The following is a 52,597-nucleotide window of genomic DNA, read 5'->3' as shown; positions in this document are numbered from 1 at the left end:
CGGGGCCCGGGGGGCGGGGAGGGGGGGGGGGGGGGGGGGGGGCGCCCCCTACCCCCCCCCCCCCCCCCTCCCCCCCCCCCCCCCCCCCCCGTCCCCCCCCCCCCCCCCCCCCCCCCCCCGCGCCGTACCGAAACCTTCACCGAGCACGCCCACACCCCCCGCACCCATCACTCACAGTAATCATTCCCACGCCCCAGCGTGACACACCCCACTGACAGCGCTGAGGGCACGGAAGGCGCTGACAACGCTGACAGCGCTGCGAGCACGGAGAGCGCTGCGCGCAGGACCGCGCTGAGCGCGCCGCCGGCCCCGAAGCCGCGCTCCGGGGCGCCGTCCCCGCACGGGCCGGGGCGTGGCCTCCTGGGCGCGCGATGCCCGACAATGCTGCGCATGGTTTCCGCACGTACCCCTGCCACCGCGCCGCCCGGAACACCGAAGATCGGGCTCCGGGAGCGGAAGAAGATCCAGACCCGGGAGGCGATCCGGCGGGCCGCCTACCGGCTCTTCGAGGAGCAGGGGTACGACGCGACTCCCATCGACCAGATCGCCGAGGCCGCCGATGTCTCGCCGAGCACGGTCTTCCGCTACTTCCCGACCAAGGAAGACATCGTGCTCACGGACGAGTACGACACCGTGCTGGAGGCGGGGCTGCGGGCCCGCCCCGCGGACGAGCCGATGGTCGAATCGATGCGGCGGGTCGCGGTAGAGGCGGTGCGCGAGCTCACCGCCGCGGACCGCGGCGAACTCGTCCAGCGCATCCGGCTGGTCCGTGACGTACCCGCCATCCGGGGCCGTACGGCGGAGAACATCGCCCGGGACACCGCGTTGATCAGCGCGGTGCTGGCGGAGCGCACCGGCCGCCCGGCCGACGACCTGGAGCTGCGGGTGATCAGCGCCGCGGTCCTGGCCGCGCTCCAGGAGGCGATGCTGAACTGGGTCGCGGGCGGTCAGCGCACCGAACTGGAGGCGCTGATCCACCGGACGATGGATGTGCTGGCGCGGGGCCTCACGCTCTGAGTGCGTGCTCGATTCCCGCTGCCCCCTGGAGCAGTTCTTCGTCCATGCCGGATCCGCCGATGAGTTGGAGGCCGAGCGGCAGGCCGTTGGGGGCGCGGCCGGCGGGCAGGCTGATGGCCGGCAGCCCGGCGTTGCTCCACGGCAGGCACATGATCGAGGTGCCGGTGGTGGTGAGACCGGCGGGCGCGGGACCGGTGGCCGACGGGGCGATCCACAGGTCGACATCGGCCGCGGCGCGGTCCGCCGCGAGCCGGGCGCGGAAGGCATGACGCCGTATGCGGGCCGCCTCGTAGGCGGCGTCCCCGATCGTCCGGCCCTCCTGGATGGCCGCCGTGGTCTGCCGGCGGTAGCGGTCGCCGAAGCGGGCGAACCAGTCCCGGTGCGCACGGGCGACTTCATAGCGGTTCATCGTGAACAGCTGCTCGACGATCTGCTCGAAGTCGTCCATCACCGGCACCTCGTGGACGGTGTACCCGGCGGACCGCAGCAGCTCCTGCTGTTCCGCGAAGGCGCGCAGGGCCGCGTCGTCGGCGCGCTCCAGGTAGGGACCGGCCGGTACACCCAGTACCGGGCGCGGCCCGCGCCCCACCACGGCCTCCGGTCGCCATCCGTCGACCAGCACCGACGCCGCCAGGGCGACACCCGCCACGTCCGTGGCGTAGCAGCCGAGGGTGTCGAAGCTCGCGGCGTTGGGGATCACCCCGTCGACCGGTATCCGCCCGTAGCCCGGCTTGAAGCCGACCACTCCGCAGTAGGCGGCGGGCCGGATCATCGAGCCGACGGTCTGCGTCCCGATGGCCAGCGGCACCATCCCGGCGGCGACCGCGGCCGCCGAACCGCTGCTCGAACCACCGGGCGTATGCGCCGGGTTGTGCGGATTGCGGGTCGGGCCCGGGGCGGTGACCGCGAACTCCGCGGTGACGGTCTTGCCGGCGATCAGCGCACCGGCCGCACACAGCCGGTCGACGACGCCGGCCTGTCGCCCGCCGAGCACCTCGGGCGGCAGCGCCGAGCCCGCGCGGGTGGGCAGCCCGTCGACCCGCACGATGTCCTTGATGCCCACGGGGACGCCATGGAGCACGGGCCGGCCGGCGGGGTCCCGCACGGCGGCCGCCGCCCGACCCGCCGCCTCCAGGAGCCGGGTACGCCGCCCCGTCTCCGCCACGAAGGCCCGCACCTCCGGATCGACGGCGTCAATGCGGTCGCAGGTGCGGTGGACCGCGTCGACGGGGTCGTCGGTGCCGGCCCGCAGCGCCGCGGCTTCCTGGACGAGGGATCGCTTCTTGAGCAAGTTCGTCACGTTGCGAGGCTACAACCGGCCTCTGACAGCGGCGGGTTGTCGCTGGCTCCGCCACGGTGTCCCAGGGCTGGGACCTCCCAACTCCCCCAGGACTGCGCCCAGATGACGCCCTTCGGCTAGCTCGCGCAGGCCCCGCGGCGCCTGCTCGATGCCGTACAGCCGGGCGAGCGAGGCCAGAACTTGAAGACTTGACGCCGCGTCAGGAGCCATTTCGTCACTGGCCCCAGGGCACGGCGGCGGCCCCCTGGGACGGCCGTTGTGCCGTACGTCCAAGGGGGCCGCCGCCGCGGAAGCGCCGTGAACCGTGCGCCGGGCCCGGGCCCGTTCACCGGCAGATGATCACCCCCGGAGGCGCTCGGTCAGCTCCTCCGGGTCGGTGGTCGGGCGCTCGCAGGTGAATTGACGGCAGACGTAGGCGGCCGGTTGGCCGTCCACCAGGGGGCGGTCCTGGAGGAGCGGTACCTCGTCGGCCCCGGGGGCACCCAGTGCGACGACCGCCCCCGGGGCGGTGCCGAGCAGCGCGGCGCGGTGCAGCGCGGCGGTGGCCGGATCGCCCTGCGGGCCGACGACCGCGACCTCGCGCGGCCCGTCCAGTGCGGCCTCGGCGACGGCCAGGCCCCAGCCGATGAAGCGCGGGGCCCGCCCGGCGAGCGCGGTGACGATGCCCAGGGCGCGCTCCGCGGCGTCCCGGTGGAGACCGCTGCCGGTGAGCGCCGCATACGAGAGCAGGGCACCGGCCGCCGCGGTCCACCCGGAGGGCGTCGCGTTGTCGGTCGGGTCCTGGGGGCGGCGGATCAGTGCCTCGGCGTCGGCCGCGGTGTCGTAGAGCGCGCCGTCCTCGGCGGTGAACTGGAGCAGCACGGTGTCCAGGAAGAATCCGGCGAACTCCACCCAGACACCCTCCCCGGTGACCGAGGCCAGGGTGAGGAAGCCCTCCGCGACATCGGCGTAGTCCTCCAGGACACCGGAGTTGGCACCAGGGGTGCCGTCGCGGGAGGTGCGGTGCAGCCGGGCATGCCAGTCCATGTGGACGCGGACCAGCAGGTCGGCGGCGTCGGTGGCGGCCTGGATGAGGTCCGGCCGGTCGAAGTAGGCACCGGTTTCGGCGAGCGCGGCGATGGCCAGCCCGTTCCAGGAGGCGACGACCTTGTCGTCCCGCCCCGGGCGCGGCCGCTCCTCCCGCGCCGCGAGCAGCCGCCGCTTGAGGGAGGCCACCCGTTCGGCGTCCACCAGGCCCTCGGTGTCCGGGAGTTGGAGGACCGAGGCGCCCTCCTCGAAGGTGCCCTCCTCGGTGACGCCGAAGCAGGTGGCGGCGAACTCCGCGTCCTCGTCGCCCAGTACGGCGCGCAGCTGCTCGGGCGTCCAGACGTAGTAGGCGCCCTCGACGTGCTTGCCGGTGCCGTCATCGCTGTCCGCGTCCAGTGCGGAGGCGAAGCCGCCCTGGTCGGTACGGAGCTCGCGGACCATGAAATCGGCGGTCTCGACGGCGATCCGGCGGGCCAGGTCCGAGCCGGTGGACCGCCACAGATGCGCGTAGGTCCGGCACAGCAGGGCGTTGTCGTAGAGCATCTTCTCGAAGTGCGGCACAGTCCAGGTGGTGTCCACCGCATAGCGCGCGAAACCGCCGCCGAGCTGGTCGTAGATGCCGCCGCGGGCCATCGCCGCGCCGGTCGCCTGCACCATTTCCAGGGCCCCGGCGGACCCGGTGCGCGCGTGGTGGCGGAGCAGGAATTCCAGCACCATGGACGGCGGGAACTTGGGCGCGCCACCGAATCCGCCGTGCACCGCGTCGAATTCACGGGTCAGCCCCATCAGGGCGCCGTGCAGTTCCTCGGGGCCCGGCGGCCGCCGGTCCGCGGGCAGCGCCCCGGTCAGGGAACGTCCGGCCAGGTCGGCGACGATCCGTCCGGCGACCTCCCCGACCTCGTCGCGGCGGTCGGCCCAGGCGTTGCGCACCCCGTCGAGGATCTGCCCGAAGGACGGCATGCCGTGGCGGGGCTCGGGCGGGAAGTACGTACCGAAGTAGAACGGCTCGGCGTCGGGCGTGAGGAAGACGGTCATGGGCCAGCCGCCCTGGCCGGTGGCGGCCTGTACGGCCTCCATGTAGACGGCGTCGACGTCCGGGCGCTCCTCGCGGTCGACCTTGACGGACACGAAGTGCTCGTTGAGCAGCTCGGCGGTGGCCTGGTCCTCGAAGCTCTCGTGCGCCATCACATGGCACCAGTGACACGAGCTGTAGCCCACGCTGAGCAGCACCGGCACACCACGCCGCCGGGCCTCCTCGAACGCGGCGGCGGACCAGGGCCACCAGTCGACGGGGTTGTCGGCGTGCTGGAGCAGATACGGGGAAGTCTCATGAGCCAGGCGGTTCGGCATGGGTCCATCCTCTCCCAAGGGGGGCCGGTGAGCCGGGAGCGGAGGGAGTTGTCCACAGCCCTGCCGGAATCCGTGCGGACGCGGAACACTGTGCGTGCGGCGACGATCACCGCCGGAGACTGCTGGAACTGCTGGAGGGGGATGGCATGCCGGGCTCACTGGCTGTGCTGCGCGACGGCCACCGGGCGGAAGCGGAAGCGCTGTTGACCAGGGCGGTCGAGGAAGAGGTACGGCGCTCGGGCGGGCGGCTCGACGGGGACACGCTGCTCAGCAGGGCGCGCTCGGCGCTGGAGGAGCTGGCGGGCAGCGCCGCCGAGGAGTATTCCGCGTATGTGCGGGCGCTGGACGAGGCGGCCGCCGGTCAGCCCTCGCTGGGCCGGCGGCTGACCCGCAAGGAGCTGGGGACCCCCGCGGTGGCGACGGCCGCGGCGGCGGTGGCGGCCTGCGGCGCGGACCTCGCGTACGGCACGGGCGCGGGCGCGGCGCTGGGCGTAGGGGCGGTCGTGGTGGTGGCGGGGGCGGCGGCCACGGTCCTGAAGCTGACCGCGGGACACTGGCCGGCGGCCCACCAGGAAGCCGGGAAGCGCGGCCAGCCGGGCGGGGCCCAGCAGCTGCGGCTTCAGTGGCTGACGGCGCTGGAGGTGCGGGGCATCCGTCCGTTCCTGGACCAGCAGCGGATGCTGACGGCAGCGGCCCGCGGCGGGGGCACGGCGTCCCAGCCGGCCGCCTCGACGTCCAGCCGTGGGCCGCAGTTGCGCGGCGCTGACCGCAGCGCGGCGGCCCGTCAGCGGTCCGTACTGGAGCATTCGTTCGCCCAACTTCCGCGCCCGGACGGCGTGTTCGCGGGGCGTCGGGCGGAGCTGACGCAGATCGCCCAGTGGGTGCAGGCGGCCCGCGCGAGCACGGAAACCAAGCCGACGGTGGTGGTGCTGCACGGCGAGCCGGGGTCGGGCCGGACGGCGCTGGCGGTGCGGGCCACCCATCAGCTGCGCGATCAGTTCCGTGGCGCGTGTGTGGTGGATCTGCGCAGTGACACCCCCGGTGAGGTGCCGCTGCCCACCCGGGACGCGCTGCTGCATCTGCTCAACCGGCTGGGCGCGCCGCGCGAGCAGCTGCTGTTCCGCGAGCGGCCGTCCCAGGAACAGCAGGTCAAACGGCTCGCCGAGCTGTATCACCACCATCTGACCGGCCTGCCGGTGACGGTGCTGCTGGATGACGCCGCGGATGCGGAGCAGGTGCGCACGCTGGTGCCGGAGCGGTCCGACAGCCTGGTGCTGGTCACCTCCCGTACGCCCCTGGAGCTGCCCGGGGACCTCCAGGCATGGGTGCATCAGCTGCCGGTGGGCCCCCTGGACACCGCGGGCACCGAGGAGCTGCTGCGGGCCACCGCCGCGGGCGGTGGCGAGGCCCCGGACGCGGCGGGCCCGTACGACTCGCGGGCGATCGACGAGATCTCCGGGCTGTGCGCCGGGCTGCCGCTGGCGCTGCGGGTGGCGGGCTCCTCGCTCGGTACGCGCACCCCCGCCGCGCTGGCCACGGATCTCGCGGCCCACGAGGAACGGTCGCCGGTGGAGCGGGCCCTGTGGCTGCGCTACTGCGACCAGTCGGAGACGGCCCGTCGGCTGCTGCGCCGGCTGGCGCTGGTGGGCCGGGCGAGCCTGGGGGCGGCGGCCTCGGCTGCGCTGCTGGGCGTCGAACAGGCCGAGGCGGCCCGGCAGCTGACGACGCTGGCCCGCGCGGGGCTGATCGAGCATGTCCGCGGCGAGCGCTATCGCCTGCATGCCCTGGTACACAGCTTCGCGCATGACCGGCTGGTGGACGAGGAGGAGCCGGGCGAGCGCGGGGCGGCCCAGGAGCGGCTGATCCGTGGCTATGCGGAGCTGGCCGACTCGGTCATCCGGCTGGTCGACGGCCGGACGTCCACCCGCGCCGACCGCTTCGGATCGCACGGCTTCACCTCCCTGGACGCGGCCCTCCAGTGGCTGGACGACGAGAGCAGCTTCATCACCTCCGCGTTGCGCCATGCCGATCACGGCGTGGACCAGGCGGCGGTCTCGCATCTGCTGGGCGCGCTGGCCGACTACTGCCTGCTGCGCGGCGATCTCTACCGGCTGGGCGAGCTGAGCGAGCTGACCCGGGCCGTCGGGCAGGGGCTGCTGGTCCGCTCGGTGCAGTGGCGCACGGGTGTGGCGGCCCGGCAGCTCGGCGAGCTGGACAAGGCGCGGACGACCCTTGCGTCAGTGGTGGATCTGTATTTCGAGGCACACCATCCGGCGGGTGCCGCCCGTGCGCTGCGGGATCTGGGCATCACGCTCCAGCAGCAGGGCCATCTCACCGAGGCCTCGGCCAAGCTCCGTGAGGCGCTGGAGCTCCAGTCCGGCGCGGATATGCACGGTGACCGGGCGTGGACGCTGCACGCCCTGGCCGCGGTGGAGCGGGACCGCGCACAGCTCGCGGACGCGGTCGCCATGCTGCGTGAGGCGCTGGAGCTTCACGAGGAGAGCGAGAGCGTGCACGGCCAGGCCTGGGCGCACTTCCAGCTCGGCCAGGTGCATCTGCGCAGGGGCGATGTACCGGCCGCTGAGCAGGCCCTTCAGGCGGCGATGGAGCTCTACGGCCGGACGCACGACGAGCGTGGTGAGGCCTGGGCGATGACGCAGCTGGCGCGCGCCCGGCTGGTGGACGGCGATCCGGGGCCCGCGGTGGACCAGCTGCGGCAGGCGCTGCCGCTGCACCACCAGCACGAGGACGCCCGTGGTGAGGCCTGGACGATGTACTACCTGGGCCAGGCGCTGGAGGAGCGCGGCGAACGCGATGCGGCGCTGCGGCAGCTGGAGCGGTCCCGGACGATGTTCAGCCGGATGCAGGACGGCTACGGACTCGCCTGCGCCCGGCATCATTCGGGCCGGGTCACCCGTGATCTGCGGGCCGAGCAGACCGGCTCGCTGCGCAACAGCGGCTTCGCCCGGCAGCTGCTTCAGGACGCCCGTAAGGACTTCCAGCGGATCGGGGTGCCCCACGGGGAGGCGTGGTCCTGCCTGGAGTTGCTGATCATCGACGCCGGCAACGGCCGGGCGGCGCAGGCCCTGGAGCTGGCCGACGAGGCGGCGCGGCTCTTCGCCGGCTACGGCGACCGTCGTGGTGAGGACTGGGCGCGGTTCCTGCGCTGCTCGCTGCTGCCGCTCGCCTCGCCGGGCGGTTCCGTGGTGGGCACGGCCGTCGCCCAGGAGGAACTGGCGCAGCTGGTCCGGGAGAAGCATGCGACCCGCGACGCCAAGCTGGAGGACTGCGCGGAGGCGTTCGCGCTGCTGCTGGAGCGCGGGGTGGAGCCGGAATCGGGCTGGCAGGCCTGGCGGCTGGGCATGGTGCCGAACCGCCATGCACGCGAGGTCATGGGCGTGCTGATCGCCCCGGCCGACGCGGAGTGACGGCGGGGCGGGCCCGGAAGCGATGGCGGGAGCGATGGCGGGGATGCAGGGAGTGACGCCGGGTACGCCGGGGCGCACCGCCGCGGACGTGCGTGGTGACGCCCCGACGGCGCGCGGGCCCGGCTCGCCGGCCGCTCGGACCGACGAGCCGCCGGGCCGGTCAGCCGGCCGTGTCCATCGGCCGGCCGTCGACCGCCACCCGGTCTCTGCGGACCACCGGGGCTCCACGCAGCGGCCGGTCCGCACGGAGCGGCCGGCCCATGGGCCGAGCGGTCCTCGTCGTGGGCGGACCGGCAGGCCCCGCGCTCAGCTGGTCTTCGGCTCGGTGGCCGGCGCGGCGGCGGAGGCGGTGCTGCCTGCCTCGCCGCCCTCCGGCTGCTCCTCGAAGTCCACCTTCTTCATGTGCTTGTTCATGGACTTCATCAGCAGCCACACGGCGCCGCCGATGACCGCGAAGACGATGAAGCCGAGGACGCCGGGGGTCACCTTGTTCTTGTCGAAGCTGTCGGCAAGGGTGACGAAGTGCGTCAGGGCGAGGGTGCTGGTCGCGCTCATCATGGGGTCAATTGTTGCGGATGCCCGCGAAGAGGTCGTCCTCGGGGAGGGAAGTGTCCACGAGCGACTTCGCGAGCTCGTACTCCTCCGTCGGCCAGACCTCGCGCTGGATGTCCATCGGCACCCGGAACCACCCGCCGTCGGGGTCGATCTGGGTGGCGTGGGCGATCAGCGCCTTGTCACGGATCTCGAAGAACTCATCGCACGGGACATAAGTGGTCAGCGTGCGCTCACGCTGCTCGAACTGCTTCCAGCGCTCCAGCCACTCGCCATAGGGCGAGTCCATCCCGCGCGCCAGCAGCGCCTCGTGCAGCGCGACCGTACGGGGACGGTTGAAGCCCTGGTTGTAGTAGAGCTTCTGGGGCTGCCAGGGCTCACCGGCCTCCGGGTACTTCTCCGGGTCGCCGGCCGCCTCGAAGGCCACCATCGTGATCTTGTGGGTCATGATGTGGTCCGGGTGCGGATAGCCGCCGTTCTCGTCGTAGGTCGTGATGACCTGCGGCTTGAACGTCCGGATCAGGCGGACGAGGGGCTCGGCCGCCGCCTCGACGTCCTGCAAGGCGAAGCAGCCGTCGGGCAGCGGCGGCAGCGGGTCGCCCTCGGGCAGCCCGGAGTCGACAAAGCCCAGCCACTCCTGCTTGACGCCCAGGATCTCCCGGGCCTCGTCCATTTCCTTCTTCCGTACCTCGTGGATGTTCTCCTCGATATACGGGTCGCCCTGGAGTTTGGGGTTGAGGATGGATCCTCGCTCACCGCCTGTGCAGGTGGCGACCAGCACGTCCACCCCCTCGGACACGTACTTGGCCATGGTGGCCGCACCCTTGCTCGACTCGTCGTCGGGGTGGGCGTGAACCGCCATCAATCGCAGCTGCTCAGTCAAGACTCGATCCTCAATGAAGGGCCGGAGAAGATGCCTCCTATAGTGACCGAAGCGAGGGGGCACTGTATTCCCAGGGGCGGGGACCCCCCGGGGGTTCATGAGTGAGGTCCCCGTATCCAGGAGGATTGATCATGACCGCGGTGCGCGACGGGCTCCCCGACGGACGCTACGGCCGTTCCGCGGATCAGCGCGCGGACCGCAAGCTCAAGATCATTGGTGCGGTGCTCGGCGTCGCGCTGCTGGGCCTGATCGGCTGGTCCGGTGTCTCCTACATCACGGGGCAGGACCTCAGCGGCCGGGTGGTCGCCTGGGACGCGGTCTCCGACCACGCCATCAAGGTCCATCTCGAAGTCGTCAAGGACACCGACGCCAAGGGTGTGTGCACGCTCCGCTCGCAGGCCGAGGACGGCTCCGAGGTCGGCCGCAAGGACGTCACCGTCGACCAGCGCACGGGCCAGGTGGACACCGAGGTCACCGTGCGGACGACGAAGCGGGCGACCAACGCCGTGCTGGTCGGCTGCACGGCGTCCGGTACGGGCTGACCCCGCCACCCCGCCACCGCCACCGACCGGCCGACCCCACGAGCCCCACCGCCGACCGCCCGGCCTCTCACGCCACCCCGCCCGCCCCACGCGCCTCCGCACACCCCTGCCGGCCCACCGGCCACACCCCCACCGGCAGGGTCAACCGCACCGCCCGCCCCACCCGTGTCGCCTGGGCCACGGCCGGCACGGGGCGTGTCGGGACCGCCTCTGATCAGGCATGATGCGCTGCTGAGCGGTCGCTGTGAATTTCCTCTTCCCCGTTTTGTGCCGGAATTGTTAGGCTCGTGGTTTCGCCCACCTGTGAAGGCGCAAACCTTCCTGGTAGGGCGTTTGATTTATCCCCAGTACCGACGAGGAGCACCTGTGACCCAGACCAGCGAGAACGTCACCTGGCTTACCCAGGAGGCGTATGACCAGCTCAAGGCCGAGCTGGAGCACCTGTCTGGTCCCGCACGCGCCGAGATCACCGAAAAGATCGCGGCCGCCCGCGAGGAAGGTGACCTGAAGGAGAACGCCGGGTACCACGCGGCCAAGGAAGAGCAGGGCAAGCAGGAGCTGCGCGTCCGCCAGCTCACCCAGCTGCTCCAGACCGCGAAGGTCGGCGAGGCCCCGGCCGAGACCGGCGTCGTCGCCCCCGGCATGGTCGTCACCATCGCGTTCGACGGGGACCTGGACGACACGCTGTCGTTCCTTCTGGCCTCCCGGGAGTACGCGAGCTCGGACATCGAGACCTACTCCCCCCAGTCGCCGCTGGGCACCGGCGTGAACGGCAAGAAGGTCGGCGCCGAGGCGGAGTACGAGCTCCCCAACGGCAAGAAGGCGACCGTGAAGATCCTCGACGCCAAGCCGTACACGGGCTGAGGCCGAGACACCGCAGACGTCGGAGCGGCCCGGAGCGTGATGCTCCGGGCCGCTTCGTCGTGCTGGACACCGCTCGGGACCGCCGGGCCGTACGCCGCCCGGCTCCCCCGCGCCCTGTGCCGCCGGGCCCGCCGCGGGCCGTTCCGCCCGCTCAGGCCGCGGCCGACCGGTATTTGCGGACGGCCAGCGTCCGGAAGACCGCGATGATCACCAGGGACCAGATCACCGAGGCCACCACCGGATGCTCCATCGGCCAGGCACCGGTCACCGACTTCGGCACCCGGTCGATGGTGTTGCCGAACAGCTCCCGGGCGGCGGCCACCGTCGCACTGAACGGGTTCCACTCCGCGACATGCTGGAGGAACGCCGGCATGCCGTTGACCGGCACGAACGCATTCGAGATGAAGGTCAGCGGGAAGAGCCAGATCAGCCCGCCGGAGGTGGCCGCCTCGGGGGTGCGCACCGAGAGGCCGATGAGCGCGCCGATCCACGAGAAGGCGTAGCCGAGCAGGAGCAGCAGCGCGAAGCCGGCCAGCACCTCGGCGAGGCTCTCGTGGGTGCGCCAGCCGATCAGCAGCGCGACGACCGCCAGCACCACCAGCGTCAGCGCGGTCTGCACGAGGTCGGCGAGGGTCCGTCCGGTGAGCACCGCGCCCCGGGACATCGGCAGCGACCGGAACCGGTCGATCAGGCCCTTGTGCATGTCATCGGCGATACCCGCGCCGGCTCCGGCCGTGGCGAAGGTGACCGTCTGCGCGAAGATCCCGGCCATCAGGAACTCGCGATATGCCTGGGCGTCGCCCACGGGGGCGCCGGGGATGTTGATGGAACCGCCGAAGACGTAGGTGAACAGCACCACGAACATGATCGGCTGGATCAGCCCGAAGATCACCACTTCGGGAATGCGCAGCATCCGTATCAGATTGCGCTTGGCGACCACCAGGGAGTCGCGTACGGAACGGCTCAAGCCGCCGCGGGGCCGGACGGGGGCGGTGTCGGCCGCTTCGGTCACCGTGGTCACTTCACGCCCTCCTTGTCGGTCGTCACATCCGCGTTCAGGGCGTCGGCCGCCGTTCCGGCCTTCCTGCGCTTCTGCTGCCTGCCGACGGAGCCCCCGTCTGCCGGTCCGGCGTCCGCGGCGTCCGCGCCGTTGCCGTTGCCGTCCGCGGTCTCGGCGGCGTGGCCGGTGAGCGAGATGAACACATCGTCGAGGGTCGGGCGGCGCAGCCCGATGTCATCTATCTCCACGCCGCGGAGGTCCAGTTCGCGGATGACCTCGGCGAGCAGCTTGGCGCCGCCCGTCACCGGGATCGTGAGCTTGCGGGTGTGCGGTTCGACGGTGCCCTCGCCCTTGCCGAAGCCGCGCAGGACCTCGTCGGCGACCGTGAGGTGCTCGGGAGCGTGCACGACGACCTCGACGCGTTCGCCGCCGGTGCGGGCCTTGAGCTGGTCGGAGGTGCCGCGGGCGATGACCTTGCCGTGGTCGACGACGCAGATGTCGTGGGCCAGGCGGTCGGCCTCCTCCAGATACTGCGTGGTGAGCAGCAGGGTCGTGCCGCCGGCGACCAGCTCCTGGATGACGTCCCACAGACCCTGGCGGTTACGGGGGTCCAGGCCGGTGGTCGGCTCGTCCATGAACATCACGGGCGGGCTGACGACCAATGCGGCCGCGAGGTCGAGCCGGCGGCGCATACCGCCGGAGTAGGTCTTGGCGGTGCGGTCCGCGGCATCGCCGAGGTGGAAGCGTTCCAGCAGTTCGGCGGCTCGCCGCTTCGCGTCACGCCCGCTCATCTGGTAGAGCTGGCCGACCATCATCAGGTTCTCGCGACCGGTCAAGTACTCGTCGACGGCGGCGAATTGGCCGGACAGACCTATGGAGCGGCGCACTTTGTCGGGGTGGGCCAGCACATCGATCCCGGCGACCACCGCCTTGCCCCGGTCGGGCTGGAGCAGGGTCGTCAGGACCCGTACGGCGGTGGTCTTGCCGGCACCGTTGGGGCCGAGCATTCCGAGGACGGTTCCTTCGGGGACGTCGAGGTCGACGCCGTCCAGTGCCCTCACGTCACCGAAGGTCTTGACCAGACCTTCGGCGTAAATGGCGCCTGGCATAGGGGTACTCCCATGGCTTGGGTCAGTTCCAGGTCGAATATTACGGTTGGCGGTCTACGCCTGCTCTGTGGGCATTTGTCCGCAACGGGACACCATGACGCACCGGCACCCCGCAGCCGGGATACTACGACACAGACGCGATACATCGCGATACGTTTTGCCGACTTCGCGCGCAGCGGTGGAGGGAAGTGGAGGACGACAGCAGAGGAAACAGATGTTCGCCGACGCGTGTGGGGCGCCACGGTATACCCGTGACGCCCCATGGCCCCATCCCTTTTGCCGCATCCGTCGCGGCAGGCTCACTCCGTGACGAAGTACCCCGCCTCGCGCAGCGCCGCCCGCAGTTCAGCGCAGTGCGCCGGCCCCTTGGTCTCCAGATGCAGCTCCACCTCGACCTCGGTCAGACCGAGCCGCGGATCCGTCCGCACATGGCCCACATCGAGGACGTTCGCATCGGCCACCGACAGCACCCCCAGCAGCGTCGCCAGCGCCCCCGGCCGGTCCGTCAGCCGCAGCCGCAGCGAGAGATAGCGCCCGCCGGCGGCCATCCCGTGCCGCAGGATGCGCTGCATCAGCAGCGGGTCGACATTGCCGCCGGACAGCACCGCGACCACCGGCCCCTCGAAGGACTCCGGGTCGGCGAGCAGCGCCGCCACCGGGCTCGCCCCGGCCGGCTCCACCACCAGCTTGGCCCGCTCCAGACACAGCAGCAGCGCACTGGACAGCTGGTCCTCGGTGACCGTACGGACCTCGTCCACCAGCTCCTCGACCAGCCCGAAGGTCACCTCGCCGGGCCGCCCGACCTTGATGCCGTCGGCCATCGTCGACAGCCCCTCGATCGCCACCGGACGCCCGGCCGCCAGCGACGGCGGATAGCAGGCCGCACCCGCCGCCTGCACCCCGACGACCCGCACATCCGGCCGCAGCGCCTTCACCGCGAGCCCGATCCCGGCCACCAGCCCGCCGCCGCCGACCCCGACGACGATGGTCCGCACCTCCGGGCACTGTTCGAGAATCTCCAGCCCGACCGTGCCCTGCCCGGCGATGATGTCGTGGTGGTCGAAGGGGTGGATGAAGACCGCACCGGTCTCGCGCGCGTAGTCCTGGGCGGCGGCCAGCGTCTCGTCCACCACATGGCCCTGGAGCCGTACCTCCGCCCCGTATTCACGGGTGGCGGCCACCTTCGGCAACGGGGCGCCGACCGGCATGAACACCGTCGAGCGCACCCCCAGCAGGGACGCCGCCAGCGCCACCCCCTGGGCGTGATTGCCCGCGCTCGCGGCCACCACACCGGCCGCCCGCTCCTGCGCCGAGAGCCCGGCGATCCGTACGTACGCGCCACGGATCTTGAATGAGCCGGTGCGCTGGAGGTTCTCGCACTTCAGATGCACGGGCGCGCCGACCAGCCCGGACAGATAGCGGCTGCCCTCCATCGCGGTGGCCCGGGAGACACCGGAGAGCATCTTGTGCGCCGCCCGGATGTCATCGACCGTGATCGCAGCCGCCGGACCCTCCGCGGGAAGCGCGGCGGTGGTCTCCTGCGGCGTACGCGGCGTGTGGTCGGCCATGCCGCCAGTCTCGCAGTTCGCCCACCGGAGGGCCTTTTCTGCCCGAATGCTGATCAGTCACGCGGCGGGCGGGGGTACGGCGGCAGCCCGTACGACCGCCCGGGGCTACGGGGCGTTATCGGAATGGGCAGCGCAGGTACGCTCCGCGCCGGGTCCGCGTACGCTGTCCTCCCATCCATACGCACTTCCACCGAAGCGAGCTCCCGGCCATGCCCACCTCTTCGGACATGACGACCCACACCGACCCCGCTCTCCTCGACGCGCTGCAGCACCAAGTGGCCGTCTTCGCCCGCCGTGCAGAACAGAGCCGGCTCGGCGGCGTCGGACAGGCGCGCAACTCCATGGACCGCGCCGCGTATCTGCTGCTCAACCGCCTGGACCAGGAAGGCCCGATGGGGGTCAAGGCCCTGGCCGCCGGTATGGGCATCGACTCCTCGACGGTCACCCGGCAGGTCGCCCCGCTGGTCGACTCCGGTCTGGTCAGCCGCGCCACCCACCCCGAGGACGGCCGCGCCGTGGTGCTCCAGCTGTCCGAGCGCGGGCACGCCCGTCTGGAGGAGGTGCGCACCTCGCGCCGTGCGCTGATGGCCCTGGTGACCGAGCAGTGGTCCGAGGAGGAGCGCGCCGCCTTCACCACCCTCCTGACGCGCTTCAACGCCTCCCTCTGCGACATCACCGCGTCCTTGACACCGGCAGGCCCGGCGTCCTGACGCCTGCGCACACCGGCTGACCCGACGCGGGCCCCGAGCTCGCCCCGGCGGGGCCGCCCGGCCCGTCCCGCCTCTTGACCGGCCGGCCGTACTGCCGTGCTATAGGAGCCCAGGAGTCGTGCGTCCGTCATCCGGGAGGCGCGGTGCGACAGCGGCGGTCGGAGCAGGAGCGCCGCCGCGCCCGGGAGTTCGAGCGGTTCGTGGCGGGCGCGGCGGGCCGGCTGCTGCACACCGCCACCCTGCTGACCGGCGAGCCCGCCACCCGGCCCGCCCCGGCCGCCGAGGAGTTGCTGCTCCGGGCGCTGTCGCGGACGTACGCCGACTGGGACCGGCTGCGCGGCGACGATCCGTACGCGCACACCCGCCGGGAGCTGGCCGCCGTGTTCGCGCACACCGCCCGGCGCCACCGCCGGCCGCGCGGCGGGTTGCTGGACCGGCTGTCCCCGCAGGAGCGGCTGGTGCTCGTCCTGCGGTTCCACGAGGACGTGGCCGAGGAACAGACCGCCGCCCAACTCGGCCTGCCCGCCGAGCGGGTGCACGCGCTCGGCCTGCACGCCCTCGGGGAAATGCGCAGCCGCCGCCCCGGACCGGCCCCGTTTACGGAAACGGAAGCGGACCCCGCACCGGCAACGGGAACCACACCGGAACCCACCGCCCCATGAGTCCCGCCGACCGCAAGGAGACCGAGGTACGGCGGATGCTGGCCGGACCGCGTCCGCTCGTACCGGCCGATCTGGCCGCGCGCGCCACCGCCCGCGGCCGCCGGCTGATGCTCCACCGCAGACGGGCGCGGCACCTCGGCCGACTGCTCGCCCTCCTCGTGCTGGCGGCACTGGTCTGGGCAGCCACGACCCAGCCGTGGCTGCCCCCGCCGGCCCACACCACCCCTCACACGGAGGGGTGGTGAACGGCCGGCGCGTGTCCCGTCAGCCCAGCGCCTGCGCCAGGTCGGCCAGCAGGTCGTCGACGGACTCGATGCCGACCGAGAGGCGCACGAGGTCGCCGGGGACCTCCAGCAGCGACCCGGCCGTCGAGGCGTGCGTCATCCGCCCCGGGTGCTCGATCAGCGACTCGACGCCGCCCAGCGACTCACCGAGGGTGAACAGCCTGGCCCGGTTGCAGACCTCGACGGCCTCCTGCTCGCCGCCCGCGACCCGGAACGACACCATGCCGCCGTAGGACCGCATCTGCTTGGTGGCCACGTCGTGGCCCGGGTGCTCGGCCAGCCCCGGGTAGTAGACCTGGGTCACCTTGTTGTGGGAGCTCAGCAGCTCCGCGATCCGCTCCGCGTTGGCGCTGTGCCGGTCCATACGGACGGCGAGCGTCTTGATGCCGCGCATCACCAGCCAGGCGTCGAACGGGCCCGAGACCGCGCCCATCGCGTTCTGGTGGTAGGCGAGTTCCTCACCCAGGGTGTCGTCATTGACGACCAGGGCGCCACCGACCACATCCGAGTGCCCGCCCATGTACTTGGTCGTGGAGTAGACCACCACATCGGCGCCGAGGGCGAGCGGCTGCTGGAGGTAGGGGCTGGCGAAGGTGTTGTCAACGACGAGCTTGACCCCGGCGTCCCGGGCGACGGCGGCGAGCGCCGCGATGTCGGTGATCCCGAGCAGCGGGTTGCTGGGCGTCTCCACCCAGATCGCCTTCGTACGGGGCCGCAGTGCGGCGCGCACGGCCTGCGGGTCGGAGGTGTCGGCCACCGACCACTCCACGCCCCAGCGCTCGACGACCTTGGAGATGAGACGGAACGTGCCGCCGTAGGCGTCATTGGGGATGACGACATGGTCGCCGGGGGTCAGCAGGGTCCGCAGCAGGCAGTCCTCGGCGGCGAGGCCGGAGGCGAAGGCGAGGCCGCGGCGGCCGCCGTCCAGAGCTGCGAGGTTCTCTTCGAGGGCGGTACGGGTCGGGTTGGCACTGCGGCTGTACTCGTAGCCGCCGCGGAGCCCGCCCACGCCGTCCTGCTTGTAGGTGGACACCTGGTAGATGGGAGGTACCACCGCACCGGTCGCCTCATCAGGCTCCTGACCTGCGTGGATGGCACGGGTTTCAAAATGCTGGTGGCGCTCTTCGCGCTGATCGCTCATGCCTGCCGAGGGTAGTCGTCCGCGCAACCGAACTTTCCGGAACTTTCTGGTTGGCTGGATAGTGGATACAGACGAGGATCCGCACAGCGGTTCCCGTAGCCACCCGCCGCACACCGCCCCTCGCACCCGCCGCCCACATCTCCACCGCACCGCAGCTCCCAGGCAGCCGTTACAAGAATTTCAGGTACAGGACACCCCACATGGACGCTCTGCTGGTTCTCTTCGCCGCGCTCGCGCTTGGCGGCCTCGTCTTCCTGCCCTGGATGCGACGCCGACGGGCCGTACAGCACACCCTGCAGGGCCTGGTGGTGGCCTCCGACCCGATGGCGGGCTACGGCTTCGTACCGCTGGAGCAGCTCGACGTACGGCTCCCCGGCCCGGACCAGGAACTGGCCGACGCGCTCGCCGAGATGCGCCGCACGCACGACTGGCGCCCGGCCGCCGAGCTGCTGAAGTCCACCGGCGACGACTGGGAGCGCCGCTGGCAGCGGGTGCAGACACTGGCCGGGGCCGCGGCCTTCGAGCTGGCCGCGGAGGAGGCGTCGGAGCAGCAGCGGCGCGGTACGGGCCCCGGGTACGGCGACGGCGGGCGGACCGGCGGAATCTGGCTGCGCACCTGGCGCTCGGAGGCGCCCAAGGATCCCGGCGGCGCCCAGACGCACGCCCAGTTCCTCGTCGTGCAGGCGCTGCGCGACCCGGGCTCCCAGGACTTCCGCATGATTCTGGAGGAGGCCCGTACGGTCTGCCGGGAAGCGGCGCTGCTGGCCCCCGGCAGCCCGATCCCGTACATCACCGAGCTGGCGATCGCCCGCGGCCTGCACGACCGCCCCGCCGACTACGAAGAGCTCTGGTCCAAGGTCGCCCAGCGTGCCCCGCAGCACATGGGCGCCCACCTCGCCGCGCTCCCCTACTGGTCACAGAAGTGGCACGGCTCCCGCGAACAGGCCGAGTCCTTCGCCGAGCGCGCCGCGGCCGCCGCCCCCAAGGGGACCCTCCTCCCGGCCCTCCCCCTCTTCGCGGTCTACGAGCACCTCCCCGAGGCCAACATGGTCCGCAGCCTGTACCAGAGCGCGGTCGTCGAGCGCGCCATCGAGGGCGCCCACTTCGCCCTCCGCGAGGCCCCCGCCGACCACCCCATGGCCCCGCACGTCCGCCATCTCCTGGTCTGGTTCCTGGTACGCGCCGAACGCTACGCCGAGGCCATGGAACAGCTCCGCCTCGTCGACGGCCATGTGGGCGCCGTCCCCTGGTCCTACGGCCACAGCCCCGCCGCCGAGTACGCCGCCTACCGCGCCCTGGCCATCGCCGGCTGGGAACAACTCGGCGGCACCTCCGCGGGCTTCCCACCGTCCGGAAGCTGACCCCAGAGGCCGGAGGCGGGAGGCCGGAGGCGGGAGGCCGGAGACGGGAGGCCGGAGACGGGAGGCCGGAGACGGGAGGCCGGAGACGGGAGGCCGGAGACGGGAGGCCGGAGACGGGAGGCCGGAATGCCTCCCGCTCCACGGGTGTTCCCCTGAGTGCAGCCTGACCGCCGCCGTCACCACCGCCACACGCCGCCCGCCACGGACCGCCGACCGCATCCCCGCCCCAGCCCGAGCCTCAGCCGGGTCGCCCCTCCCAGCCAGGTCATCCCCCCAACCAGGTCATCCCGCCCCAGCCAGGTCATCCCGCCCCTCCTCTCCCAGGAGCCTGATCCCCATGCTGTTCTCCCGCTTCAAGAACCAGCTCCCCACCCCGGAGGAGGCACTCGAAGGCCGCCCCGAGCGGACCTTCGCCGTCCCCGACCGGCACACCGTCCTCGGCAACCCGCTGCTCGGCCCGTACCCGGACGGCTTGGAGATCGCCGATTTCGGGCTGGGCTGTTTCTGGGGCGCCGAGCGGAAGTTCTGGCAGACCGAGGGCGTCTGGACCACCCTCGTCGGCTACCAGGGCGGTCACACCCCCAACCCCACCTACGAAGAGGTCTGTAGCGGCCACACCGGCCACACCGAGGCCGTCCGCGTCGTCTACGACCCCACGGTCGTCCCCTACACAACCCTCCTGAAGCTCTTCTGGGAGTCCCACGACCCCACCCAGGGCTTCCGCCAGGGCAACGACGTAGGCACCCAGTACCGCTCCGCCATCTACACCCACTCCCCCACCCAGCAGCAGACCGCCGAGTCCTCCCGCGACGCCTACCGCCCCGTCCTCCACAACGCCGGCCACGGCGACATCACCACCGAAATCCTCCCCGCCACCGGCCGCCCGTTCTACCCGGCGGAGGGCTATCACCAGCAGTACCTGGACAAGAACCCGACGGGGTACTGCGGGATCGGGGGGACGGGGGTCAAGCTAAGTGACCCGTTCGAAACGAACTGGGGAGCTTCCTGCCCGACGGGCATCGCGCCTGCCCCGGAAGTCACGGAGCAGTAGAACGCCCCCGCCAAGCCGGTCCAAGCGCGGGCAGCCGCTCTGTCTCTCCCTCACTCGTTCGAGCGGAGGGAGAGCGCTTGTGCCAGATACGCTGACACACGGGATCAGAATCACGCCCATGGGAGTAGCCATGACCACCTCCGCCGCTGGGCAGCCACTCATTCCCCAGCCCCCTGCCACGGTTGCCGCGCTGCGGCAGGCGATCAGTCAGATCGCCCCCGCAGCTCTGCCGGCCTTCACACAGGAGTTGGACCAAGCGGCCGACCAGTCCCGGCAGGGCTCCGACCTGGCACCACTCCAGCGGTTCATCGCCCAGTGGGCCGCCTATGTCCACATCCAGCGTCAGCCCGATGCAGCAGCGGACCTCCGCCGGTGGGAGAACGCTGCCAAATCGGGCGACGCGGCTCAGGTACGGCAGGCCGCCTCTGAGATCGGCCGGATCCTGGACGAAGCCCACGCCGCCATCGGCCTCCCGGCCCGGTGAGCGCTGACTGGCGCTGGGAGTACGACCCCGACCACGACCATGTGGCGGGTGGCATCCCTGGCCATGTGGTGGCGGAAGTGGAACGTCTGGCCGGCCAGCTCGTAGACCTTGCAAGGACCGGCATCGACGTCAGCGATTTCGGCAACGGTCCCCGGCCCGGAGGCCTGCGCCGCATGGACGCCGCCGGCGGTTGGTTCTACTTCCTCGTGGCACCGCGTGGCCCGCTGATCATCATCGTCCGCATCATGCCACCGTTCGACGCACTGTAGCCGTCACCACTGAAGCACCCCGGGTACCTGGGGTGACTTGACACGCAAGACCCGTAGGGGCGGGGTCTCTTGCCCGGTCGGTGTCGCGAAGGCAGATGGCTAAGTCCCTCTTACACGAGGTCTACAGCCCCTCATGCCTCCGGTCCTTTCGTATCGAACGCGTACGCCCGGACGGGATCGAGGTGGAGTTCGTACGGGCCCATGCAGTCGGCGGCGAGGGTGGCGACGAGGGCTCCGCACCCGCAGGCCATGTTGCGGCCCCCGGTGCCGAGCGGACCGCAACAGCCCTGGTGCCGGCCACTCTGCTCCAGCAGTCGCAGAGTCGGCACGTCGTCGGGATGCACGACGACCGTGTTCCTCGTGCCGGCCGACGTCCAGTCGGTCAGCTCGGGCGGCATGAGCAGTTGGCGCGGATTGTGCGGCCGAGGCTCGCCGGCCGGCGGGACGAACGGTGCACCCCACGGCTCGGGATCAATCGCATAGTGTCCTCGCGGCACAGCGGACGGTGCGAGACGTGTCTCCTTGTCCCGATCGACGTCACGATCCGAGACCTCCGGCACGAAGGGCAACTTCACCAAGTCCGAAGTGAGTTCGGCTCCGCACTTCGCGCAGAAGAAGACCGTCATACAAGCCGTTGTAGCGGACACGCGCCGGCTTGTGGGCTTTGGAAGAGAGCCGGTAGGTCCGGCTCAGCGGACTCGGTAGCCGGCATCGGCCTGGAGTCGCGGAAGCCGTGGGGCCTACGGAATGAACAAATCGGCCAGATAGGTCGGCTTGGCCTCTATCTCCGCATAGCGCCCGGTCTCCTTCGACCAGGCGACGTTCCCGGCGGTGAGTGCATGGAAGTCCCTGACGCAGCGGAGCGCGTCGGCGATGACGTCGTCGGCGAGGCCGGAACGTGCCAGCCGCTCGGGCAGGACCTGTTCGAGGTCGAGGATGCGCTGGACGTATCCGGCCTGCATCACGGCCACTCGCTCCACCGCCTTCTGGAGGCTGCACCGGTGGTGGTGGCAGATCACCGTGACGGCGTTGAACGCGTAGTCGTGGGCGCGTTCTTTGGGCAGCGAGTAGAGATCGTTAATGCAGGCATTCGCGTAGATCACTGCCTCTCGCATGTCCGCGAAGGCTGGATTCGCATGCAGTTGGTCGGGCAGGTCCACACCGATACCGATTTCCACCAGGTCCAGGACCGCATCGAATGCGAATGAGGCACGACGGTGGGCGAGATATTGCTGCAGGCCGGGTACACGCCCTTCCTCCCGGTGAATCATATCGGCTCGGTAGCTGTCGAAATACCACAACAGGTGCGGGACAAATCTTCGTTGCCATGCGGAGGAACGGACGGCCACGGTACGGCGCCACAGATCGGCCAGAGAACGCGCCAGTCGCCCACTCGTGACGTTTCCGTCGAATACGGCGAACAACGGCCCGAACGCGTCCCGCCACTGCTCGGGGTGGTAACCGCGCACCGGGTCGTCGTCGAACTGGTCGTCCAACTGGAACAGCCACGCGTTCCACTGGGTGATCAGCGTCAGCGCCTCCTGTGAGGCGTTGGGGCACAGCCACGCGGTGAGCCGGTCCACACGGGTGCGCTGCACATGCCGGCGCGCCTCTTCGGTGGGCACCAGACCGAACTCGTCCAGCCACGCGTCAACGGCCGCGGTGGCCTCCTGGAGTTCCGGATTGAGCACTGCCCGTACGGGTATGTAAAGGTCCGGTATTCGGAAATTTTCCATACGTCAGCTCGCTCTCGGTAATTCTCTGCCATTCGCGGCATCCAGCGACATTGCCGATGCGGCATGCCAAGGCCCGCATGGAGCATGACCAGGCAGTCCCAACCACCGATGTAAATTACCCTGCCGGTCGATGACGTTCGACAGAGGTCTCGTTTCTTTGGTGATCTTCGACTTGCGTCGGGCAGTGCCACGGACGGGAAATTCGATTGGCGGTGGAGGCAAGTGCCCCGCGATTTCGGCGAGTTGAGGGAATTCCGGGGCGGGCGGGCCCGGTCAGCTGCGGCGGTCGGGCTTGTTCAGCCGGGCCAGGAGCAGCGCGACGTCGTCACCCAGGCCGTGAGCCTCCTGCGTACCGTCGAGGAGGGCATCGACAACGGTCTCCAGGTCCGCCGTGGGAGCCCCTCGCAGACCCTTGAGAAACCTCTCGTAGCCCTGGTCGATGTCCTTGTTCACGGCCTCGAGGAGGCCGTCGGTGGTCAGCGCGAGCACGCTGCCCGGAGCGATGCGCAGGCGGGTGGTCGGGTACCGCTGCTCCCGGTCGATGCCCAGAGGGAGGCCGCCGGGGACCTCCAGGAGGCGCGGCGGCTTGCGGGGGGTGATCAGCGCTGGGGCCGGATGGCCCGCCCGGCACACCTGGAGCCGCCCATCGGAGGGGGTGAGCGCGATGTAGCAGCACGTGGCGAACAGGGCCCGGTCCGGGTCGGTGTTCAGCTCGGTCAGCAGGCGGTTGGTGCGTTCCAGGACGGCCGCCGGCGGGTGTCCTTCGTTCGCGTAGGCGTGCACGGCGGTGCGCAGCCGCCCCATGAGAGACGCGGCGTGAACGCTGTGTCCCTGCACATCTCCGATGACCAGGGCCACGCCGCCGTCGGGCAGGCTGATGGCGTCGTACCAGTCCCCGCCGATCCACATACCGGAGGTGGCGGCCTGGTAGCGGGCGGCGATGGTCACACCCGGCGCCGTGAGCGGCCCGCGCGGCAGCATGCCGCGCTGGAGCTCGGTCGCGAGCGCGTGTTCCGACTCGTACATGCCGGCTCGCTCCAGTGACTGGGCGAGCAGTCCCATGGCGGCGACCAGGAGGGCCCGCTCCTCGGGCAGAAATTCCTGCGGCTCGGGGAAGCTGACGAGGCAGGAACTGACGCGACCGCGCGAGTCCGTGAGCGGCAGTGCCGCCCACGCCTGTCGGGCCGACTGCTCCAGCGGCGCCAGGTGCGGATGGCCGGTGATCAGCGCGTCCGCGGAGCCGATGAGGACGGGTGCCCTGCGGTCGAGCGACTCCTCGACGAGCGAACGGACCGTGGCGTCGAGGACTCGTATGGCGTCCTCCCCCTGCTCGTCGTCGGCGCACGAGGCGACGACGGACAACCCGTCCCGCTCCGGGGCGATCACTGCCAGCGCGCCCGCTCCGAAGGTACGCAGTCCTGCCTGCGCGGCGGCCATGATGTCCTTGACCGTCACCGCGGCGGCCAGAGCCGCGGTCAGCTCCTGCATCCAGCGGTCACGGGTGGCGCGCTCGTACAGCCGCAGCCTCTCCGCTTCGTGGCGCTCACGGACGGCCGTGGTGTCCACGACCACTCCGACCATGCGGGCCGGCAGCCCGTCGGCGTCGGGCAGGACGCGGCCCCGGGCTTCCAGCGACCGGTACCGGCCGTCACCGGAAGTGACGCGGTACTCGATCTGGTAGTTACCGCAGGATTCCGCTATCAACCCCAACGCATCGCGCACATCGGCCAGATCGGACTCGTGTACCGCGGCCAGGAAGCTGGAGATGTCCGACGGGCCGTCCTCGGGCATGCCGTGCAGTGCGAGGGTGACCGGATCGCAGCTCACCTCGCCGGTGGAGATCTCCCAGCAGAAGAAACCCGCCTGCACGATGCTCGCGTTGGCCTGGAAGGCGCCGGGATCGTCCCCATCCTCCCGGAAAACAGCAGTACGCACCGACCCGACGTCTTTCACGGCATCTCCCTGCGGCGGCGTGCTCTACTTCGCTCCGAGGAGCCGACCGGGCTCGAGCGTATGGGCCACGCAGTGTAACGGGTGACCGATGAAATCCAGCCAGCTAGGCGACTCGGGAGCCTGCGGGACTGCGACACCATTCCCTCCTAGATGCGAACGGGCTCTTGCAGCAGAGAGTGCTCTCGCCCTTCCAGGGAAGATCGCCGGACCGACCCGGCTGTGGCCGGATCGTGCGCATGGTATTGACTTCCTGGATCTTGCGCTAGACGTCCCACCCGGCAGACCGCGTCGGCCGGGCCAAGAGAAGCGGGGAGAGAAGCGGGTAGAGAAACGGCAGCCGCGTTGCCGGTCCGCCGCGCCGTGGAGCAAGGCGCCGCTCACCAGGAAAACCCACACCCCACCTCTTATCTTGGTGAAGACGGCAAGAACGTGAGTGATGGCGCGTGCCATCCCGTGCGCACGTGCCCATCCACGCTGTGGGGACGGTGTGCACGGTGGATTCTGCGCAGGCGGGAGGTCGGCCTGGTGGGCGATCCACGTCGCCACCGTTCGTAGTGGCCGAGCCACCCTCCGGGCCCCCGCTCGCCACCGCGCTCATCGATCCCGACGGGCGGGTCCAGCGCTGGAGCGACGGCGCACGGGCACTGACCGGCTATCCGGATCAGGAGGTCATCGGCCGGGACGCGGCGCTGCTCGCCGACCGGACGCAGCTACGGGGAGGTGCGCTCGTCCAGGCACTGCTGCGCACCGCCGGCAGCGTGCACACCGACTGGCTCCGCTGCCGCGACGGCACCTGCCGCAGCGTCACCTGGCACTCCGTGCCGGTTCCGCTGGCGACCGGTACGGGCCTACTCGCCGTGGCGGTCCCCGAGGCGCAGGTGACCAGCCAGGGCCACACGATCACGCTCGACCGTCTTCTGCATTCCTCACCCGTCGGCCTGGCGGTCATCGACACGGAACTGCGCTTCCTGTACGTCAACGAGACGTACGCCCGCGTGCATCGCATCCCCGTCGAACAGCATCTGGGCCGGTCCGCCCTCGAAGTCCTGCACCTGCCCGATCCGGAAGCGATGGAAAAGTTGCTGCGCCGTGTTGTGGACAGAGGGGAGACCATCGAGAACCTCCGGGTGGCGGCCAACAGGCCGGACGGCGATCCGTACGAGGTCGTCGCAACCCTGTTCCCGCTTCAACGGTCCGACGGCACGGTCATGGGCGTAGGAGGCATCGTCTACGAGTTGGCGGACGGCGGAGGCGAACTCCTGGACACGGCCCACGGGCGGCGCAGGCTGGAACTGCTGGGCCGGGTCAGTGCCAGGCTCGGCCAGGGGCTGGACCCGCGAACCGTCGCGACCGAGCTGGTGGCGGCCTGCGTTCCGGCCTTCGCCGAAGCCGTCGAGGTCGATCTGCTGGAGAGCGCGGCGCAGCCGACCGCCGATTCCTTCGATACCCGTGCGGCGGAGTCGGGCGAGCAGCCCGCTGAGCCACCGGAGCCTCTCTTCCACCCCCTGAATCTCACGTCAGGCACCAGCAGGCCCCGTCCCGAGGACGAGCTGCCGCAGCCACGTCCGACGCTCCGGGCCGCCGCCCAGTGCGTCAGCTCGGCGCAGCCGGTGGCATTCGAGACCGCGACGAAGGACGGGTCCGCGCTGCACGGCTTGGCGGTGCCGCTGATCGCGGTCGGCAGGATGATCGGAGCTGTGACCTTCCTACGGCAGGTGGAGGCCTTCAGTTCCGAGGACACGCTGCTGGCGCGCGAGATCGCGGCCCGTACCGCCACCGCGATCGACAACGCGCTGCTCTACCGACGCGAACGGCTGGCCGCTCTCGCGCTCCAGCGCCATCTGCTCCCCACTCAGCTGCCCTCGGCGAAATGGTTCCAACTGGCGTACCGCTACCGCCCGGCCGAAGACGACACCTTGGCCGGGGGCGACTGGTACGACGCGGTGGCGCTCCCCGGCGGCAGGATCGGGTTGGGGATCGGTGACGTGATCGGCCACGGCGTGGGCGCCGCCGCCGCGATGGGCTGCTACCGCTCCTCGGTGCACGCGCTACTGGCCGTGGGGCTGCCGCCAGGCCAACTGCTCACCCGCTTGGACGGGTTGTTCACCGGCAGCGACGGCGAACTCGCCGCGACCTGCACCTGCGTCGTGTACGACGGGGGTGTGGGACGCTGCCGCATCGCACTCGCCGGACACCCGCCCCCTCTGCTGGTCATGCCGGACGGATCGGTAGCCGTGCTGGAGTGCGAGCCAGGGCCGCCCGTGGGGATGGGCCTGCACGACGTGTACGCCGACCAGGAATACCCCGTCCCGCCAGGGAGCCTGATGGTCCTCTACACGGACGGGATGATCGAAGACCGCAAAGCGGTTCTCGACCTCGACCAGGGAATCGCGCTCCTGAGCCGAGCCGTCCGCGACCCGAAGGCACCCCTGGACGAGATCTGTGACGCGATGACGGCCGTACGTCCGGCCAGCTCCACGGACGACGCGGCGCTCCTCGTCGCACGACTGGGCAGGCTCTGAACGCTGCCGTTGTTCGGAGGCGCAGCGAACGCGACGCTCACAGGGGGCCGAACCAACGTGTCGCGGCGACGCGGTCGGACCACTTCGCCAAGGAAGCCCGGTCGCCGTCGCGCGTCGCCTCCTGTCCGGATCCCCCGGGCGGGAGGGGCGGGTTCAACCGGAAATAGGTTGCACGAGACGTATCGTCTCGCTTAGCGTGAGGGTATGACGACCCCGGAACACCCCAAGCGTGCCCATATCGCCATGTTCTCCATCGCCGCCCACGGGCATGTGAACCCGAGTCTCGAAGTGATCCGCGAGCTCGTCGCCCGGGGGCACCGTGTCACGTACGCGATCCCGCATCTTTTTGCGGAGAAGGTTGCCGAGACGGGGGCGGAGCCCGTGTTGTATCGCACGACGTTGCCGTCGCCGGATGATGATCCGTCGGCGTGGGGGACCACGCTTCTCGATAACGTCGAGCCGTTTCTCGATGAGGCGATTCAGGTGCTGCCGCAGCTCATCGAGGCTTATCGCGGGGATAAGCCGGATCTCGTGCTGCATGACATCACCTCGTACCCGGCGCGTGTTCTCGCGCATCGCTGGGGGGTGCCGGCGGTCTCGCTCTCGCCGAACCTCGTGGCGTGGGAGGGGTATGAGGAGGAGGTCGCCGAGCCGATGTGGGCGGAGCCCAGGGCGACCGAGCGCGGACGGGCCTACTACGAGAAGTTCAGCAACTGGCTTACGGAGAACGGGATCACGCAGCATCCCGATCCGTTCGTCGGCCGGCCCGGTCGGTCGATCGTGCTCATCCCCAAGGCGCTTCAGCCGCATGCCGACCGGGTAGATGAGAACGTGCACTCGTTCGTCGGCGCCTGCCAGGGGGAGCGTGCGGCGCAGGGGGACTGGGAACGGCCCGTGGGCGCCGAGCGCGTGTTGCTGGTCTCGCTCGGCTCGTCCTTCACCAAGCAGCCCGGTTTCTACCGCGAGTGCGTCAAGGCGTTCGGGGATCTGCCGGGCTGGCATGTCGTGCTCCAGGTGGGCAAGCATGTCACCGCCGAGGAGCTCGGGGAGGTTCCCGGGAACGTCGAAGTGCGACAGTGGGTACCGCAGTTGGCGATCCTGAGGAAGGCTGACGCGTTCATCACGCATGCCGGCGCGGGTGGCAGCCAGGAGGGTCTGGCCACCGCCACGCCCATGGTGGCCGTCCCGCAGGCCGTTGACCAGTTCGGTAACGCGGACATGCTTCAGGGGCTCGGCGTGGCCCGCCATGTGCCGATGGACGAGGCGGACGCCGGCACCCTCCGTGCGGCGGTGCTCGCGCTCGTCGACGACCCGGACGTGGCCCGGCGCCTCGCGGCCGTCCAGCGGGAGATGGCCGACGAGGGCGGCACCCAGCGGGCGGCCGACCTCATCGAGGCCGAGCTAATGAGGGGGGCGAAGGCTTAGCATCCCTGGAGACCGCGTGCTGGGAGCATCGTCGTGAACGAGAACGAACTGCGGCACCTGCGCCGCTGCGTGGAGCTGGCAACCGAGGCACTGGAGGCGGGCGACGAACCGTTCGGCTCCGTGCTCGTCGGCGGGGACGGGAGTGTCCTCGCCGAGGACCACAACCGGGTGGCCTCCGGCGACCGGACCCGTCACCCGGAATTCGAGCTGGCGCGCTGGTCCTCGGCGCACCTGTCCCCCGAGGAACGAGCGGCGGCGACCGTCTACACCTCCGGTGAGCACTGCCCGATGTGTGCCGCCGCGCACGGCTGGGCCGGGCTGGGGCGCATCGTGTACGTGAGCTCCTCCGAGCAACTGACCGCCTGGCTCGACGAGCTGGGGGTTCCCGCCCCTCCCGTACGCGCCCTCCCGATCCGGGACGTCGTTCCCGACCTCGTGGTGGAGGGCCCGGTTCCCGGCCTGGCGGAGCAGGTGCGCGAACTGCACCGCCGTTTTCATTGCGTGTCCTGATGCGCCGGATGCGCCGGATGCGCCCTGACACACCTGACGTGCCCTCACAGCCCTGATCGTTGCGCTCAGAGCCCGGGGAGCGGCTGGCCGGATGCCGTCGCCGTATCGATGTAGACCACCAGCGTCTGCTCCCGCTGTTCGGCCAGGTGGAAGGCGGTGTAGGCGTATGCGACCGGTCCGCGTTGCGGGTGGCGCAGGCGTTTGTGGCCGCTGTGGCGGGGCTGCACCTCGTAGTGGGGCCACCAGGCGCGTGCTTCCGGGCTGTGGGTTCTCAACTCGTCGATGAGGCGGGGGTAGCGCGGGTCGGCGGGGTGGCGTTCGGACAGGGTTCGGAACCGGGCCAGCAGGGCGCGGGCCTCGGGTTCCCAGTCGAGCACGATGTCGCGGGCGGCCGGTTCGAGGAACGTCCAACGGAGGAAGTTGGGCGGGCGCGTTGCCTCGTGGTCGATGAGGCGGGGGAAGAGGGCTTCGGCCGCTTGGTTGTGGCTGAGGACGTCGTAGGTGCCGTCGATGAGGTACGCGGGGTGGGGCTGGAGCAGGAGCGGTACGGCCGCGGCCTCGGGGGTGAGCGGTTCGCGGTCCTCGGATGCGTCCGCGGGAGCGTGACCGGCCAGCTGGAGAAGGTGGGCGCGCTCGTGGCGGTCGAGCCGTAGTGCGGTGGACAGGGCGGTCAGCACCTGTTCGGAGGCGCGGATCTCGCGTCCTTGCTCCAGGTACGTGTACCAGGTGGCGCTGATGCCGGCCAGCAGCGCCAGCTCCTCCCGGCGCAGGCCCGGCGTGCGGCGACGGGCGGTCTGCGGCAGGCCGACCTCGGCCGGAGTGAGGCGTTCCCGCCGACTGCGCAGGAACGCGGCCAGCTGCTGACGTTGGTCCGATGGCGGGGGCATAGCAGCCTCAGTTCCAGAATAAGTACGTTCTGGATACCAGGCTAAGGCTGCTGGAGAGTGGTGGGCGAGGGCCGGACGCCGAAAAGCGGCGCGACACGGCGCCGACGGCTCCGACCGGGCTCCGACGGCTCTGAGCGGGCTGCGACGGCTGCGACGGCTGCGACGGCTGCGACGGCTACGCGGCCTCCTCCCCGACCCCCATCCCCCGCCGAGAAGGAAGGAATTTCCTCATGTCTGGAACTGCTGGAACTGCCGGAACTGCTGGGATTGCTGAAATTGCTGGAATTGCAGGAAAAGTGGTGGCTGTTACGGGAGCCAGCAGTGGTATCGGTGCGGCGACCGCGTTGTTGCTCGCCGAGCGTGGGGCGCGGCTGGTTCTCGGTGCGCGGCGCTCCGAGCGGCTGGCGGAGCTGGTGGACCGGATCGAGCGGGCGGGTGGCGCGGCCGTGCAGCTCCGCACCGATGTGACCCGGCCGGACGACCTGCACGCCCTGGTCGCGCTGGCCCGTGAGCGCTTCGGCCGGCTCGACGTCCTGGTCAGCAACGCCGGGGCCGGCACGATCTCGCCTCTTGACGATCTGCGCGTCGAGGAGTGGGACCGGATGGTCGACGTCAATGTGAAGGGCGTGCTGCACGGCATCGCCGCCGCACTGCCGGTCTTCCGCGCCCAGGGCACCGGGCACTTCGTCACCATCGCCTCCACCGCCGCCTTTCGCGTCGTCCCCGCCATGGCGGTCTACGCCGGCACCAAGTACGCGGTCCGGGCGATCTGCGAAGGGCTGCGCCAGGAGGCCGGCGACGCGCTGCGGGTGACCACCGTCTCGCCCGGGGTGACCGCCACCGACTTCGCCGAGGCGTCGAGCAACAGCCGGGTCCGGGCGGAGATCACGAAGATGCGGGACGACATCGCCATACCTCCCGAGGCGATCGCCCGCGCCATCGCGTTCGCCATCGAGCAGCCCGCCGCGGTCGATGTGAACGAGGTCGTCGTCCGGCCGGTCGCACAGCGCTGACGGCGGGCCGAATTCCCGTACGGCGTGCGGGGTGTGCGAGGCGGGGTGATTGGATGGCGCCAGGAGTGAGGAGAGGTTGCCGTGCCCCGTACAGGCTCAGTCGGCCGTGGTGCCGGTGTGGATCCCGAGCAGCTCTGGTCGCAGGCCGAACGCCCGCGACGGGGGCGGCCGCCGGCCCACAGCCGCGCCGCGATCACGACCGCGGCCATTGCCCTCGCCGACGCCGAAGGGCTCGCCGCGGTCACCATGCGCGCGGTCGCGGCCCGCATCGGGGCCGGCACGATGTCTCTCTACAGCTACGTCCCCAACAAGGAGACGCTGCTGGAGCTGATGATCGACCAGGTGAGCGGCGATCACCGGCTGCCGGCCGCGCCGTCCGGCAACTGGCGGGCCGACCTGCGGCAGTTCGCGCAGGAGCAGCGCACGATCATGCGGCGGCATCCGTGGCTGGCCGGGGCGCTCTCGGCCCGGCAGACACTCGGCCCGAACGCGCTCGCCGCCCTGGAGTACGCCCTCGCCGTGCTCGCCCCCGTCGGCCTCGACGCCCCCGCCCGGCTGGAGACGTTCAGCCTGCTCACCGGCTTCGTGGCCAGCCATGTTTCCTATGAACTCGCCCAGGAGCGGGCGGTCGAAGCCGGTGGGCCCACCTCCGGTGAACTCCTGGACGCGCAGGCCCGTTACCTCCGGTCCGTTGCCGTCGAGGGCCGCTATCCCCACCTCGCGCAGGCCCTGGCGGTGCCGGGTCCTGACTCGGCACCGCAGGCCGTGTTCGACCGCCTTCTCGACCGCATGATCGATGGGCTGACGGCTGGGGTGTGACGGTCGCGCCCGCCCGGGCCCGACCTGCCGACCTGCCGACCTGCCGACCTGCCGACCTGCCGACGAACTCTCCTACCTACAGGTCGAGTTCGGTGACGATGGCAGCGTGGTCGGATGCCTGGTCGCCGGGTCCGTGCACGGAGTCGAACGGGGTGCCGAACTCGAAGATCCCACGCCGCTCCACCTCGACCTTGTCCACCTTGGCGAACAGCTCCGGCGAGAACATCAGGTAGTCGATCTTGTCGTTGGCGCTCGTGCACTTCCCGTGGGTGCCGGGCGGTCCCTCGTAACTGTCGTGGGTCATCGCGTCCTTGAGGCTGGTGGCCTCAAGGAATTCGAGCGGCGGGCTGCCCGGGGTGTCGTTGAGGTCCCCGGCGACCACGACATGGGGCGAACGCTTGAGCGCGGCCCGGTAGAGCTTGGCGACGCGCTTACCTTGGAGCTTGCGCTTGTCGGCCCCTCCGCCGCCCCGCTTGCTCTTGAAGTGGTTCCCGAGGAGCCAGAGCGGTTTGCCATGGATGTCGATCTCGAATTCCGGGCAGTCCCGGCTGAAGATTTCCCGGGAATCCTCCTTGTCGAAGATGTGCGAGCGTACGGAGGTGATCGGGTGCCGGCTGAACAGCCCGACATCGATGCCGCGAATGTCATTGCCGTCGATCAGCATGTTGAACGGGTAGGGTTCCGCGTCGAATTGGCCCGCCAGCACCTGTTTGTTGAAGCGGTGCAGGGTGAGCCGGTCCTCGACTTCGACCGTCAGCAGTATGTCGGCGTTCACCTCGGCGATCACCCGGGCGGTGTTCTTGACGGCGTCCCAGCTGAGGTCGCCCTTGACCAGTTCGGCCCAGCCGACCCAGTCGTCCCGTCCCGTGACCTCGGGCCTGATGTCGATGTTCCTGCCCTCACCCATGAGCAGCTTGGCCTGTCCGCGCGGCTCGTTCACCAGGATCGTCTGGGTGGAGATTTCCTGGGAGACATCGACGCTGTGCTTCTTGAGAAGCTCGATGATCTTTTTCTTGTCGTTGGCCGTATACGTGTGGTGATCGAGGATTTCCACAAGTTTCCTGAAGTCCTCCAGAATGGCGTTGTGCTCCGGCTCGTTGCCGACGCTGAAGACGACGGGCCTCCGGAAGAGGTTCTCGCAGTTGAAAGTGGCTATGCGAATGCTCATGGCCCCTCCTCACACTTCCAATTCTCCGGCCGGGTGCCATGGCTGTCGAACGGAGCAGGGCCGCTCCCGGGGGAGCGGCCCTGGGCGTCGGCGGCGGAGCGGGTCCGGGCCCTCGCAGCGGTGGTCCGCCGGCTTACGGTCAGTGCCCCGACCGCACCGGCTTCCCTCCCGGCTTCCCTCCCGGCTTCCCTCCCGGCCGGGGGCCGTACGCCTTCAGGAAGCGGTCGCGGAAGGTGTCCATCCGCCAGACCGGGGTCTTCGGGCCGGGCTTCAGGCCGTTCTGCCAGTTCCAGCCGGAGATCCGGTCCAGTACGGCGGGGTCGTGCGCGACCAGTGCGACCGGTACGTCCCGGCTGGCGTTCTCGCCGGTGACGGTCGGGACGGGCTGGTGGTCACCGAGGAAGACCAGCACGGTGTTCTTGTTGCCGTACTTCTCCATGTACGAGATGAGGCTGTGCAGCGAGTACTGGATCGCGCGGCGGTACTCGGTCCGTACCTGTGCGGGGTCCTTCCACACCTCCTTGGGGTCCTTGCCCGCCTTCTTGATGGCGTCGTAGACGGAGCCGTCGCCGAGTTCGTCCCAGCCGATCATCTTGGGGATGGGCGCCCAGGGGTTGTGGCTGGAGACGAGGATGATCTCCGACATCAGCGGCTTGTCATGGCGCTTGCCGTGTTCCAGGCGCTCAAAGGCCGACAGGCTGTATTGGTCGGGCACCCGCGACCAGCTGAACTGCGGCCCCTGGTAGCCGAGATGGTGGGTGTCGTAGACGTGGTCGAGGCCGTAGAACTTGCCCTCGGGCCAGGAGCGGGTGACGCCCGGCATGATGCCGGCCGTGCGCCAGGCACCGGAGCGCTTGAACGCGTCGGTGAGCGGCATGCGGTCGCTGGAGGTGACGGTGCGGTAGCGCTGCTGGTTGTTGATCCACAGGCCGGACATGAACGTGGAGTGGGCCAGCCAGCTGCCGCCGCCCGCCGTCGGTGAGGTGAGCCAGGCGCTCCGGGAGGCGAACCCGGCCTTGCGCAGCCGCTTGGTCCCGTCCTTGAGCACCGCGTCGACCTGCGACGCCATCGCCGGGTCCGCGATCGCGCTGCGGCCGTAGCTCTCGATGAAGGTGAAGATGACGTCCTTGCCGCGCAGTCCGGTCAGCAGCTGGTCGGGCGGGGTGTCGCGGAAGGCGTCGACACCCGCTTCCTTGGCGAACACCTGCTGGTCGGCCAGGCTCGCGCGCAGCCGCTGCGCGCTGTCCCGGACGAGGTCGGCGGTGTTCGTGGCGGCGACCGGGACACCGGCGAGCTGTACGCCGAGCGCCGCGCAGGTGATCCAGACGGTGCCGAGTACGAGGGTCGTACGGGTCGCCACGGCGCTGTGCCGCACCAGGAGGCGGGTGAGCCGGATGACCGCCAGGGTCATGAGGACGAGCAGGGCGAGCACGAGGAGCACGACGCCGACCACGGCGCCGATCGCGCCCGCCTGGCCTATCGAGTCCTTGAGGAACGACTCGGCGTCGTCGAACAGGATCCAGTCGAGCACCGGGTCGAAGGGCCGGGCGAGCACCGAATAGAAGCCCATGTCGAGGCAGTTCAGGAGGGTCCGCAGGCCGAGGCCGACGCCGGCGACCACGGCCGCCACCCGCCGCGCCCTGGGCGGCAGGAGCAGAAGGAGGGCCGCACCGAAGATGCCCTCCACCGGGATACGCAGGAACTCGGCGGGGGTGAGGCGGGTGAGCTGATTCGGCAGCAGCAGCGCGGAGAGCACCAATACGGCGGCCAGCACGGTGACCGTCCGCCCCACGGCCCGCGCCACGGCCGGATACCGGTCCCGCCAGCCGTGACCGGCGACGGCCGCAAGGTCCGCGGCGGTCTCGTCCGGCGTCTGCTCCGGAGAACCGTCCGCCGTCTGCTCCGGAGGGTCGTCCGGCGTCTGCTCCGGAGTGCCGCCGTCCGCCGTCTGCTCCGGAGGGTCGTCCGGCGGCGGGGCGTCCGTCGTGGTTGCTTTCTTCGTGTTCGGCGGCTGGCTGAGGCGCGTGGAGTGCGGCAACCCGAAGGTCCTTCCGTGCGAGGCCGGTGGTGGCACGGCGGACCGGAACCGGGGATTCGGCCGCCGTTATCTGTACGGACGGCCGGCGGCTTCGGTTCAATCCTGGTCCATCATCGGGGTCCCGCTGGACTGGTCCGGCGCGCCTCGGGGAGCGCGCCGGACCTCGCCGGGCACCCCTCAAACCACGGCCGGCTGCTCTTCCTTCCCCGCCGGCTCCACGGGCGAAAGGCGAATGCGTCGGCGCTTGGCCACCAGCACCGCGGTGCGGGTGAGAACCATGGCAAGGGACATGAAGACAAAGGCATTGGAGTAGACGTCCGGACCGCTGAGCTCATTTTCGATGCTGAAGCGGACCAGACCCTCGGCGTACCAGTGCTCGGCGCCGTAGGCGAAAAGGACGCGGGCGCTGGAGAGAACAATCCAGACCAGGGCGTAGCCGAATCCGCCGATGGTGTAGATCTGCCCGTCGGCGCCGCGGTGGGCGGGGAGCAGGGCACCGGCGACCAGACCGCAGATCACGCCCACGCCAACGCCGATGAGCTGGAAGGACGGGGCGTTCCCCGAGGTCGGGAAGGAGTCCACGAAGATCGCGATGATGACGGCGACGGCGAGTACGGAGCGCAGCATCCGCATATTGGTGACCCGGCGGCGGCCCAGGTCGGTCGCCAGGATGATGGTGAGAATGGAGGCGCTGGCAATCAGCGCGATAACGAACTGACTCAGGTGGTTCATGGAAATCCGGGGCCTTTCCGCAATGCTGCGAGGTCTGTTGCTCCGGCGGTTTCTGCGCTGTCCGCCGACCGCCGTCAACGACGTTATGGCGACACCTTGTTGTGGGGGTACGACCGGCCGGTGGATTCAGCTGTCCACCGGTCGGTGGACAGTGCGGCCGAGGCGGAAGCGGGGGTGATAGGACTGGGGCCGCGGTGGCGCGATGGCGCCCGCGCCCCGGTGCGGGGCCGTTCGGAAATGCAGGGGGATGGACACGGTGACGTGTGAGGCGCGGCGCGCGCCCGACGCACGGGTGCGTTGGTTCGGGCTGTGGGACAGCTACTTCGTGATCTGCTATCTGGTTACCACGGGGCTGGTGTTCACCTCCGCCGTACCGCAGACCGGGCGGTTGATCGCGATCGGTGCGCTGACGCTGGCCGTGCCCTGGTACGCGGGGATCGGGCGGCCGCTGATGCTGCGTCATGAGCGGGACCGGCGGAACGCGGTCTTCGCCGGCGGGCTCTTCGGGCTGTTCGGGCTGGCCACCGCGGTGGATCTGTCGAGTGCGTTCGCGCTGTTCGCGCTCGTCCCGATGCTGATGATGAGCCTGGACACCCGGCCGGCCGTGGTGGCGGGCGTACTCGGCAATCTCGTCCCCGTCACGATGCTGTGGCTGCAGGGCGGCGCCACCGCCCCGCTGATGCTGTTCGTGCTGCTGGCGTCGCTGCTCGGGATCGCCCTGTCCGTGCTCCTCGGGCTGTGGATCAAGAGGGTGGTACGGCAGAACAGGGAGCACGCCGAACTGATCGAGGAGCTGCGGAGGAACCGCGAGCAGGTGGCCCGGCTGTCGCACCAGGCCGGGATCTCCGCCGAGCGCGAGCGGCTGGCGCGGGAGATTCACGACACCTTGGCGCAGAGCCTGACCAGCATCATCAGTCTGGTGCAGGCCGCCGATGCGGAGGTGGAAGACGCCCCCGCCGCGGCCCGGAAGCACCTCGCGCTGGTCGGGCGGATGGCCAAGGAGAGCCTGGCGGAGGCCCGTTCCTTCGTCGCCGACCGGACGCCCGCCTCGCTGCGGGAGAGTTCCCTGGCGCAGGCGCTGCGGCGGCAGGCGGACGGGCTGGCCGCGCAGACCGGGCTGCTGGCGCGGTTCGCCGTCGAGGGGGACGAGCGCCCGCTGCCGATGGCGGTCAATGTCGTCCTGCTGCGGGCCGCGCAGGAGGCCGGCACCAATGTGCGCAAGCACGCCGACGCCCGCACGGTGGACCTGGTGCTGCGGTACGACGAGGGCCACGTCGGGCTCCACGTCACCGATGACGGCAAGGGGTTCGACGCCACGGAGGCGGAGCGCGGTGCGGCGGAGGGCGGTCAGGACGGGCCCGGCGGCGGGGACGAGGACAGCGGGTTCGGGCTGCGGGGCATGGCGGCCCGGCTGGCGGAGATCGGTGGGGCGATGAGCGTGCTGAGCGAGCCGGGGGCGGGCACCGTCGTCGAGGTGAAGGTGCCCCTGGACGGGGCGGCGGGGCGGCCGGACGGGCCGTCGGCAGCGCGGTCCGAAGGGGCGGAACGGCGGATGGAGGCGGCACATGAAGGGCGTTGAGGACCCGGCCGTGGTGCGGGTGCTGCTCGCGGACGATCATCCCGTCGTCCGCGAGGGCCTGTGCGCCATGCTCGAATCCGACCCGGGCATCGAGGTCGTGGGACAGGCGGGCTCCGGTGAGGAGGCCGTGACGCTGACCGAGCGGCTGACCCCGGACCTGGTGCTGCTCGACTTGCGGATGGGCGCGATGGACGGGGTCGCCGCCACCGGCCACATCCTGCGGAAGTCGCCGCGCACCAAGGTGGTCATCGTCACCACCTACGAGGACGACGCCGACATCCTGCGCGCCGTGGAGGCGGGCGCGGCCGGCTATCTCCTCAAGGGCAGTTCCCGGGCGGAGCTGATCGACGCGGTGCACGGTGCGGCGCGCGGGGCGACGGTGCTGACGCCTTCGCTGGCCCCGAAGCTGTTCCGGGCGCGGGCGGTGGAGGCGCCGCTGCTGTCCGGCCGGGAGTGCGAGGTGCTGCGGCTGGTCAGTCAGGGGCTGACCAATGCCGAGATCGGCCGGCAGCTGTTCATCGGTGAGGCGACGGTCAAGACCCATCTCCTGCGGGCGTTCAAGAAGTTGGAGGTGTCGGACCGGACCGCGGCCGTGATCACGGCGCTGGAGCGGGGGTTGCTGGCGTAGGGGGTGTCTCCCCCTACGCGCGGTCCGGGGGCCCGGCAGGGCCGTACCCCTCGTCCTCCCGGACGGCCCTCGGTCCGGCCCGTTCTCCGTCCCGCCGCCCGCTCACGGACGGACCGCGCGGAAGCGGAAGTTGTCCTTTCTGAGGCTGACGTCGGTGGTGGCGAAACCGGCGGCGCGCAGCCGGTCCGGGAGGGTCCGGGGCGGCACCGGGACATAGGTGTCCCCCAGGTGGATGAGGCGGAAGCCCCAGCCGGCCCGGCCGTCGCAGCCCGCGAAGACGCCGCCCGGCCGCAGCACCCGGAACGCCTCCGCGAAGAGCTGGTCCTGCTGCCGCGGCGACGGCACATGATGCAGCATCGTGAAGCAGAGGACGGCGTCGAAGCGGCCGTCCGGCAACGGCATCGCGCAGCCGTCGCCGTGCACGACATCGACCCGGTCGCCGTACTCCGCACGCAGTCGCTCGGCCGATCCCCCGTCGACTTCGAGGACGCTCAGCCGGCCGCCGGTCCGCCGCGTCAGCACCCGCGTCGTGGCGCCGTAACCGGGCCCGATCTCCAGGGTGTCGGCGCCCAGGGGGACGTCTTCGAGCGCCCAGGGCAGCAGGTCCTTCTCCACCGCGCGGGCCCACATCGGGGAGTTGCACAACCACTGGTGATAGCGATTCATGGAGGTCATGCGGCGAGCGTAGGGAGCGGCCGCGGTGACCACCACGCGACAGGGGGACATGTTGTATCGCAGGACGGACAGCGGTGAACAGCCGGACGGGAGCGGGGTGTTGGGCGAGGTGGAGCCACCGGCCGGGCGCGAGGCGGTGGACGGTCAGGTGGCGCCGCCGGGGCCGCCCGCGGGGGCGGCGGTCGTCGTCGGGAGCTTCGCGATGGACCGGGGGCAGTGGTTCGCCCGCCATCGTCATGAGCACCATCAACTGGCCTGGTCGCGAAGGGGAGTTCTGGCCGTACGGGCCACCGGCAACACCTGGGTGCTGCCGCCGTCCATGGCGCTGTGGATCCCGGCCGGGACCCCGCACGCCACGGGCGCCGCGGGCCCGGCCCTCTTCCGGAGCCTGTACTTCCTGCCGGACCGCTGCCCGGTCGGCTGGTCCGCGCCCACCGTCGTCGGCGTCTCACCGCTGCTGCGCGAGCTGATCTCGTACCTCTCGGACGGCACGCTGGACCCGGCGCCGCGCGAACGGGCCGAGGCCGTGGTCCTCGATCAGCTGCGGCCGGTGTCGGTGGCCACGGTGCAGGCGCCGATGCCGCGCGACCCGCGGGCGCGCCGGGTCGCGGAGGCGCTGCGTACCGATCCGTCGGACGGGCGGACGCTGGCGGAGTGGGGCCCCCGGGTGGGCGCGAGCGGCCGGACGCTGGCGCGGGCCTTCGTGGCGGACACCGGTATGCCGTACGGGCAGTGGCGCACCCGGATCCGGCTCCAGGCGGCGATGCCGCTGCTGGCCGGCGGCGCGACGGTGGCGGCGGTGGCGGCGCGGGTGGGCTATGCCTCCCCGAGTGCCTTCGTCGCGGCCTTCCGACGGGCGGTCGGGGTGCCGCCGGGCGCGTACTTCACCCCGTGACAGCGGACGGCGCCAAGGGGGGCTCTTCGGTCTCCGTGGCGCAGCCCGCGACGCCTGCTGCCGTGCCCGCCGTCGCCCGCGAGGTCACCCCTCCCCCAGCCTCGCCCGGTCGGCCGCCGCTCTGCCCTGGTGCCAGCCGTCGGCGTCGCGCACGCCACGGAGGCGGACCGGGGCGGTGTCGGGGAAGAGGGCGCCGGTGGTCTCCTCGACGGCGAGGGCGCGGGCGGCGAGGACCGGGAGGAGGTCGGGGGCCGTGGGGGCGGACTCGGCGGTGGCGGCGGCCGTGGCGTCGGCGGTGGCCGCCGCGAGCCGGTCGCGGATGCGGTCGGCGTAGGCGACGAGGAAGGTCTGGCGGAAGTCCCGGGTGCGGCGGGAGCGGCCGCGGGCGTGCACGGCGTCGCCCGCGCGGTTCATCGCGGCGGTGGCCTGGAGCAGCAGCGAGGTGTAGAGCATCTCGGCCGCCTCCAGGTCGGGTGCGAAGCCGACGAGGGTGGAGAAGCCGACGTCGGCGGCCCAGACGGCCTGGCAGCGGTTGGCGGCCGCGACCGCGTCGAGCAGCAGCGCCTTGGCCTGCTCGTAGGGCCCCTCGATGCCGATACGGATCGCTGACGGGCCGTCGGTCCGGCCGCCCGGGGAGCCGTCCGCGCGGTCGAGGAGCGCCTCATCGATGCTGTGCCGGGCCATCAGCTCCTGCGCCTTGGCGGACAGCGCCTCGGCCTCCTCGGCGTAGTCGGTCGCCTCGGCCTTGGCGAGCAGTCCGCGGATCCGCCCGAGGGCGCGTGCGGCGGCGTCACCGGCGGGCCCGCTCCTGGTGCCGGGCCGCGGCGGGGCCGGCAGCGGGGTGATCCGGGGCAGCCGGGCGAGGAGGCGCAGCGCGGCCAGCACGTCGTACGCGGTCTCGAAGCGGGAGGCGCGGCGGCGCCGGGCCAGCGCGTCGAGGTAGCCGGTGTCGGCGGGCCACCAGACCGCGGCACCGAGGTGCCGCAGCTGCTCGGCCCAGCGCGGGTCCGGAGCCGGGCGGGCGGCCGGGGCCCGGGCCGCTTCGGCCGCGACGGCGTCGACGACCAGCGCCGCGAGGGCGGTGCCGGTGGCCTCGCGCCGTACGATCCGCACCAGGTCGGCGGGCTGCCAGCCGCCCGCCCAGCACTGCCGTACGCCCGCCACGGCGGCCTCGACCACCGCCGCGCTCACCGCCGCCCAGCCGGCCGCGGCCGCCGCCAGCATCGAGGCGCCCGCCTCGATGGCGTCCTCGGCCCGCTCGCCGTCCGGCGCGTAACGGACGCTGCCGAGCACCTGCCCGACCAGTTCACCGGCCGACGGCGACGGCCCGCCGCGCCCTTTTCCTCCGCGCTCACTCACCCGTTCACTGTACGGAGGGCCCGTCGGCACCCCCCCGGGAGGCGGGTGCCGGCCCGGCGTCAGGGCCGCACTTGGTAGAGGCCGAGGGTCCGCTCCGCGCGGTAGCCGAGGGCGGCGTTGACCGCCCGCATCGGGGTGTTCTCGTCGGCGACCGTCGTCTCGATCTCCCGTACGTCCGGCCGCTGCGCCCGCAGGTACTCCAGCATCCGCAGCTTGACGGCCCGGCCGAGGCCGCGGCCGCGGTGTGCGGGGACGACGACGGTGTCGTACTGCACGGCCTGTACGGAGTCCGGGGTGGGCAGCACGATCTCGGTGTAGCCGGCCACCGCGCCGTCGGCCTCCGCGAGGACCGCCACGGTCAGCAGCACACCGCCACGGTCCAGGACGACCTGGGCCGCGGCCCGTATCCGCTCGGTGTCCCAAGGGTCGTGCTGCTCGTCCAGGTCGCCGGTCGGGGCGTCCTGCATGGCGTCATGGGCGCGGGCGTGGGCGGCGGCATGCTCGTCAGGGACGACCCCGCTCCAGGTGGCGAAGCGGTAGCCGGGGGGCAGCGGGACGCCCGTGCCCGGTGTGGGGGCGGTCCGCACGTCCTGTACGTAGGCCACCAGCGGCAGCGCGCACTCCGCGCCCCGGGCGACGGCGAACCTCTCACCCGCGCCGCCCCGCTCCGTCAGGGTGCTCACCGAGGTACGGCCCTCGGCGGCGAGCCGCTCGCGCACCGTCTCCCACAGGGCCCGGCCCACCCCGCGGCCGCGTCGGGCGGGGTGCACCGTCAGGGTGTCGAGGAAGGCGTTGCCGGCATTCTCCGCGGTGTCGTGGAGGCGGAGCAGGGCGACACCCGCGTAGCCGGTGGCGCCGTCGGGGGCCGGCAGCGCGACGGGGACGGCACGGCTGTGCAGGGAAGGGATCCGCAGCCGGCCGGCCTCGGCGGCCCGTTCGAGGGTGGGGCCGCCCGGCCGGTCATGGGCCCGGGCGGCGGCGAGCACGGCGAACCAGTCGTCGGTGTCGATGTCCATACGGCGGACCGTACGCAGCGACGATGCCCGGCGCGCCGTATTTTCGGCGCCGCCGGGCATCGGTCACTTTCGGGCGGTGCGCGGTCAGGTCACCCGGGGGTGCCGGGCCTGCCGTTCCCGTCGGAACGTCACTGCACCGCGCTGCCGGCCACCCACTGCGACCAGTCCATGTTCCAGCCGTTCAGGCCGTTGTCGGGCTTGACGCTCTTGTCGGGGGAGTTGACGACATCGACCACGTCACCGGTCTGCGAGTGGTTGAAGAACCAGGCGCCGTCCGTCTTGGGGTCCTTGGCGCCCTTGGCGTCCTCCAGGCCGATGCAGCCGTGGCTGGTGTTGGCCTTGCCGAAGATGCCCTTGCCCCAGTAGTTGCCGTGGATGAAGGTGCCGGAGTTGGTCAGGCGCATGGCGTGCGGCACATCGGGGATGTCGTACTCGCCCTTGCCGTTGTGCTTCTTGAAGCCGACCGTCGAACCGTTCATCCGGGTCTGCTTGAACCGCTCGGAGATCACCATCTTGCCGTTGTAGGTGGCGTTCTCGTCGCTGCCGGCCGAGATCGGAATGGTCTTGAGGGTCCGGCCGTCCCGCACCACGGTCATCTCGTGCGCCTTGGTGTCGACGGTGCTGATCTGCGCATGGCCGACATGGAAGCTGACGGTCTTGTTCTGGATGCCCTTGACGCCCGGCGACGCCTCGACGCCGTCCAGGCCGAGCTCCATGGTGACCTCGGAGTTCGCCTTCCAGTACGTCTGGGGGCGGAAGTCCAGCCGCTTGTCGTTGAACCAGTGGCCGACGACCTTCTGGTTGCTGCTCGACGCGACCTTGATCGCGGACTCCACGGCCGTCTTGTTCTTGACCGGCTTGTCGAAGTTGATCGACACCGGCATGCCGACACCGACGGTCGAGCCGTCCTCCGGCGTGAAGTTTCCGATGAAGCTGTTCGCCGGGGCGACGGTGGTGAAGCTGGAGTTCTCCACCGCCTTACGTCCCTGGGAGTCCACCGCGTGCGCGGTGACCTTGTACTTCGTCGAGCGGCTCAGCGGCTGGTCCGGCTTCCAGGAGCTGCCGTCGGCGGACAGCGTGCCCTTGACCGGCTGCTTGGTCTCGACCGAGGTCATGGTGACATCGGTGAGGGTTCCATCGCTGACCGTGACACTCGCGTCACTGTTGAGACCGGTGTCGGTGGCGCCGTCCTCCGGGAGGATCGTGATCTTGGCGTCGGAGGCATCCTTCGCCGCCGCCTCGTCCACCTGGCGGACGCTCTCGTGCCAGGTGGCGTCAGCACCGTCATGACCTCGGTCAGCCGCACTGCTGCCACCACACGCCGCAAGCGTGAGTACGCCCCCGAGCAGCGCGGAGCCGGCTATGAGGCCCTTCCGGCGCTTGCTGTCCGTCATCACACGCATCTCCATTGCTACCGATTTCGCACGTTTCCCCGAGCGAGCAGCCAACTGAACGCCGGCTCATGTGGACGGCGGCATTCCGGCCGACGCCATTTGAACGCCTTTTCCGTTTCGCCCGTTCCATGCGTCCACAAAGTGTGGGGAAGGCCACTTATGGCCTGGACCGGTCAAATGGTGCTCATCCGGCGCGGGCGCAGCGCCACGTAGTCGACCCCCGTACGGCGCGGAGCCGTACGGGGGCCGTGGCCATCGGGGGTGCCGGTCAGCCCTCCCCGTCCGCGTCATCCGCCAGATCCCACTCCGCCGCGTCCCACTCGGCGTCCGGGTCGTAGTCGGTCAGCTCCTCGCTGCTCCAGGAGGCCTGTGCGAGTTCGGCGCCCGGCACCTTGGTGACGAGGTCGAACGGGTCGATCAGGTGGGCCAGCGCCTCCGCCGGATCCTCCCGGACCGTCTCCAGGGACTGTCTGCGCTCCTCGCCGGGCAGCGAGGGGTCCCCTTCGATGTGGTCGACGGCGGCGCCGGTCAGCCGGCCCGCGTCGGTGACCTCCATGATCAATTCCACATGAAGGCGCACAAAACGTGATGTCTCACCATTGCTCATAGCACGGAGGTTAGGCATGGACGGCTCCCGACTTCCCCGCGACCCGCGGCGGTCATTAACATCTGAGGTCAACGGCCAATTTCCCGAACCCACAAGGGGGATCGCTTCCGTGACCGCACGACGACCACTGTTGACCGCCGCGGCCGCGGGATCGGTGCTGTTCGCCCTGTGGTTCGTACCGTCCGCCAATGCCACCGCGGAAGGTGACGGTGCGTCGGATGCCGCGCTGCGGGTGGCGTCCGCACCGGACGGTCCCGGCCTGGCCGACCGTGCGGTCAGCGGGGCGCAGGAGACCGTCAGCGGGTCCGCGGCGGCCACCTCGGACGGCAGCGGCGCCGGAGCCCACCCCGCCGGCCGCCCGCACTTCCTCGCCGACACCGGCAGCCCGGACACCACGCCGTACGTGATCGGCGGCGTCGCCTGTCTCGCGCTCGGCGCCGGCCTCGTCAGCTACTCCGTCCGCCGCACCCACGGCGAGACCGGCTGAGAGACGAGGCCGGCTGCGACCGCCGACGGCCGGGCCCTCGTCAGGCCAGCGTGCCCGTGACCGACTCCACGGCCGCCACCAGCTTCCCGCCCCGTACGAACGCATACGCGCCCTCCAGGTCCGGCGCCAGGAAGCGGTCCTCGCCCGGCCCCTGAACGCCCGCTGCGCGCACCGCGTCCAGGACGGCGCGGGTGGCGGGGGCCGGCGTCAGGCCCTCCCGCATCTCGATGGCACGGGTCGCCGCATAGAGCTCGACGGCGATGATCCGGGTCAGGTTGTCGACCGCGGTGCGCAGCTTGCGCGCCGCCGACCAGCCCATCGAGACATGGTCCTCCTGCATCGCGGAGGACGGGATGGAGTCCACCGACGCGGGCGCGGCCAGCCGCTTCAGCTCGCTGACCAGCGCGGCCTGGGTGTACTGGGCGATCATCAGCCCGGAGTCGACACCCGGGTCACCGGCCAGGAAGGCGGGCAGCCCGTGCGAGCGGTTCTTGTCCAGCAGGCGGTCGGTGCGGCGCTCCGCGATCGAGCCGAGGTCGGCCGCCGCAATGGCCAGGAAGTCCAGGACGTAGGCCACCGGCGCGCCGTGGAAGTTGCCGTTGGACTCGACCCGGCCGTCCGGGAGGACGACGGGGTTGTCGACGGCGGCGGCCAGCTCCCGGTCCGCGACCAGGCGGGCGTGGTCGAGGGTGTCGCGGCCGGCGCCGGCGACCTGCGGGGCGCAGCGGATGGAGTAGGCGTCCTGGACGCGCGGGGCATCGTCCTGGTGGTGACCGGTGAACTCCGAACCGGCCAGCACCTTGGCCATGTTGGCGGCCGCGGCGGCCTGCCCGGGGTGCGGGCGGATGGCGTGCAGCTCGGGCGCGAGGACCTTGTCCGTGCCGAGCAGCGCCTCCAGGGAGAGGGCCGCGGTGATGTCCGCCGAGGTGAACAGCCGGGCGAGATCGGCGCAGGCCATCACGAGCATGCCGAGCATGCCGTCGGTGCCGTTGAGGAGGGCCAGGCCCTCCTTCTCGCGCAGTTCGACGGGCTCGATGCCGTGCGCGGCCAGCAGCTCGGCGGCCGGCCGTACGACACCGTCGGGGCCTTCCGCATCGCCCTCGCCCATCAGCGCCAGCGCACAGTGCGAGAGCGGTGCCAGGTCGCCGGAGCAGCCGAGCGAGCCGTATTCGTGGACGACGGGCGTGATGCCGGCGTTGAGCAGGGCCGCCATCGTCTCGACGACGAGCGGGCGGACGCCGGTGTGCCCGGAGGCGAGCGTCTTCAGCCGCAGGAACATCAGCGCGCGGACGACCTCCCGCTCGACCCGCGGGCCCATCCCGGCCGCGTGCGAGCGCACGATGTTGCGCTGGAGCTGTACGCGCAGCTCGGGGCTGATGTGGCGGACGGCGAGGGCACCGAAGCCGGTGGAGACGCCGTAGACGGGGTCGGGCTTGGCGGCGAGTTCGTCGATGAAGGCGCGGGAGGTGGCGACGGCCGCGAGGGCTTCCTCGGACAGCTCGATCCGGGCCGCGCCGCGAGCCACCGCGATGACGTCCTGTGCGGTCGTGCCGGACGTCCCCAGCACCACAGTGTGCATATCCATATTCAGGAACCCTAGAGACTGAATCGCCGGATGTCACCACCGGATTTCGTGATCACCCCTTACCGATCTCCGCAGCGGACCGGTGCCGCCGTACGGACCGACCTCCTCACCTCCGGAAGCGCCGGCGCTCCGGCCCCGTCCGCCGGTCCGGGGCGTCCGCGAGCCGGACCACCGGATCGTCCGCGCCGCCGTGCCGCCCGGCGATCACCGGCTCGCCGGACCGCGCCGCCTTGGCCTTGTACTGCGCGGCGTCCGCGAGCCGGAAGAGCCGGCGGGCGCTGCGCACCGGGCCGATCGGGTCCCCGGTCGAGGCGACCCCGACCGCGACCCCCTCACCGAGGTCCAACTCCCCCGCCCGGTCGCACAGTTCACCGGCCACCTTGACCACCTCGTCGGCCGGCGGCCCCACCGCGAGCAGACAGAACTCGTCGCCGCCGAGCCGGGCGACGAGGGTGCCCGGCAGCATCGCGCCGCACAGCGACAGCACCGAGCCGAACCGCTCCAGCAGACGGTCGCCGACCGCATGGCCGCGGGAGTCGTTCACCCGCTTCAGCCCGTTGAGGTCACACACCACCAGGCTGACCACCACCTCGTCCCTGCGGTGCAGCTCCAGCGCCTCGTCCAGCCGCATATCGACGGCACGGCGGTTGGCGAGGCCGGTCAGCGCGTCGGTGAAGGCCAGCCGGCGGGCCTCCGCCAGCCTCTCGGTCTGCGCGATCCCGGCCGCCGTCACCGCGGCCAGCACGCTCGCGAAGTCGGCGTCCGCCCGGCCGAAGACCGGATCCCCCGTTCGCCGCGCGACATACAGCTCACCCCAGGCCCGCCCGTGCAGCACGATCGGCGCGACCACACAGCAGCCCCGGCCGCGGCGGCGCAGCGCGGCCATCCGCTGGCGGTTGCCGCCGCCGGCCCCGGCCGGCCCCTCCTCCGGCACCGGGGGCGCCGGGGTGTGCACCCCTTCGGCGGTCTCCACCCAGGCGCTCGGCTCGCCACCGCCCGCCCACTGCTCGTGCAGAAAGCCGACGATCTCCGGGAATTCATGGACGGGGTAGCTCTCGTCGTCCGGGAACTCCTCCTCGTCCTCGGCGAGTTCGCCGGTATTGACCAGCACCCGCAGCTTCCCCAGCTCGCGCTCCCATTTCGAGATCGCGGCGAAGGAGCCACCCAGGGCCTGACGCACCCCCAGCGCCGCGGCGTGCGCCGATTCCCGCGGCGTGTGCGCGGCCGCCATCGCCTGCGCCAGCTCCACCACTGCCCGCAGCCTCGCATCGCCCTCGCCCGTCACCGGATCCTCGCATTCCGTCACCGTGAGCACGCTCTGTACTACAGCGTAGGAATGTTTAACCCCTTTCGCCCCTTTCCGCGCACGATTGACACCCGGGCGTTATGCGCGTCGTTCCTGGTCGGAGGTCGGGGAGGCGGCGCGGAAGGGGTGCGGGAGCGGCGTTTACGCTGCGTCATCACGCATGGACCGCGGGGAACGCCCGGCGCTCGCACGGCGACCGCCCCCACCCGCCTCACTCCCCGGGCCACTCCGGATCCCGCTTCTCGTTGAAGGCCGCCACACCCTCCGCCCGGTCCCCGGAGAAGGCCACACTGCGCCAGGCGCCGTCCTCCAGGTCGAGGCCGGCCCGCAGATCCAGCCCGTGCCCCAGCCGCATGGCGCGCTTGGCGGCCCGCAGACCGACCGGCGAATTGCGGGCGATCCGGGCCGCCAGCTCCAGCGCCTCGGCCCGGTCCTGCCCGTCCGCCGCCAGCTGGTCGACCAGCCCCAGCTCCACGGCCTCGGGCGCCGGCACCCGCCGCGCGGTGAACACCAGCTCGGCCGCCCGCGCCGCGCCCACCCGGCGCGGCAGCAGCTGGGTCCCCCCGCCGCCCGGGATGACCCCGACCGACACCTCCGGCAGCCCGACCACGGCCGTACCGTCGGCGACGATCAGATCGCAGGCCAGCGCCAGCTCGAAGCCCCCGCCGAGCGCGAAGCCGTGCACCGCGGCGATGGTCGGCACGGGCAGTTCCAGCACGCCCGTATAAGCGGCGCGGGTGTGCGGGCGCTGGCGCATCAGGTCGGCGTCCGTGAAGGAGTTGCGCTCCTTGAGGTCGGCGCCCACGCAGAACGCCCGCTCATGGGTGGAGCTGAGGACCACCGCCCGTACGGAGCGGTCCGCGGCCAGCTCGGCGCAGGCCTGCGCCAGGCTGTCGGCCATCGCCGTCGAGACGGCGTTCATGGCCTTGGGGCGGTCCATGACCAGCTCCGCCACGAAGCCGTGCCGCTCGACGGCGACCCAGCCGTCCGCACCGAACAGCTGCCGTTCCCGTTGCATACAGCCCTCCCTGTTAACGGTCGTTGACCTGACGTGGGGATCATGTCAGGTGGCGGCCCGGAGCAACAGGACAGGCTTCCGCCTGTGGATAACCGGGGGACGGCGCGGTCACCGGACCGGGAATCCGCCGCAGAACGCGCTCCCGGCCCGGGGCCCGGCGGCCCGGCGGCCCGGCGCCAGGTCAGTCGCGGCGGTTCAGCAGCCAGGGCTCGACGACGCCCAGGCCGCGCACCGGGCGCTGCCACATCGGCTGGAGGGCGAAGCGGTACGTCGGGGGCGGGGCGCCGGTGCCCTCCTCGGCCGCCTTCTCCGCCGCCGCGGCATCGGCCTCGGAGACCGGGGCGTCACCGATCCGGCCCAGCTCCTCGGCGAACGCCTGGTCCACCAGCACGGTGTCCTTCGGCGCTATCGACGTCAGACGGCTGGCGAGGTTGACGGTCGTGCCGAACACATCGCCCATCCGGGTCGTGACCGTGCCGAACGCGATACCGACCCGCAGCTCCGGCATCGTCTCGTCATGGGCCATCGTCTCGATCAGCCGCAGCCCGATCTCCGCGGCGATACCGGCGTCATCCGCGGCGAAGAGGACCTCGTCGCCGAGGGTCTTGATGAGCCGGCCGCCGTGCGCGGCCACCAGGTCGGAGCAGGTGGTCTCGAACGCCTCCACCAGCTCGCCCAGTTCCTCGTCCTCCAGGCGGCGGGTCAGCCGGGTGAAGCCCACCAGGTCGGCGAAGCCGACGGCCAGGCGGCGGTCGACCATCTCGGCGTCGTCCTGGGCCCGCACGACCCGGCCGGTGGCGGCGGCGAGCTGGCGCCGCCAGACGTAGACCAGGAACTCCTCCAGCTCGGGGAGCAGCAGCTCGACCAGCGGATAGGTGATCTCCGTACGGGTCAGACCGGAGTCCTGGGGCTCGGTGAGGCCCTCCAGGAAGGAGTCGATCTGCCAGTCGGCCAGTCGGGCGGTGGTCTGGCCCGTGGACCGCGCGACCTGGATGGCCATGGCCTCGCTGAGCAGTCCGGCCTCGACGAGACCGGCGAGGCGGCGCAGGGCCAGCACATCGGCCTCGGTCAGGGCCTTGACCTGGCCGATGTCGGCGAAGCCCATGGCGCGCCAGAAGCGGGCCGCGAGGTCCATCGAGACGCCGGCGCCGCGGGCCGCCTGGAACGGCGTGTAGCGGCGGTCGGCGCCGAGGATGAGTTGTTCGAGGCGGACGGCGATGTTGTTCTCGTCGCCCTCGTCCCCGACCCCTGGGGGGTCGTTGACGGGGATGTTGCTCACTGCCTCGTCCTCGGTGTCCGTGTCGCGCGAGGCGGCGCCCGAGTCGTCGGCGGTCACCGGCCGCTCCCTGTCCGATCCCTGCGCACTGCCCTTCCGATCACTGCTCGCCGGTGGCCCGCTCCCTGGCGGACCGCCTCAACGATACGGCAGGTGTGCTCTGGCTCACTCTCACATGTCGGCCCTGACCAAGGAAGAGGCGGGCCCTCGTCGGCGCGGCGGGTGCCGTGATACAGGGGGCCCGAGCCGGGGGCGCGGGGCGCGGCCGGGCTCATGGTGCCGGGGAGTCGTCGCCTCCGGGCCGCCGGGACGCCGTGGCGCGCAGATGGATGATGTCGCCGGCGCCCACCGGATGCCGTACGCCGTTCGCGGTGGCCAGGACCAGGCGGCCGTCACCGTCGATGGCCACGGCCTCGCCGGTGAGGGCGGTGTCACCGGGGAGTTCGGCGCGTACGGAGCGGCCCAGGGTGGCGCAGCCGGCCGCGTAGGTCTCCTGGAGGCGGCTGGCGCCGGGGTCGCCGACGGCGGACTGCCAGGTGGCGTACCACTCCTCCAGGGAGCGGAGCACGGCGCGCAGCAGCGGGTCGCGGTCCGTGGTGCGGGCGCCCGCCAGGGCCAGGGAGCCGGCGGTGGGGACGGGGAGTTCGCCGGCGGTGAGGGAGACGTTCAGGCCGATGCCGATGACGACACCGGAGCCGGCCCGCTCGGCGAGGATGCCGCCCACCTTGCGCTCGCCGGTTCCGGGGGTCCCGTCCGGGCCCGCGACGTCGGCGTCGGCGTCCCCGGGGCAGCTGACCAGGATGTCGTTGGGCCACTTGAGGGATGTGTCGATACCGGCCGTCCGGGACAGGGCGGTGGCGGTGGCGACTCCGGTGAGCAGCGGGAGCCAGCCCCAGCGCTGCGCGGGGACGCGGGGCGTGAGGTAGACGGAGAAGAAGAGGCCGGAGCGCGGGGGCGCCGACCAGCTGCGGTTGAGCCGGCCGCGGCCGGCGGACTGTTCCTCGGCCACCAGGACGGCGCCCTCCTCGGCCTTCCCCTCGGCCGCGCGGGCCGCCAGGTCGGTGTTGGTGGAGCCGGTGGCCGGGACGACGTCCAGGGAGGTCCAGAGCCCACCGGGGCGCACCAGGGCGCGGCGCAACGCCGTGGCGTTCAGCGGCGGGCGGCTCAGGTCGCTCCAGCGGCCGGCATCTTTGTCCCGGTTTTCCGGTGGTTGAGGTGTCATGGGATCAGCCTAGGTGTGGTCAACGACGCAGTGCCGCTGAGCAGTCCCGCCGATACGCTACGGATCGGTAGCCAAACCCGTACCACCCTCAGTACGAGCACCAGTCCAGGACGAGCAGGAGCCGCATCCCGATGTCCGAGCCGGAAGCAAACATCCACACCACCGCGGGCAAGTTGGCGGATCTGCAACGGCGGGTCGAAGAAGCCACCCATGCCGGTTCCGCCCGTGCCGTGGAAAAGCAGCACGCAAAGGGCAAGTTGACGGCGCGTGAGCGCATCGATCTGCTGCTGGACGAGGGCTCGTTCGTCGAGCTGGACGAGTTCGCGCGGCACCGGTCGACCAATTTCGGGCTGGAGCAGACCCGCCCCTACGGCGACGGTGTGGTGTCCGGCTACGGCACGGTCGACGGCCGCCCGGTCGCGGTCTTCTCCCAGGACTTCACGGTCTTCGGCGGGGCGCTGGGCGAGGTCTTCGGCGAGAAGATCGTCAAGGTGATGGACTTCGCGCTCAAGACCGGCTGCCCGGTCATCGGCATCAACGACTCCGGCGGCGCGCGCATCCAGGAGGGTGTGGCCTCGCTGGGCATGTACGGCGAGATCTTCCGCCGCAACACCCATGCCTCCGGCGTGATCCCGCAGATCAGCCTGATCGTCGGCCCGTGTGCGGGCGGTGCGGTCTACTCCCCTGCCATCACCGACTTCACGGTCATGGTGGACCAGACCTCGCACATGTTCATCACCGGTCCCGACGTCATCAAGACGGTGACCGGCGAGGATGTCGGCTTCGAGGAGCTGGGCGGCGCCCGTACGCACAACACCACCTCGGGCGTGGCGCACCACATGGCGGGTGACGAGAAGGACGCCATCGAGTACATCAAGGGGCTGCTGTCCTACCTGCCGTCCAACAACCTCTCCGAGGCGCCCGCCTTCCCGGAGGAGGCGGACCTGGAGACCTCGGACACCGACCGCGAGCTCGACGTCCTGATCCCGGATTCGGCCAATCAGCCGTACGACATGCATGCCGCGATCGAGCATGTGCTGGACGACCACGAATTCCTGGAGACCCAGGCACTGTTCGCGCCGAACATCCTGACCGGCTTCGGGCGGGTCGAGGGCCATGCGGTCGGGGTGGTCGCCAACCAGCCGATGCAGTTCGCGGGCATCCTGGACATCAAGGCCTCGGAGAAGGCCGCGCGCTTCGTGCGGACCTGCGACGCGTTCAACGTCCCGGTGATCACCTTTGTGGACGTGCCCGGCTTCCTGCCCGGCACCGACCAGGAGTACGACGGGATCATCCGGCGCGGCGCCAAGCTGATCTACGCGTACGCGGAGGCCACCGTCCCGCTGATCACGGTCATCACGCGCAAGGCGTTCGGTGGCGCGTACGACGTCATGGGCTCCAAGCACCTGGGCGCGGACCTCAACCTGGCCTGGCCGACCGCGCAGATCGCCGTCATGGGCGCCCAGGGCGCGGTCAACATCCTGCACCGCCGCACGCTGGCCGCGATCGAGGACCCGGCCGCGCAGGACGAGCGGCGCCAGGAGCTGATCCAGGAGTACGAGGACACCCTGCTCAACCCGTATGTCGCGGCCGAGCGCGGGTACATCGACGCGGTGATCATGCCGTCCGAGACGCGCCGGCACATCGTCCGCGGGCTGCGCACCCTGCGCAACAAGCGCGAGGCGCTGCCGCCGAAGAAGCACGGCAACATCCCGCTCTGACCGGCAGAACCAGCGGAACCAGCGAAGGGAGCCGTTCTCGATGATCAAGGTCGTACGGGGCAATCCGACCCCTGAGGAGCTGGCCGCCGCACTGGCGGTGGTTCAGGCCCGCGCGGCGGCCGCCGCTGCCGTCGCGCCCGGAAAGCCGGACCACGGCAGCGAGTGGTCGGACCCCGCGTCCACGGTTCCGGCGCGGGCGCGGATGCCGCATCCGGGGCCGCGGGCCTGGCGGACGAGTTACTGGCCGCATTGACCGGTTCACACCGGGTGGCCACCGGGCCGCCAGGTCGGTGCATCGTGCATTGACTAGTCCCTTTACGCCGTGGGGGGGGGGGGGGGGGGGGGGGGGGGGGGGGGGAGGAGGGGGAGAGGGGGGGGGGGGGGGGGGGGGGGGGGGGGCCCACCAAACCCCCCGCGAAGGGGAA

The 52,597-nt window shown here is 71.4% G+C and carries 47 protein-coding genes; 22 read left to right on the top strand and 25 right to left on the bottom strand.

Annotated elements, in window-relative coordinates; all coding sequences use genetic code 11:
• The first annotated feature begins 390 nt into the window (after nucleotides 1-390).
• The gene (locus ACZ4XD_RS03530; protein ID WP_468037750.1) at nucleotides 391-1,017 is read left to right on the top strand and encodes a TetR/AcrR family transcriptional regulator; all 627 of its coding nucleotides are present in this window, start codon (nucleotides 391-393) and stop codon (nucleotides 1,015-1,017) included.
• On the opposite strand, the gene ACZ4XD_RS03525 is transcribed toward ACZ4XD_RS03530, so the two are convergent.
• Together ACZ4XD_RS03525 and ACZ4XD_RS03520 are read right to left on the bottom strand one after the other, a co-directional pair.
• Nucleotides 1,007-2,317 (bottom strand): amidase, encoded by a 1,311-nt coding sequence (locus ACZ4XD_RS03525; RefSeq protein WP_468037748.1) that lies wholly within the window; start codon nucleotides 2,315-2,317, stop codon nucleotides 1,007-1,009. The two genes, ACZ4XD_RS03530 and ACZ4XD_RS03525, sit on opposite strands and share 11 nt — an antisense overlap.
• 339 nt (nucleotides 2,318-2,656) lie before the next feature.
• The gene (locus ACZ4XD_RS03520; RefSeq protein ID WP_468037746.1) at nucleotides 2,657-4,693 is read right to left on the bottom strand and encodes a thioredoxin domain-containing protein; all 2,037 of its coding nucleotides are present in this window, start codon (nucleotides 4,691-4,693) and stop codon (nucleotides 2,657-2,659) included.
• 146 nt (nucleotides 4,694-4,839) lie between these two features.
• Here ACZ4XD_RS03520 and ACZ4XD_RS03515 point away from each other — a divergent pair, with 146 nt between their 5' ends.
• Entirely contained in the window at nucleotides 4,840-8,121 is a 3,282-nt protein-coding gene (locus ACZ4XD_RS03515; protein ID WP_468037745.1) for a tetratricopeptide repeat protein, read from the top strand.
• 306 nt (nucleotides 8,122-8,427) lie between these two features.
• Here ACZ4XD_RS03515 and ACZ4XD_RS03510 read toward each other — a convergent pair whose 3' ends face one another.
• Both ACZ4XD_RS03510 and mca read right to left on the bottom strand, forming a co-directional pair.
• Nucleotides 8,428-8,679, bottom strand: a complete 252-nt coding sequence (locus ACZ4XD_RS03510) for an RAMP4 family protein (protein WP_468037743.1) — start codon at nucleotides 8,677-8,679, stop codon at nucleotides 8,428-8,430.
• A gap of 4 nt (nucleotides 8,680-8,683) precedes the next feature.
• Nucleotides 8,684-9,556, bottom strand: coding sequence for a mycothiol conjugate amidase Mca (gene mca / locus ACZ4XD_RS03505; RefSeq protein ID WP_078885506.1), 873 nt, complete (start codon nucleotides 9,554-9,556; stop codon nucleotides 8,684-8,686).
• Nucleotides 9,557-9,687: 131 nt separating this feature from the next.
• Between mca and ACZ4XD_RS03500 the strand changes: the two genes are divergently transcribed.
• Both ACZ4XD_RS03500 and greA read left to right on the top strand, forming a co-directional pair.
• Complete coding sequence (locus ACZ4XD_RS03500) at nucleotides 9,688-10,098, top strand: DUF4307 domain-containing protein (RefSeq protein ID WP_468037741.1); 411 nt, start codon at nucleotides 9,688-9,690, stop codon at nucleotides 10,096-10,098.
• A 366-nt stretch (nucleotides 10,099-10,464) separates the two neighbouring features.
• The gene (gene greA / locus ACZ4XD_RS03495; protein WP_387233207.1) at nucleotides 10,465-10,962 is read left to right on the top strand and encodes a transcription elongation factor GreA; all 498 of its coding nucleotides are present in this window, start codon (nucleotides 10,465-10,467) and stop codon (nucleotides 10,960-10,962) included.
• Nucleotides 10,963-11,113: 151 nt separating this feature from the next.
• Here greA and ACZ4XD_RS03490 read toward each other — a convergent pair whose 3' ends face one another.
• The 3 genes from ACZ4XD_RS03490 to ilvA all read right to left on the bottom strand — a co-directional run bounded on the left by ACZ4XD_RS03490 (nucleotide 11,114) and on the right by ilvA (nucleotide 14,639).
• The gene (locus ACZ4XD_RS03490; RefSeq protein WP_468037739.1) at nucleotides 11,114-11,983 is read right to left on the bottom strand and encodes an ABC transporter permease; all 870 of its coding nucleotides are present in this window, start codon (nucleotides 11,981-11,983) and stop codon (nucleotides 11,114-11,116) included.
• Entirely contained in the window at nucleotides 11,980-13,071 is a 1,092-nt protein-coding gene (locus tag ACZ4XD_RS03485) for an ATP-binding cassette domain-containing protein (protein WP_468037737.1), read from the bottom strand. The genes ACZ4XD_RS03490 and ACZ4XD_RS03485 overlap by 4 nt, the downstream gene beginning before the upstream one ends.
• 299 nt (nucleotides 13,072-13,370) lie before the next feature.
• Nucleotides 13,371-14,639 carry a threonine ammonia-lyase gene (gene ilvA / locus ACZ4XD_RS03480; protein ID WP_468037735.1) on the bottom strand — a complete coding sequence of 423 codons (1,269 nt, stop codon included), beginning with the start codon at nucleotides 14,637-14,639 and terminating at the stop codon, nucleotides 13,371-13,373.
• Nucleotides 14,640-14,848: 209 nt separating this feature from the next.
• On the opposite strand from ilvA, the gene ACZ4XD_RS03475 reads away from it, so the two are divergent.
• From ACZ4XD_RS03475 to ACZ4XD_RS03465, 3 genes are all read left to right on the top strand, one after another.
• Nucleotides 14,849-15,349, top strand: coding sequence for a MarR family winged helix-turn-helix transcriptional regulator (locus ACZ4XD_RS03475; RefSeq protein WP_468037733.1), 501 nt, complete (start codon nucleotides 14,849-14,851; stop codon nucleotides 15,347-15,349).
• Nucleotides 15,350-15,492: 143 nt separating this feature from the next.
• Nucleotides 15,493-16,011, top strand: coding sequence for a sigma factor-like helix-turn-helix DNA-binding protein (locus ACZ4XD_RS03470; RefSeq protein ID WP_468037731.1), 519 nt, complete (start codon nucleotides 15,493-15,495; stop codon nucleotides 16,009-16,011).
• On the top strand, nucleotides 16,008-16,256 hold the full coding sequence (locus ACZ4XD_RS03465; RefSeq protein WP_468037730.1) for a hypothetical protein: 249 nt from the start codon (nucleotides 16,008-16,010) through the stop codon (nucleotides 16,254-16,256). The genes ACZ4XD_RS03470 and ACZ4XD_RS03465 overlap by 4 nt, the downstream gene beginning before the upstream one ends.
• Nucleotides 16,257-16,275: 19 nt before the next feature.
• Here ACZ4XD_RS03465 and ACZ4XD_RS03460 read toward each other — a convergent pair whose 3' ends face one another.
• Entirely contained in the window at nucleotides 16,276-17,436 is a 1,161-nt protein-coding gene (locus ACZ4XD_RS03460; RefSeq protein WP_468037728.1) for a cystathionine gamma-synthase, read from the bottom strand.
• A gap of 200 nt (nucleotides 17,437-17,636) precedes the next feature.
• Here ACZ4XD_RS03460 and ACZ4XD_RS03455 point away from each other — a divergent pair, with 200 nt between their 5' ends.
• The 4 genes from ACZ4XD_RS03455 (at nucleotide 17,637) to ACZ4XD_RS03440 (ending at nucleotide 20,601) form a co-directional block, all read left to right on the top strand.
• Complete coding sequence (locus tag ACZ4XD_RS03455) at nucleotides 17,637-18,797, top strand: hypothetical protein (protein WP_468037726.1); 1,161 nt, start codon at nucleotides 17,637-17,639, stop codon at nucleotides 18,795-18,797.
• A gap of 337 nt (nucleotides 18,798-19,134) precedes the next feature.
• Complete coding sequence (msrA, locus tag ACZ4XD_RS03450; protein ID WP_468037724.1) at nucleotides 19,135-19,848, top strand: peptide-methionine (S)-S-oxide reductase MsrA; 714 nt, start codon at nucleotides 19,135-19,137, stop codon at nucleotides 19,846-19,848.
• A 130-nt stretch (nucleotides 19,849-19,978) separates the two neighbouring features.
• Nucleotides 19,979-20,332 carry a DUF6247 family protein gene (locus ACZ4XD_RS03445; RefSeq protein WP_468037796.1) on the top strand — a complete coding sequence of 118 codons (354 nt, stop codon included), beginning with the start codon at nucleotides 19,979-19,981 and terminating at the stop codon, nucleotides 20,330-20,332.
• On the top strand, nucleotides 20,329-20,601 hold the full coding sequence (locus ACZ4XD_RS03440) for a hypothetical protein (RefSeq protein WP_468037722.1): 273 nt from the start codon (nucleotides 20,329-20,331) through the stop codon (nucleotides 20,599-20,601). Before ACZ4XD_RS03445 ends, ACZ4XD_RS03440 begins: the two co-directional genes overlap by 4 nt.
• Before the next feature lie 131 nt (nucleotides 20,602-20,732).
• Here ACZ4XD_RS03440 and ACZ4XD_RS03435 read toward each other — a convergent pair whose 3' ends face one another.
• From ACZ4XD_RS03435 to ACZ4XD_RS03425, 3 genes are all read right to left on the bottom strand, one after another.
• Nucleotides 20,733-21,227: a hypothetical protein gene (locus ACZ4XD_RS03435; RefSeq protein WP_468037721.1), complete on the bottom strand. Its 495-nt coding sequence runs from the start codon at nucleotides 21,225-21,227 to the stop codon at nucleotides 20,733-20,735.
• Nucleotides 21,228-21,341: 114 nt separating this feature from the next.
• On the bottom strand, nucleotides 21,342-22,292 hold the full coding sequence (locus ACZ4XD_RS03430; protein ID WP_468037719.1) for a terpene synthase family protein: 951 nt from the start codon (nucleotides 22,290-22,292) through the stop codon (nucleotides 21,342-21,344).
• A gap of 318 nt (nucleotides 22,293-22,610) precedes the next feature.
• Complete coding sequence (locus ACZ4XD_RS03425; RefSeq protein ID WP_468037717.1) at nucleotides 22,611-24,290, bottom strand: SpoIIE family protein phosphatase; 1,680 nt, start codon at nucleotides 24,288-24,290, stop codon at nucleotides 22,611-22,613.
• A gap of 554 nt (nucleotides 24,291-24,844) precedes the next feature.
• Here ACZ4XD_RS03425 and ACZ4XD_RS03420 point away from each other — a divergent pair.
• The 3 genes from ACZ4XD_RS03420 to ACZ4XD_RS03410 all read left to right on the top strand — a co-directional run bounded on the left by ACZ4XD_RS03420 (nucleotide 24,845) and on the right by ACZ4XD_RS03410 (nucleotide 28,747).
• Nucleotides 24,845-26,812, top strand: coding sequence for a SpoIIE family protein phosphatase (locus tag ACZ4XD_RS03420; RefSeq protein WP_468037715.1), 1,968 nt, complete (start codon nucleotides 24,845-24,847; stop codon nucleotides 26,810-26,812).
• A gap of 204 nt (nucleotides 26,813-27,016) precedes the next feature.
• On the top strand, nucleotides 27,017-28,237 hold the full coding sequence (gene mgt / locus ACZ4XD_RS03415) for a macrolide-inactivating glycosyltransferase (protein WP_468037714.1): 1,221 nt from the start codon (nucleotides 27,017-27,019) through the stop codon (nucleotides 28,235-28,237).
• A 27-nt stretch (nucleotides 28,238-28,264) separates the two neighbouring features.
• Nucleotides 28,265-28,747 (top strand): nucleoside deaminase, encoded by a 483-nt coding sequence (locus tag ACZ4XD_RS03410; RefSeq protein ID WP_468037794.1) that lies wholly within the window; start codon nucleotides 28,265-28,267, stop codon nucleotides 28,745-28,747.
• A 65-nt stretch (nucleotides 28,748-28,812) separates the two neighbouring features.
• Here ACZ4XD_RS03410 and ACZ4XD_RS03405 read toward each other — a convergent pair whose 3' ends face one another.
• A complete protein-coding gene (locus ACZ4XD_RS03405; RefSeq protein WP_468037712.1) occupies nucleotides 28,813-29,634 on the bottom strand; it encodes a helix-turn-helix transcriptional regulator in 822 nt (273 codons plus the stop codon).
• Nucleotides 29,635-29,909: 275 nt separating this feature from the next.
• Between ACZ4XD_RS03405 and ACZ4XD_RS03400 the strand changes: the two genes are divergently transcribed.
• A complete protein-coding gene (locus ACZ4XD_RS03400) occupies nucleotides 29,910-30,647 on the top strand; it encodes an SDR family oxidoreductase (protein WP_468037792.1) in 738 nt (245 codons plus the stop codon).
• 117 nt (nucleotides 30,648-30,764) lie between these two features.
• Nucleotides 30,765-31,466: a TetR/AcrR family transcriptional regulator gene (locus ACZ4XD_RS03395; RefSeq protein WP_468037710.1), complete on the top strand. Its 702-nt coding sequence runs from the start codon at nucleotides 30,765-30,767 to the stop codon at nucleotides 31,464-31,466.
• Between the two features lie 76 nt (nucleotides 31,467-31,542).
• Here the strand turns inward: ACZ4XD_RS03395 and ACZ4XD_RS03390 are convergent, their stop codons facing one another.
• The 3 genes from ACZ4XD_RS03390 to ACZ4XD_RS03380 all read right to left on the bottom strand — a co-directional run bounded on the left by ACZ4XD_RS03390 (nucleotide 31,543) and on the right by ACZ4XD_RS03380 (nucleotide 35,404).
• The gene (locus ACZ4XD_RS03390; protein WP_468037708.1) at nucleotides 31,543-32,634 is read right to left on the bottom strand and encodes an endonuclease/exonuclease/phosphatase family protein; all 1,092 of its coding nucleotides are present in this window, start codon (nucleotides 32,632-32,634) and stop codon (nucleotides 31,543-31,545) included.
• Nucleotides 32,635-32,773: 139 nt separating this feature from the next.
• Nucleotides 32,774-34,672 (bottom strand): alkaline phosphatase family protein, encoded by a 1,899-nt coding sequence (locus ACZ4XD_RS03385; protein ID WP_468037706.1) that lies wholly within the window; start codon nucleotides 34,670-34,672, stop codon nucleotides 32,774-32,776.
• A 177-nt stretch (nucleotides 34,673-34,849) separates the two neighbouring features.
• The gene (locus ACZ4XD_RS03380; protein ID WP_468037704.1) at nucleotides 34,850-35,404 is read right to left on the bottom strand and encodes a hypothetical protein; all 555 of its coding nucleotides are present in this window, start codon (nucleotides 35,402-35,404) and stop codon (nucleotides 34,850-34,852) included.
• A 247-nt stretch (nucleotides 35,405-35,651) separates the two neighbouring features.
• Between ACZ4XD_RS03380 and ACZ4XD_RS03375 the strand changes: the two genes are divergently transcribed.
• Together ACZ4XD_RS03375 and ACZ4XD_RS03370 are read left to right on the top strand one after the other, a co-directional pair.
• Complete coding sequence (locus ACZ4XD_RS03375) at nucleotides 35,652-36,983, top strand: sensor histidine kinase (RefSeq protein ID WP_468037702.1); 1,332 nt, start codon at nucleotides 35,652-35,654, stop codon at nucleotides 36,981-36,983.
• Nucleotides 36,970-37,611 (top strand): response regulator, encoded by a 642-nt coding sequence (locus ACZ4XD_RS03370; protein ID WP_468037700.1) that lies wholly within the window; start codon nucleotides 36,970-36,972, stop codon nucleotides 37,609-37,611. Before ACZ4XD_RS03375 ends, ACZ4XD_RS03370 begins: the two co-directional genes overlap by 14 nt.
• A gap of 102 nt (nucleotides 37,612-37,713) precedes the next feature.
• Here the strand turns inward: ACZ4XD_RS03370 and ACZ4XD_RS03365 are convergent, their stop codons facing one another.
• Nucleotides 37,714-38,286 (bottom strand): class I SAM-dependent methyltransferase, encoded by a 573-nt coding sequence (locus ACZ4XD_RS03365; protein WP_468037698.1) that lies wholly within the window; start codon nucleotides 38,284-38,286, stop codon nucleotides 37,714-37,716.
• A 25-nt stretch (nucleotides 38,287-38,311) separates the two neighbouring features.
• Between ACZ4XD_RS03365 and ACZ4XD_RS03360 the strand changes: the two genes are divergently transcribed.
• Nucleotides 38,312-39,181, top strand: coding sequence for an AraC family transcriptional regulator (locus tag ACZ4XD_RS03360; protein ID WP_468037696.1), 870 nt, complete (start codon nucleotides 38,312-38,314; stop codon nucleotides 39,179-39,181).
• Between the two features lie 84 nt (nucleotides 39,182-39,265).
• Here ACZ4XD_RS03360 and ACZ4XD_RS03355 read toward each other — a convergent pair whose 3' ends face one another.
• The 4 genes from ACZ4XD_RS03355 to ACZ4XD_RS03340 all read right to left on the bottom strand — a co-directional run bounded on the left by ACZ4XD_RS03355 (nucleotide 39,266) and on the right by ACZ4XD_RS03340 (nucleotide 43,557).
• Complete coding sequence (locus tag ACZ4XD_RS03355) at nucleotides 39,266-40,474, bottom strand: DUF2786 domain-containing protein (RefSeq protein ID WP_468037790.1); 1,209 nt, start codon at nucleotides 40,472-40,474, stop codon at nucleotides 39,266-39,268.
• Nucleotides 40,475-40,599: 125 nt separating this feature from the next.
• Nucleotides 40,600-41,556 carry a GNAT family N-acetyltransferase gene (locus tag ACZ4XD_RS03350; protein ID WP_468037694.1) on the bottom strand — a complete coding sequence of 319 codons (957 nt, stop codon included), beginning with the start codon at nucleotides 41,554-41,556 and terminating at the stop codon, nucleotides 40,600-40,602.
• A 128-nt stretch (nucleotides 41,557-41,684) separates the two neighbouring features.
• Nucleotides 41,685-42,950 carry a L,D-transpeptidase gene (locus tag ACZ4XD_RS03345; RefSeq protein ID WP_468037692.1) on the bottom strand — a complete coding sequence of 422 codons (1,266 nt, stop codon included), beginning with the start codon at nucleotides 42,948-42,950 and terminating at the stop codon, nucleotides 41,685-41,687.
• Nucleotides 42,951-43,218: 268 nt separating this feature from the next.
• Entirely contained in the window at nucleotides 43,219-43,557 is a 339-nt protein-coding gene (locus tag ACZ4XD_RS03340; protein WP_388186264.1) for a hypothetical protein, read from the bottom strand.
• Between the two features lie 109 nt (nucleotides 43,558-43,666).
• Here ACZ4XD_RS03340 and ACZ4XD_RS03335 point away from each other — a divergent pair, with 109 nt between their 5' ends.
• Nucleotides 43,667-44,044 (top strand): hypothetical protein, encoded by a 378-nt coding sequence (locus ACZ4XD_RS03335; RefSeq protein ID WP_468037690.1) that lies wholly within the window; start codon nucleotides 43,667-43,669, stop codon nucleotides 44,042-44,044.
• A 40-nt stretch (nucleotides 44,045-44,084) separates the two neighbouring features.
• On the opposite strand, the gene hutH is transcribed toward ACZ4XD_RS03335, so the two are convergent.
• From hutH to ACZ4XD_RS03310, 5 genes are all read right to left on the bottom strand, one after another.
• Complete coding sequence (gene hutH, locus ACZ4XD_RS03330; protein ID WP_468037688.1) at nucleotides 44,085-45,629, bottom strand: histidine ammonia-lyase; 1,545 nt, start codon at nucleotides 45,627-45,629, stop codon at nucleotides 44,085-44,087.
• A gap of 106 nt (nucleotides 45,630-45,735) precedes the next feature.
• Complete coding sequence (locus tag ACZ4XD_RS03325; protein WP_468037788.1) at nucleotides 45,736-46,860, bottom strand: GGDEF domain-containing protein; 1,125 nt, start codon at nucleotides 46,858-46,860, stop codon at nucleotides 45,736-45,738.
• 286 nt (nucleotides 46,861-47,146) lie between these two features.
• A complete protein-coding gene (locus tag ACZ4XD_RS03320; RefSeq protein WP_423602903.1) occupies nucleotides 47,147-47,953 on the bottom strand; it encodes an enoyl-CoA hydratase/isomerase family protein in 807 nt (268 codons plus the stop codon).
• A 181-nt stretch (nucleotides 47,954-48,134) separates the two neighbouring features.
• Nucleotides 48,135-49,289 (bottom strand): adenylate/guanylate cyclase domain-containing protein, encoded by a 1,155-nt coding sequence (locus ACZ4XD_RS03315; protein WP_078885504.1) that lies wholly within the window; start codon nucleotides 49,287-49,289, stop codon nucleotides 48,135-48,137.
• A 211-nt stretch (nucleotides 49,290-49,500) separates the two neighbouring features.
• Nucleotides 49,501-50,451, bottom strand: a complete 951-nt coding sequence (locus ACZ4XD_RS03310; RefSeq protein ID WP_468037685.1) for a biotin--[acetyl-CoA-carboxylase] ligase — start codon at nucleotides 50,449-50,451, stop codon at nucleotides 49,501-49,503.
• A 131-nt stretch (nucleotides 50,452-50,582) separates the two neighbouring features.
• On the opposite strand from ACZ4XD_RS03310, the gene ACZ4XD_RS03305 reads away from it, so the two are divergent.
• A complete protein-coding gene (locus tag ACZ4XD_RS03305) occupies nucleotides 50,583-52,172 on the top strand; it encodes an acyl-CoA carboxylase subunit beta (protein WP_468037683.1) in 1,590 nt (529 codons plus the stop codon).
• 40 nt (nucleotides 52,173-52,212) lie between these two features.
• Nucleotides 52,213-52,425 (top strand): acyl-CoA carboxylase epsilon subunit, encoded by a 213-nt coding sequence (locus ACZ4XD_RS03300; protein ID WP_042147831.1) that lies wholly within the window; start codon nucleotides 52,213-52,215, stop codon nucleotides 52,423-52,425.
• The last annotated feature ends 172 nt before the right edge of the window (nucleotides 52,426-52,597 follow it).

The sequence above is a fragment of the Streptomyces sp. NPDC029466 genome (assembly GCF_055574515.1).
The sequence above is the reverse complement of the archived record's forward strand: the minus strand, read 5'-3'. Positions and strand labels throughout refer to the sequence as shown.

What these genes read in the sequence shown, in the direction of transcription:
- ACZ4XD_RS03530 (WP_468037750.1), top strand. Translation starts at nt 391, where the DNA reads ATGGTTTCCGCACGTACCCCTGCCACCGCGCCGCCCGGAACACCGAAG.
- ACZ4XD_RS03520 (WP_468037746.1), bottom strand. Translation starts at nt 4,693, where the DNA reads ATGCCGAACCGCCTGGCTCATGAGACTTCCCCGTATCTGCTCCAGCAC.
- ACZ4XD_RS03515 (WP_468037745.1), top strand. Translation starts at nt 4,840, where the DNA reads ATGCCGGGCTCACTGGCTGTGCTGCGCGACGGCCACCGGGCGGAAGCG.
- ACZ4XD_RS03510 (WP_468037743.1), bottom strand. Translation starts at nt 8,679, where the DNA reads ATGATGAGCGCGACCAGCACCCTCGCCCTGACGCACTTCGTCACCCTT.
- ACZ4XD_RS03500 (WP_468037741.1), top strand. Translation starts at nt 9,688, where the DNA reads ATGACCGCGGTGCGCGACGGGCTCCCCGACGGACGCTACGGCCGTTCC.
- ACZ4XD_RS03485 (WP_468037737.1), bottom strand. Translation starts at nt 13,071, where the DNA reads ATGCCAGGCGCCATTTACGCCGAAGGTCTGGTCAAGACCTTCGGTGAC.
- ilvA (WP_468037735.1), bottom strand. Translation starts at nt 14,639, where the DNA reads ATGGCCGACCACACGCCGCGTACGCCGCAGGAGACCACCGCCGCGCTT.
- ACZ4XD_RS03475 (WP_468037733.1), top strand. Translation starts at nt 14,849, where the DNA reads ATGCCCACCTCTTCGGACATGACGACCCACACCGACCCCGCTCTCCTC.
- ACZ4XD_RS03465 (WP_468037730.1), top strand. Translation starts at nt 16,008, where the DNA reads ATGAGTCCCGCCGACCGCAAGGAGACCGAGGTACGGCGGATGCTGGCC.
- ACZ4XD_RS03460 (WP_468037728.1), bottom strand. Translation starts at nt 17,436, where the DNA reads ATGAGCGATCAGCGCGAAGAGCGCCACCAGCATTTTGAAACCCGTGCC.
- ACZ4XD_RS03455 (WP_468037726.1), top strand. Translation starts at nt 17,637, where the DNA reads ATGGACGCTCTGCTGGTTCTCTTCGCCGCGCTCGCGCTTGGCGGCCTC.
- msrA (WP_468037724.1), top strand. Translation starts at nt 19,135, where the DNA reads ATGCTGTTCTCCCGCTTCAAGAACCAGCTCCCCACCCCGGAGGAGGCA.
- ACZ4XD_RS03445 (WP_468037796.1), top strand. Translation starts at nt 19,979, where the DNA reads ATGACCACCTCCGCCGCTGGGCAGCCACTCATTCCCCAGCCCCCTGCC.
- ACZ4XD_RS03435 (WP_468037721.1), bottom strand. Translation starts at nt 21,227, where the DNA reads ATGACGGTCTTCTTCTGCGCGAAGTGCGGAGCCGAACTCACTTCGGAC.
- mgt (WP_468037714.1), top strand. Translation starts at nt 27,017, where the DNA reads ATGACGACCCCGGAACACCCCAAGCGTGCCCATATCGCCATGTTCTCC.
- ACZ4XD_RS03405 (WP_468037712.1), bottom strand. Translation starts at nt 29,634, where the DNA reads ATGCCCCCGCCATCGGACCAACGTCAGCAGCTGGCCGCGTTCCTGCGC.
- ACZ4XD_RS03390 (WP_468037708.1), bottom strand. Translation starts at nt 32,634, where the DNA reads ATGAGCATTCGCATAGCCACTTTCAACTGCGAGAACCTCTTCCGGAGG.
- ACZ4XD_RS03380 (WP_468037704.1), bottom strand. Translation starts at nt 35,404, where the DNA reads ATGAACCACCTGAGTCAGTTCGTTATCGCGCTGATTGCCAGCGCCTCC.
- ACZ4XD_RS03375 (WP_468037702.1), top strand. Translation starts at nt 35,652, where the DNA reads ATGGACACGGTGACGTGTGAGGCGCGGCGCGCGCCCGACGCACGGGTG.
- ACZ4XD_RS03370 (WP_468037700.1), top strand. Translation starts at nt 36,970, where the DNA reads ATGAAGGGCGTTGAGGACCCGGCCGTGGTGCGGGTGCTGCTCGCGGAC.
- ACZ4XD_RS03365 (WP_468037698.1), bottom strand. Translation starts at nt 38,286, where the DNA reads ATGACCTCCATGAATCGCTATCACCAGTGGTTGTGCAACTCCCCGATG.
- ACZ4XD_RS03350 (WP_468037694.1), bottom strand. Translation starts at nt 41,556, where the DNA reads ATGGACATCGACACCGACGACTGGTTCGCCGTGCTCGCCGCCGCCCGG.
- ACZ4XD_RS03345 (WP_468037692.1), bottom strand. Translation starts at nt 42,950, where the DNA reads ATGACGGACAGCAAGCGCCGGAAGGGCCTCATAGCCGGCTCCGCGCTG.
- ACZ4XD_RS03340 (WP_388186264.1), bottom strand. Translation starts at nt 43,557, where the DNA reads ATGAGCAATGGTGAGACATCACGTTTTGTGCGCCTTCATGTGGAATTG.
- hutH (WP_468037688.1), bottom strand. Translation starts at nt 45,629, where the DNA reads ATGGATATGCACACTGTGGTGCTGGGGACGTCCGGCACGACCGCACAG.
- ACZ4XD_RS03325 (WP_468037788.1), bottom strand. Translation starts at nt 46,860, where the DNA reads ATGGCGGCCGCGCACACGCCGCGGGAATCGGCGCACGCCGCGGCGCTG.
- ACZ4XD_RS03320 (WP_423602903.1), bottom strand. Translation starts at nt 47,953, where the DNA reads ATGCAACGGGAACGGCAGCTGTTCGGTGCGGACGGCTGGGTCGCCGTC.
- ACZ4XD_RS03310 (WP_468037685.1), bottom strand. Translation starts at nt 50,451, where the DNA reads ATGACACCTCAACCACCGGAAAACCGGGACAAAGATGCCGGCCGCTGG.
- ACZ4XD_RS03305 (WP_468037683.1), top strand. Translation starts at nt 50,583, where the DNA reads ATGTCCGAGCCGGAAGCAAACATCCACACCACCGCGGGCAAGTTGGCG.
- ACZ4XD_RS03300 (WP_042147831.1), top strand. Translation starts at nt 52,213, where the DNA reads ATGATCAAGGTCGTACGGGGCAATCCGACCCCTGAGGAGCTGGCCGCC.